Genomic DNA, 51,931 nt, shown 5'->3' on the forward strand with positions numbered 1-51,931 from the left:
CCTGCCGCCCCACCCTGCTCGACCTCTGCTCGACCTCTGCTCGACCTTTGCTCGACCCGCACGCCATGTGCACGACCGGCCCGCGCCACCTGGACGGGCCCAATGACCGAGAGGACCGGTGACAGTGAGCGCGACCGCGGGAGCGGCGTCCCTCAGCAAGCTCGGATTTGCCAAAGGGCAGATCATCCAGGAGTTCGGCTATGACGACGACGTCGACGACGACCTGCGGTTCGAGATCGAGGACGTCATCGGCACCGAGCTCGAGGACGAGGACTTCAACGACGGCGCCGACGGCGTCATCGTCTGGTACCGCGACGGCGACGAGGATCTCGTCGACCTCATGGTCGATGCCCTCACCAAGCTCTTCGACAAGGGGTTCGTCGTGCTCCTGACGCCCAAGGCGGGGCGGCCCGGGCACGCGGACGCCAGCGTCGTCGAGGAGGCGGCGTCGACGGCGGGCCTCGTCACGGGAGGGCAGGTCAACGTCGCGACGAACTGGACCGCCTCACGGCTCATGCCGCCGAAGGGCCCGCGCCGCTGAACGTCGGTGTCGGCGGCTGTGGCGTGCAGCCCCCGCTCGACCGGACGCCCACGCCTCCGACGGTGGCGAGGGGCTGTCGCGAGGGTGCTGCGTGGGCGTCCCCGACGAGGCGGGACGACGAGGTGGGACACTCGGTGGCATGACGAACGCGCCATCGCTCCACGCGTCCGCCCCCGTGGCCCCCGGCGACCTCGCCCCCGACTTCACGCTCGTCGACCAGTACGGGGTCGACATCAGCCTGTCCTCGGTGCGAGGCGTCAAGAACGCCGCCGTCGTGTTCTACCCGGCGGCGTTCTCGGGCATCTGCCGGGGCGAGCTGCGCGAGATCCGCGACGGCCTCGAGGACTTCCAGACCGACGACATCCAGGTGTTCGCCGTCTCCTGCGACTCGATGTACACGCTGCGCACGTGGGCCGACGCCGAGGGCCACTTCTTCCCGCTCCTGTCCGACTTCTGGCCGCACGGGGAGGTCGCGCGCCGCTACGGGGTCTTCAGCGAGGAGGACGGGTTCGCCCTGCGGGGGACGTTCCTGCTCGACCGCTCCGGCCGCGTCGTGTGGTCCGAGGTGCGCGGCATCGGCCAGGGCCGCGACTTCCGGGAGTACCGCAGGGCGGTCGCGGCGCTCCGCGCGACGGACACGTCCCGCGCGACGGACGCGTCCCGGGCGTCGGACACGTCCCGTGCGTCGGACACGTCGGGCGCCTCGGCCCGCTAGGCTGACGGCCGCCCGGCAGGACACCGTCCGCGTCGGGCGGGGGCCTGTAGCTCAGCTGGTAGAGCACCGCGTTTACACCGCGGGTGTCGTCGGTTCGATCCCGGCCGGGCCCACATGCTTGACGTGACGCTGCGCGACGTCGTCGCGATCCTCGAGTCGCTCTACCCGCCGGACACCGCCGCCGACTGGGACCGGGTCGGCCTCGTCACGGGCGACCTCGACCAGCCGGTGCGCACGATGATGTTCGCGCTCGACCCGACGCTCGCCGTCATCGACGAGGCCGTCGCGTGCGAGACCGACCTCCTCGTCACCCACCACCCCCTGCTGCTGCGCGGGGTCCACTCGGTGGCGACGACGACGGCCAAGGGTGCCTCGGTCACCGCGCTGCTCGCCGGTGGCGTGGCCCTCTACGTGGCCCACACGAACGCCGACGTCGCCGACCCGGGGGTGTCGACCGTGCTCGCCGACGCCCTCGGGCTGACGAGCCAGCGGCCCCTGACCCAGGTCGGCGGGCGCGATGCCGGACGCGTCGGCGAGCTGCCCGTCGCGCGGTCGCTGCGGGCGTTCGCCGAGTCCCTCGCCGACGTCCTGCCCCCGACCGCCGGGGGCGTGCGCGTCAGCGGCGACCCCGACGCCGTCGTGCACCGGGTCGCCGTCATGGGCGGCTCCGGGGACGACCAGTTCGACGCCGTCCGCGCCTCCGGCGCCGACGTGTACGTCACGGCCGACCTGCGTCATCACCCGGTGCTCGAGGCCCGCGAGGAGGCTCGCGACGGCGCCCCGTACCTCGTCGACGCCGGCCACTGGGCCACCGAGTCGCTGTGGCTGGCGAGCGCCCGCGAGCGGGTCCTCCGGGCGTTGGGGGAGGACCCGACCCCCGGTGCCGAACCGACTAGGGTCGTGGGCAGACTCTCGACTCTGCGCACCGAGCCGTGGACCTTCGTCGTCGGTGCCAACCGAGCCCACCCGGACGCGGGCCCCGCCCGCGACCGGACCGATCCCGGAGGTGCGTCCTGAAAGCCGACCCGTCCCGCCAGTGGCGCCTGCTCGACCTGCAGGCGATCGACACGCGCCTGGACCAGATCGCGCACGCCAAGGCCAACCTCCCGCAGCTGGCCGCCGTCGACGCGGCACGGCGGGAGGTCGGTGCCCTCCAGACCGAGGTCGTCAACGCGCGTACCGCGGCCGACGACGTCCAGCGCGAGCTGACCAAGTCCGAGCAGGACGTCCAGCTCGTGCGCGACCGGGCGGCCCGCAACCAGTCGCGGCTCGACGCCGGCCAGGGTTCGGCCAAGGACCTGCAGGCCCTCCAGCACGAGCTCACCTCCCTGGCGCGCCGCCAGGCCGAGCTCGAGGACGTCGAGATAGAGGTCATGGAGCGCGCCGAGTCCCTCGCGGCCCGCGTCACCGAGCTCGAGCGGCGGCACGCCGAGGTGGCCGAGGGGCTGGCACGGCTCGAGGCGGAGCGTGACGCGTCGCTGGCCGAGCTCGACGCGGAGGCGTCGAAGGTGGGAGGTGGGCGCGCCGACGTCGTGGCCGGTGTGGGCGACGACCTCGTCAGCCTCTACGAGAAGATCCGCGCCTCGAGCGGTGGCCTGGCGGCCGCCGCGATCTCGCACCGGCGGTGCGGTGGCTGCCGGCTCGAGCTCAACCGGGTCGACCTCGACCGCATCCGCAGCACCCCGCAGGATGAGGTCCTCCGCTGCGAGGAGTGCCGACGCATCATGGTGCGCACCGCCGAGTCGGGCCTGTGAGCCGATCGGTGAGCCGCCGGTGAGCGCGAGCTCCGGGCGCCGCCTCGTCGTCGAGGCCGACGGCGGGTCGCGGGGCAACCCCGGTGTCGCCGGCTACGGCGCCCTCGTCCGCGATGCCGAGACCGGCGCGGTCCTCGTCGAGCTGGCCGAGCCGCTGGGCAGGCAGAGCAACAACGTCGCCGAGTACTCCGGTCTCGTGGCCGGGCTGACGGCTGCCGCCGACCTGGCCAGCGGGCCGCGGGTCGTCGCGCGCATGGACTCCAAGCTCGTCGTCGAGCAGATGTCGGGTCGCTGGAAGATCAAGCACGAGGACATGCGCCGGCTCGCCCTCGAGGCCCGCGACGTCGTGAGGCGCATCGTCGACGCCGGTGGGTCGGTCGAGTTCGAGTGGGTGCCGCGTGAAAGGAACAAGGCCGCCGACGCGCTGAGCAACGAGGCGATGGACGGCAGGAGCGTCCGGCGCGTCCGCGCGACGGGCGGCGACGGCGCCGAGGACGCCCACGGACCGGAGGTCCTCGAGCACGCCGTCCACGCGGCCGAGGCGGTGGCCTCGTCCGCGGCTCCCGGGGCTGTGGTCGGCGCGGCGACGCGTCCGCTGCGGCTGCTGCTCGTCCAGGTGCCGCACGACGAGGGCGCGGAGCCGCGGGTCCTCCGGGCGGTGCAGCGGCTCGTCGGGGCCGACGCGCGTGTCGTCGGCTCGGCCGAGCCGACCGCGCGCCGCCTCGCCGAGGCGGTGGCGACCACCCTCGACGCGTCGGTCGCAGCGACCGCCGCCTGGGACGGCACCGCGCCGGGCGAGGGCGCCGACGCCCGGGTCCGTGAGGCCTACCGCGGGCTGGCGGCCGAGGGCGGCACCGTCGTCGCCGTCACCTCGCGCCGCGGTGTCCTCTCGGTGCTCGCGGAGGTCCTCGCCACACCGACGGAGCGGTTCTGGGCCCTGGCGACCGCGCCCGGCAGCCTCTCGGCGGTCGAGGTGTGGGAGGACGGCTCGGCGTCGGTGGCTTTCACCAATCGGACCGACCATCTCGCCTGACGGACCGCGTGCGATAGTCGGCGCATGAGCTATGCCGGTGACGTGACGCCCGAGCAGGCCTGGGCCGCACTGCGTGACGAGCCGGGGGCCGTGCTCGTCGACGTGCGGACCCGGGCCGAGTGGACCTACGTCGGGCTGCCCGACCTCGGCGAGCTCGACAAGGAGGTGCTCCGCGTGGAGTGGCAGCGCTTTCCCGACGGCCGGGTCAACGACGCCTTCACGAGCGAGCTCGAGGCGGCGGGGGTCGCCAAGGACCGCCCGGTGTACTTCCTGTGCCGCTCCGGTGTCCGCTCCGTCGCTGCGGCCGAGGCGGCGACCGCGGCCGGATGGAGCAGCTCCTACAACGTCCTCGAGGGCTTCGAGGGGCCGCACGACGACCAGCGCCACCGCGCTGTCTCGGGGTGGAAGGTCGCGGGCCTGCCGTGGGTGCAGGGATGAGCGAGATCACCGCGGGAGAGGTGCGCCAGGACTGGCGCCCGGACACCCTTGCGGTGCGAGGGGGCCTGTCCCGCAGCGGGTTCGAGGAGACCTCGGAGGGCCTGTTCCTGACCTCCGGCTTCGTGTACGACACCGCCGAGGACGCCGAGGCGGCGTTCAAGGGTGACGTCGACCGCTTCGTCTACTCCCGCTACGGCAACCCGACCGTGGCGATGTTCGAGGAGCGGCTGCGACAGATCGAGGGCGCCGAGGCGTGCTTCGCCACCGGGTCGGGGATGTCGGCGGTGTTCGTCGCGCTCGCGGCCCTGCTCGGCCGGGGCGACCGCGTCGTGTCCTCGCGGGCGCTGTTCGGCTCGTGCTTCGTCATCCTCGACGAGATCCTCCCACGGTGGGGTGTCGAGGCGGTCTTCGTCGACGGCCCCGACCTCGACCAGTGGCGGGAGGCGCTGTCCGAGCCGACGACGGCGGTCTTCTTCGAGACGCCGAGCAACCCCATGCAGGAGCTCGTCGACATCGCCGCCGTCAGCGAGCTGGCCCACGCGGCCGGTGCGCAGGTCGTCGTCGACAACGTCTTCGGCACGCCGGTCTTCAGCAAGCCGCTCGAGCACGGCGCGGACATCGTCGTGTACTCGGCGACCAAGCACATCGACGGCCAGGGCCGCGTGCTCGGCGGCGCGGTGCTCGGGCCGAAGGAGTTCATCGACGGCCCGGTGCAGAACCTCATGCGGCACACCGGACCGTCCATGTCGCCGTTCAACGCCTGGGTCCTCGTCAAGGGCCTGGAGACGATGTCGCTGCGGGTCGAGCGGATGGCCGACAGCGCCCTCGAGGTGGCCCGGTTCCTCGAGTCCCACCCGCGGGTGACGCGCGTCGTGCACCCCTTCCTCGAGTCGCACCCGCAGCACGAGCTCGCCAAGCGACAGATGCTCGCGGCGGGCACCGTCGTCACCTTCGAGATCGACGGCGGCAAGGACGAGGCCTTCGCGCTCATGAACGCGCTCGAGGTCATCGACATCTCGAACAACCTCGGCGACTCCAAGTCCCTCGTGACGCATCCGGCGACGACGACGCACCGGCGCCTCGCCCCGGAGGCGCGGGCCGCCGTGGGGATCACCGACGGTGTCCTGCGGGTCTCGGTCGGCCTCGAGGACGTCCGCGACCTCGTCGACGACCTGCGTCGCGCCCTGGGCTGAACCCCCGCGTGCCGGCTGCGGTTCCGCGTCCGGCCGACGGGAGCCTGCCGGGCCCCGGCTGGCGGGAGCTGGGCGGCGCCGCTCAGGCAGTGACGGCGAGCGTCAGTGTCGTGACCGCGACGACGACCACCGCGCACAGCAGGCCGGTGCGGGCCACCCGCCCTGCGTCGACGGCCAGCCCCGCCGAGCGGCACCGCTGGGCCCACAGCAGGGTGGCCACCGAGCCCCACAGGGTGACGATCGGGCCGGTGTTGACCCCGACGAGCAGCGCCGCGAGCCGGGCCGGGGAGTCGGCGACCGTGGGCTCGAGGGCGAGGTAGGCGGGAAGGTTGTTGATGCCGTTCCCGGCCAGCGCGCCCAGGCCGCTCACCCGGAGCAGGTCGGTGACGCCGGTGCCGGCCCCGACGAGCGTGCGCAGCCAGCCCTCGAGACCTGCGCGGAGAGCCGCGTCGACGACGACGAACAGGACGCAGATGCCCAGGACGGTCAGCCACGGCATCCGGATGCGGCGCAGCAGCTCCGGGGCGCGCCAGTACGTGGCGGCGAGGAGGAAGAGCGCAGCGGGCACCGAGGCGAGCGCGGGCTGGACGCCGGCGACGAACGCGACCGCGAGCACGCCGCACGTCCAGGCCGTCATGACCATGAGCAGGTGGTCGTGGGGCTGGGCCCGGGGCGGGGCCTCGTAGCGCAGCCGCAGCTCGCGCCGGTGCAGCAGCCACAGCACCGCCACGGTGGCCACGACGGCCGCGACCGACGGGGCGGCGAGCAGGCGCAGGTAGCCCCAGGTCGAGATGCCGAGGTGCGCGAACGGGTGCAACGACAGCAGGTTGGTCAGGTTGGAGACCGGCAGCAGCAGCGAGGCCGTGTTGGCCAGCCAGAGCGTCGTCATGGCGAAGGGCAGCGGCGGCGCCCCGACCTGCCGGGCGACGGTCACGGCCACCGGGGTCAGCAGCACCGCCGTCGTGTCGAGACTGAGCACGACGGTCGAGCAGACCGCGAGGACCACGACGAGCAGCCAGAGCACCTCGACCCGGCCCCGCGCCAGACGCGCGGCCCAGTGGGCGGCCTCGTCGAAGAGGCCGGCGAGGTCGCAGATCTCGGCGACGAGGGTGATGGCCACGAGGAAGACGAGGATGGGGGCCACCCGGTCGACGAGCTGCGCCAGGTCGAGCACGGCCTCAGTCCCTCGCCGTGGCGGCCAGCTGCCAGGCCTTTCCCGGGCGCTCGGGCCCGGTGAGGGTCACGGTGAAGCGCTCGGACAGGGCGTCGGCGAGGGCCTCGGGGGTGCGCGGCGCCTCCCGGCCGACCAGCTCGCGCGCGACGAGGCCGCGGGTGTGCTTGGCCATGTGGGACGCGCCGGGCACGGTGACGTGGACGGTGCGGCGGGCGACGTGGGCCGGCGGACGCCACATGGCGGCATAGGTCGTGGAGCGGCAGTCGACGACGAGACCGCGTTCACCCGCAGCCCGCTCGAGCACGGGCGCCAGGTGCGGGCGCCACACCCGGTCGAGCGCGCCGACGCCCGGCACGTCCGCGCAGACGTGGACGCGGTAGGCGGGGATGCGGTCGGTGAGGCGGACCGCGCCGAACAGCGCGGAGATGACCACGATGCTGCGGTTGGCGCGCCGTCGGGCCGCGGCGTCGAGGGTCGGCAGGTCGAGCGCCTTGTACAGGACCCCCGAGTACACGTCGGCGGCGACCCGGGCCGGCCCGGTGAGCAGCCGGGTGTTGCGCTCGACCTCCTCGACGAGGTTCGGGCTGACGCCGAGGACCTCGGGGGCGCCCGGCTCGGCGCTGACGGCGGCCACGGCGCGCACCGCGTCCTCGCGCAGCGGCGTCAGCTCGGGGAAGGACAGGGAGCCGAGGTCGAGCGGTCGCCCTCGCCGGGCGGGGGTCTTGCCCTCGGACGGGGGCAGGAGGATGAGCACGGGGGTCAGCCTAGGCACTGGCGCGAGAACGCGGCGCACCCTCCCACGGCGCGGGCCGGCGAGTCGGGAACCGACGAAAGTCCCTCGTGCGGCGACGCCGAACGAGCGAGCCGGCACCGCGCGTCGGGCCGCGTGCATAGGGTGGCGCCATGCCCTCGAGACACATCGTCTTCCGCCCGGCGCCGACGCCGGGTGACGTGGCGCAGGCCCTGACCACCCGCTTCGAGGAGATCCGCCGGGAGGCACAGCTGCCCGACAGGTTCCCGGCCGACGTCGTCGCCGAGGCCGCAGCCGCCGCCGGGAACGCGGCGCTGCCCGAGCGCGACGAGACCGCCGTCCCGTTCGTCACCATCGACCCGCCGGGGTCGATGGACCTCGACCAGGCCCTGCACCTCGAGCGCTCCGGCGATGGCTACCGCGTGCGCTACGCGATCGCCGACGTGCCGGCCTTCGTCCGCGCCGGGGGAGCGGTCGACGCGGAGGCTCGCCGACGCGGACAGACGGTGTACTGCCCCGACGAGCGCGTGCTGCTGCACCCCAAGGAGCTGAGCGAGGGCGCGGCGAGCCTGCTGCCGGACCAGGTCCGCCCCGCGTTCGTCTGGGACATCCGGCTCGACGCCGACGCAGAGAGCACCGCGGTCCAGGTCTTCCGGGCGATGGTGCGCAGCGTGCGTCGCCACCACTACGCCGAGGTGCAGGACGCCGTCGACGACGGCTCCGCCGACGAGGTCCTGATGCTGCTCAAGGAGGTGGGCGAGAAGCGGATCGCCTTGGAGCGCAACCGGGGCGGCGCGTCGCTGCCGATGCCGGAGCAGGAGGTCCGGGAGGACGGCTCCGGCGGGTTCACCGTGTCCTTCCGGCCGCTGCTGCCCTCCGAGGACTGGAACGCCCAGGTGTCGCTGCTGACCGGCATGGGTGCCGCCGAGCTCATGCTGCGCGGCAAGGTCGGCATCCTGCGAACCATGCCGCCGCCCGACGAGCGTGACCTCGAGCGCTTCCGGCGGCAGGCCGAGGCGGCCGGCGTCGCGTGGCCCGAGGGACTGTCGTACGGCGAGTTCCTGCGCACCCTCGACGGCACCGACCCGCGGCACCTCGCCCTCGTCCACGAGGCGACGACGCTGTTCCGCGGCGCCGGCTACACGCCGTTCGACGGCACCGTGCCGGCACAGGCGGGCCACGCCGCCGTCGCCGCCCCGTACGCCCACGTCACGGCGCCGCTGCGCCGGCTCGTCGACCGCTTCGGTCTCGTCGTGTGCGAGGCGCTCTCGGCCGGCACCGAGGTGCCCGCCTGGGCTCGCGACGCGCTCGCCACGCTGCCGGAGGTCATGGCGGCCTCGGACCGTCGGGCCAACCAGGTCGAGCGGGCCTGCACCGATGCCGTCGAGGCGGCCGAGCTGGCCGGGCACCTCGGTGAGGAGCTCGGCGCGGTGGTCCTCGCCGCGAACGGGCAGGCTGTCGTCGTCCAGCTCAGCGACCTCGCGGTCGTCGCCAAGGCCACCGGGGCGGCGCGTCCGGGGGACTCGGTGCGCGTCCGCGTCGACGCGGCCGACGTGTCGACGGGAACGGTCGGCCTCGCCGTCGTGTGACGCGTCGGCGCCGGCGTCGTCCCTCGAGGACGGGCCCTGTCCCGCTCCGCCGCGGTCAGCCGGTGAGTGCCGCCGCGTTCGCGGGCGCCGTTCCGTTCGGCGCGGGCTGGGTGCCCGTGCCGGTCGAGGGTGGCGTCGTGGCTGCCGGGGCTTCGGTCGTGGGCGGCGTGCCCGAGGGACCGCCGGTCGAGGCGTCCGGCGCGGTTGTCGGGCCCGGGGCGCCGGACGTGGAACCCGGCATCGGCGTCCCCGTCGGGCCGCCCGTCGGGGTCGGGGCGGTTGTCGCAGGAGTCGTCGGTGTGGTGCTGGGGTGGGTGGTGCCGGTGCTCGGGATGCCGGAACCGCTGGAGGCGGCCGAGCCGCCCCGGGAGGGACCCTCCACGAGGTGGGCCGCCCCACCTCGGCCGATCGTGGTCCCGGTGACCTGGGCCCCGGTCGTCAGCTGGACGCCGGTGAGGACGACGGCGGCGACGGCGAAGAGGGCCCCAGCCGTCGTGAGCAGGCGTCGGGTGCCGGTCCGGTCGGGCAGGCGCAGCCAGAGCGAGCTGCGTCGGGCCAGGGGGCCGCGGCCGTACGCGCGGCCGAGGGTGCCGCGGCCGTAGGCGCGGGCGAGGACGACTGCCTCGCGGGCACGCGCCATCGAGTTGGTGTAGAGGTTCGCAGCCACCGCGGTGACGACCGAACCGATCGCGGCGCCGGCGATCGTGCCCAGCAGGCCCAGGCGTGAACCGAGCGCGGCGGCGGTCGCTGCGGCCAGCGAGCCGCCGACGAGCTGGGTCAGCGACAGGTCCAGCAGGCGTGGACGAGGGGACGGGTCCTGGGTCCCGCTCGCCAGCGGTACCTCGACTGGTCGGTCCGCGAGCAGGGGCCGGGCCCGCTCCGGGATCGGTCGGGTGGGGGCTGATGGGGGAGAGGTCTGCGTCATCGTCCTGAGGGTGCAGGTTTCCGTATGGTCGTCACCCGTCCCCGTTGACGAGCCGGGGCGGCGCCGAACGTCGTCCCTCGCAGGGAGGACGAGCGACGAGCCGTCGTCGTTGACGTCCGGACGGGTTTGTGACCCGGGTCACAGGTCGGGTCGACGGCTCGTGCGGGTGGCCACGGGGCCCGCACTGCACACAAAAGGGGCGGCGCAACCGGTGACGGCAGCCCCCGCCCCGTCCTACGGTGGAGCAACAGTGGGACGTTGGGGAGAGGAGCCAGGTGGACGTCGCGGTCTCCGTCGAGGAGAGCAGCATCCGTGTCCGGCTGGCCGGTGAGGTCGACACGTACACGGTGCCCGACGCCCGGCTCGCGTTCGACTCGCTCGAGCTGGTGCCGGGGGCCACGGTCGTCGTCGACCTACGCGACGTGACGTTCCTCGACTCGTCGGGGCTCGGCGCCGTCATCGGCCTCCACCACCGGGCCAGGGCGGCTGGAGCCACGCTGCGGCTCGTCTGCTCCGGGGTGTCACTGCGCCTCGTGCGGCTGACCAACCTCGACCAGGTCATCGAGGTCGAAGAGGTCGACGAGGTCGACGAGGTCAGCGCCCCGCTCGAGCCCGAACCGTCTACCGAGGGCGGGGCGGTCGCGGCAGGTTGACGTGCAGGCGCACCGTGGTGCGCGCCGGCGTCGCCTCGATGTCGAGCCGGTCGGTCAGGGACTCGGCGATCCACAGGCCCCGGCCGCTCACCGCGAGGTGGTCGGCGTGTCGGACGCTCGGCGTCGAGCCCGTGCCGTCGCCGTCCTCGACCGTGAAGACCAGGCCCTCGCCGGTCGCGTCGATGCGAAGCCGGCCGTGGCCGCCGCCGTGGACGATGCTGTTGACGGCGACCTCGTGCACGGCGATCTCGGCGTCGCCGACGCGGTCGGGCACCCGCCCCACCGTGACCGTGCGGACCACCTCCCGAACCCGGCGCAGGTCGTCCGGGCCGAAGTCGAGGCAGGCCAGCTCGGCGTCGCCGTCCACGGTCGGCGTGGTCATCGTTCCATGGTGGCACTCCGTGGCCCATCTCGGGGACGACGACGCCCACCGACTGACAGGATGTGCCCATGACCGCGAGGGAGCCGGGCCCGAACAGGCACCCCGCCATTGCCGCGCGGCTCGCGGCCCTCGCGCGCACGGTGGCCCGTCTCGGGGCGGCCACGACGATGGACGACCTCACCGAGATCGTCACGGAGCGCGCCTCGGAGGTCATCGGGGCGACGCGCGCCGTGCTCGCGCTGCGCGACGGGCCGGACCTGCTGCGGACCGTGGGCACCCACGGGATGAGCGCGAGCCTGGTCCGGCAGTGGGCCGTCTTCGACCTCGACGCCCGGACGCCGATGACCGAGGCCGTGCGGCTGGGGCGCACGATCGTCACCGAGAGCCGCGCCGACATGGTCGCGCGCTACCCCGACCTCGACGACGACGGCACCGAGCGCTCCAGCGTCACGCTTCCCCTCCTGTCGCCCGCGACCGGCGAGGCGATCGGTGCGGTCGGGTTCCGGTTCGAGGGCCGGGTCGGGCCTCTGGAGCCGGAGGAGCTGTCGGTCCTCGGCGTCCTCGCGGAGATGTGCGCCCAGACGATCCGGCGGCTGCGTGCCGAGCAGCAGAGCGCGGCCCGCGCCGCCCAGCTCGAGTTCCTCGCCGACGCCTCGCAGGCGCTCGCCGGCAGCCTCGACTACCGCGAGACCCTGCGACAGGTCGCCTCGCTCGCCGTGCCCACCCACGCCGACTGGTGCTCGGTCCAGCTGCTGGACGACGGTGTCCTGCGCACGCTCGCCGTCGCGCACGTCGACCCCGAGAAGGTCGCGCTCGCCAAGGAGCTGGAGACGCGCTGGCCGCCGGACCTCAACCGCCCCGGGGGTGTCGCCGAGGTCGTCCGGTCCGGCACGAGCCTGCTCGTCGAGGCCGTCACCGACGAGATGCTCGTCGCGTCGGCGCGCGACGAGGAGCACCTGCGGATCGCGCGCGAGCTCGGGCTGCAGAGCGCGATGTCCGTGCCGTTGCTCGCCAAGGAGCGGGTGCTCGGCGTGCTGAGCTTCGTCGCGGCGGAGTCGGGTCGCAGGTACACGGCCGAGGACGTCTCGTTCGCGGAGGACCTCGCCCGCCGAGCCGCGCAGGCCATCGACAACGCCGACCTCTACTCCCAGACGCGTCGCGTGGCCGCCGTGCTGCAGGCGACACTACTGCCGCACCAGATGCCGGAGGTCGCCGGCTGGGGCTTCGGGGCGGTCTACCGGCAGGCCGGACGGACCGAGGTCGGTGGCGACTACTACGACGTCGCGGCACTCGAGGACCAGCGGCTCGTGGCCGTCGTCGGCGACGTCATGGGCCGCGGCGTCGATGCGGCGCTCGGTGGCTCGCGGATGCGCTCGGCCGTGCGGGTGCTGGCGACCCAGCACCCCGAGCCCGACGCGCTCGCCCGCGCCGTCGACCGGCTCATGGCCGTCGAGGCGCCGACGCCGATGGCCTCGGCCGTGTACGTGCTCTTCGACCCGGCCACCGACATGCTGTCGATGACCGTCGCCGGTCACCCGCCGCCGTTGCTCATCCGGCGCGGAGAGGGCCGCTACATCGAGGAGCACGGCTCGCCGGTGCACGGCCTCGGGACGGTGCCGCGCCCGGTCGTCAACCTGCCCTTCGGCATCGGTGACGTGCTCCTGCTCTACACGGACGGGCTCGTCGAGCGCCGCGGTGAGGCCATCGACGTCGGGCTGGGTCGGCTGCGCGACCTGGCCGAGCGGTGCTTTCGCGACGCCGGCCCGGACGCCGACCTCGACGCCGTCCTCGACGACCTCGTCGAAGCGGTCACCGACCCCGACCGCCACGACGACGTGGCCCTGGTCGGGTTTCGACGCGTCGCCTGAGGGGCGGGGCGGCGCCGGTGGGGGCCGGCCGCCTATGCTGGTCCGCGGATGAGTCGGCCAGGCGGTCGCGTCAGGGCCTCGGCCCTGCCGAGGAACGTCCGGGCTCCGAAGGGCAGGGTGGTGGCCAACAGCCACCCGGGGTGACCCGCGGGACAGTGCCACAGAGAACAGACCGCCGGAGGCCTCGGCCCCCGGCAAGGGTGAAACGGTGGTGTAAGAGACCACCAGCGCCCCAGGCGACTGGGGCGGCTCGGTAAACCCCACCCGGAGCAAGTCCAGACAGCGCACGATCGACGCCCTCGGGCGTCGGGAAGACCGGCCCGGTCGAGTGTGCGGGTAGGACGCTGGAACCGGTCAGCAATGGCCGGTCGAGATGGATGGCCGCCACCGCGGATGCCGGCAACGGCGTCGCGGGACAGAACCCGGCGTATCGGCCGACTCATCCACTTTCAGGCCTCTGACCTGCGGTTATGCCCGGAGGGCCCCTCGGCAGTCCGCAGATAGTCTGCAAGATTTCCGAAGACGAGGTCCACGGCGTCCCGCGTCCGGTCGCCAGAGTCGGGCCAGATATGGCTGTAGGTGTCGCGCGTTGTGACGGGCATTCGTCGCGGGTGTTTGGTCACGATCATTCTGACCGAGGGCTCCCGGTGCCCAGGTTCCACTCGCGGAGGTCGAGGCTCCAGCGTCTCAACGAGATCGAATTGTTCGTGCCAGCAGCTGAGTTGTGCTCGGGAGCGGGCCGAGCGACCCGCTCGCCCCCCCCGCTGGGACCAGAATGGATACATGACGTTCGTCGAGGTCGCGATCGCGGACCTGGCTCAAGAGCCGATTCGACAGAGTGATGCTCACCTCGATCTAGAACGCGTCGCGTTCTACGCGGATCACCTGGCCGACTCGGCGCCTGTCGTCGTCTACGACATAGAAGGCTGCCTGCTGCTGGCTGACGGTTATCACCGAGTAGCTGCGGCCCGACAACTCCGCAGAACGGTCATCTCGGCAGATGTACGAAAAGGCACCCGAGCTGATGCTTTGCGTTTCGCCGCGGACCTGGCGCGGCAGCAGCGCGGGCTTCCGAAGGAACAGATTCTCGCCGCCATCATGCGAAGGGCCGACGGCCGTACGGGATCTCAATGACATCGGGACGATCGCTCGGCTCGCCGCATGTGCGCGCGTTGCCGCGATACTGAACGCGTGAATCCCTCCGTGCTGAGTGCCTTGCTCGTGGTCCTGGCCGTCGGAGCCGCCAGCCTTTGGGTGCTGTCGGATGCCCGGTCACGGGTGAAGCTCGACCGACCCGTCGTCGCCAGGTTCGGTGATCTCACGGTTGATAGGCCGGAAGTGTGGGCGGCCCTATGCCTACTGGTGATGGTGCTGTTCTTGCCGCTTTACCTCGTGGCCCGCAGCGCCGAGTAACCCAGCACACTTTGCACGCCCTCTCATCGGCTACCTAGAGAGTGGGGCCAGGTTCTGGCCTGGCCGGGCCGGGGCTCAGGTGCCCGGGGTTTGTCGCTCGCACATCGGCTGCCCAGCGTCCGTTTGTGGCTCTCATTTGGCTTGCGCAGCCTCGGGCATCGCCAGGGCCGGGAGAGTCTCAAGAGAGGAATGCGCTGCCTGAAGTAGCGGTGCCCTCCCGGCAAGGGTGCCGGCTGCTGAGCTCTGGGAGACGATGCTTGCCAGCCGGCCGGCGGCATCCCACGTCTGCGTGGTGGTCGTCGGCCGCTGGGCGATGCTGGTCGGGTTCGCGTCCTTGTCGCGGCCGAGGGTGGTCGTGTTGCCGAGCCAGTCGCTGATCGTGGCCAGTTGCCCCGCGTCGTCGTAAGGGCGGGTGACCGTCTTGCCGTTCGGGTAGGTGAGCCTGGTCAACAGCCCGGACAGGTTCCAGCTGTAGCCGACGGTTCGTCCAGCCCTGGGCGTGGACGAAGTGATGCGGTCCAGGTCGTCATAGGTGAACGTGCTGGTTCCGGACCCATCAGTGCGACTCGTGACACGGCCCAGGACGTCATAGCTGTAGCTCTCCGCCGGCGTCGCTCCGTCGTCGTAGGAGACGCCGGTGAGCCTGTCGAGTGCGACCTAGGTGTTCGTAGTGACGCGCCCGGCAGGGTCGGTGACGGTGGTCAGGTTGTCGTTGCGGTCCCAGCTGTAACCGGTGACGCGTCCCAGCGGGTCGGTGCTGCTCGCAGGTCTACCGACCGGGTCGTACGTGTAGGTCGTCGCGTTGCCGCCCGCGTCGGTCCGGGACTTGAGCTTCCCGTCCTTGTCGTAGGCGAGAGCGACGGTAGAGGCGTCCGGCGCAGTCGTCGTCCTGACCAGGCCCGTCGTGGTGTAGGCGTAGGCCGTCGTGTGGCCCAGCTGGTCGATCGCGGCGGTGATCCGGCCGCTGTCGTCACGGGTGACAGAGGCGGTGTGCCCGAGCGAGTCCTCGACACCGGTGGCGCGCCCGGTCGCATCGTAGCTGTATGTCGTGGTGTTCCCGCGCGGGGACGTGGCCGTCAGCAGGCGGCCGGCGTCGTCGTAGGTGAACCGAGTCGTGTTGCCGGCGCCGTCGGTGATGCTCGCCAGGCGGTCGGTGCAACCGGTACGAGGTCGAGGGTACCTGCCGGTACCGGGTGCGTTGGTGCGGTCGGTGACCGTCGGTGAGGTCCTCGAGGTTCCGATCGGCGACTGTCGCGCGGTCGGGCCGGTGGCCCACCGCAAGCCGCCGACCGAGGCTTGACGGGAAACGCCGTTCACCGGCAGTCCTCGTGAATCCGAGCGCTGGACCGGAGCTCGCTCGGCGCTTCCCGGCGACACGTCTTGGTGCTGGTCGCAGTGCCCCCAAGCCCTTGTCAGCCGGCTGAGCCCGGCTGACAGCTGGCCGTTGTCGCTCGGCGAACCGTGGCGCGGCCGCGAGCACCGAAACCGGCTGGCGGGCCGGCGGCGCTTCATCAAGGTCCGCCGCGACCGACGTCGGTCGCGCCGTGGCGCCCGCGGGTAGGTGGTGAGTGCAGACGGACGTCTCACCACTTGTGGCCTTCGCTGCCGTGACCTCCCCTCCATATGAAGGAGCCCCGCGATGAGCGACACCCAGAGCCCGACCGGCTCAAGCTCGGCCGCCGTTACCAGTACCGAGGCACAGTCGCCGCTGGTGACGAAGCTGGGCAGAACCACCATCGCCGACACCGTGGTTGCCAAGATCGCCGGCATCGCGGCCAGTGAGGTGCCCGGCGTCCATGCCCTCGGTGGCGCCACGGCCCGGGCGGTCGGGGCCTTCCGTGAGCGGATGCCCGGTGGCCACGCCAGCCAATCGCAGGGCATCTCTGTGGAGGTGGGCGAGCGGCAGGCCGCCGTCGACGTCCAGCTCGTCGCCGACTACGGCGTGGCGGTGACCGACCTCGCACGGGCCATCCGTCGCAACGTGATCTCGGCGATCGAGCGGATGACCGGCCTCGAGGTGACGGAGGTCAACATCGACGTTCAGGACGTGTTCCTCGAGAGTGACACCGAGAGCTTGGACGAGGATCAGAGCAAGGGCGGCAAGCGCCGAGTCCAGTGATGGCGCACCCGGGCGGCACGGGAACGGGTCGGGAGGCGAAATGGCCACCTCCGATCCGGCGGGGTGATGTTCGGACGCGTGCCTGTTCGCGCATCTGTTCACGGCTTCGGCTCGACGCCTCACCCTTTCTTCCCGGGCCTGAAGCGTCGTGTGCCCAGTTGAGACCCAGCATCGGCGTGCGAGCGCAGCGCGAAGTGTCGGCTCCTGTCGGGCTGCGCGAGGGGTCCAAGCGTTCGACGAGGTGGGCGTCACGCGCGGTGTGCTGGCCCCCTCGGCGCGCCGGACGCTGCGCTCATCCCAAGTTGGCGACGAGCGGCAGTGCGGGGCGCCGCGGCGGCACCGCGGCGTTGGCGGCCTTGGCGCCGGCCGGCTTGGGACGGTTGGGCAGCGCGAGGCGGAAGACCTTGGCCCAGGCCTGGCCGACCTGCTTGGGCAGCGGGCCGGTCGTGTAGGGAAGGCCGTAGCGCTCGCAGATCTCGCGGACCTCGACGGCGACCTCGGCGTAGCGGTTGCTCGGCAGGTCGGGGAAGCAGTGGTGCTCGATCTGGTGGGACAGGTTGCCGGTCATGATGTGCATCAGCTTCGAGCCGGAGATGTTGGCCGATCCGAGCATCTGGCGGATGTACCAGTCGCCGCGCGTCTCGCCCTCGATCTCCTCCTCGGTGAAGGTGTCGACACCGTCGGGGAAGTGGCCGCAGAAGATGACCGAGTGCGCCCACACGTTGCGGATCGCGTTGGCCGTGAAGGTGCCGAGCAGCGCCTGCTTGCCGGAGCCGAACGGCACGGCGGCAAGCGGGGTGGCGGCGTAGTCCTTGGTGAACTGACGCACCACCTTGCGACCCATCGCCTTGAGGTCTCGCTTGAGGTCCTCCTTGGACTTCTCGCCGTCCTTGACGGCCTCGAGCTCGAGGTCGTAGATGGCGATGCCCCACTCGAAGAAGGGCGCCAGGACCATGTTGTAGAGCGGGTTGCCGAGGTTGCCGGGGTGCCACGGCTGGTCCTCGGCCATGCGCAGGGTGGAGTAGCCCACGTCCTTGTCCTTGCCCAGCACGTTGGTCCACGTGTGGTGCAGGTCGTTGTGGGTGTGCTTCCAGGCGGCGGCGGGGGTGACGAAGTCCCACTCCCACGTCGTGGAGTGGATGTCGGGGTCGCGCATCCAGTCCCACTGGCCGTGCAGGACGTTGTGGCCGATCTCCATGTTCTCGAGGATCTTGGCGACCGACAGCATGGCGGTGCCGGCAACGAAGGCGCTCTTCTTCTTCGAGAAGAGCAGCGTGGCCCGGCCTGCGACCTCGAGGGTGCGCTGGATGCGGATGACACGGCGGATGTAGGCCGCGTCCTTGGCCCCGCGCGTGGCGATGATGCGGTCGCGCACGGCGTCGAGCTCCTGGCCGAGACGCTCGACGTCGGCCTCGGACAGGTGCGCCGCGGCGCTCGGGCGCTTCAGGGGTCCTCCGGACGCCGCGAGGACGGGCTTACGGACCCGGATCGCCGGGGCGGTCTCGGCCGCGGCGGCCCCGGCGGCGCGGGTCGGCGCCGTCGTCTTCGGTCGGTTCATGGTGGCGGTCATCGGTGGTTCCCTTCCTAGATGTCCATGTGGACAGGTCCCGCGGCCGCGTTGACGCACGTCTGGATCAGGTCCTGAACTGGGTCATGACCTCCATTGTGGCCTCCAGGGCCCTTCCGAACTAGGGGGTGAGGCGTAGGCTCTCGCTGTCAGAACTGTTTCTCCACGACAAATTCTGGGATCAAGCCCTGTCGAACGCCACATCGAACCGACCATGGTTTGTTGCTCTCCGCGGAAGTGGCAACCTCGACCCCCGGTTGTGTGGCTCCGTCAGCCGACCCACGTAACGCCATACAAAGCTCGTCAGCCGATCGGCCACGGAACACGCCTGCTTCCCCGAACGGCGCGTCGAGCTGAAGGACATCCAGCTGCCCGACAGCATGAAGCGTGCGATGGCTCGCCAGGCGGAGGCGGAGCGGGAGAAGCGAGCCAAGATCATCAGCGCCGAGGGGGAGTCGCTCGCCGCGGCGGCGCTGGGCGACGCCTCCGACACGATGATGGCCCACCCTCTCGCCCTCCAGCTGCGCAACCTGCAGAGCCTCGTGGAGCTCGGCGTGGACAAGAACACCACAGTTGTGTTCCCGGCGCCCTTGATGAGCACCATCGCCGAGCTCGGCAGTTTCCTTGCCCACGAGGCGGCCGCAGCCGCGACGTCCGCGCCGTCGGAGCGGCCGCACCCACCTCCTCCCCGCCGTTCACCGGCAAGCCCCTCACGGAACCGGCTGCCCCGCAACCCACCCCGACGCGGAGCGGCGTCTGACGCCTTGCGGTTGGTGTGATGGCGGCTTCCGGCTCGGGCTGACAACGCTCCCTAGCCCCAGTCGCCCTGAAATCGGGTTGGGTAGTGCGTAGTCTGGCCAAGGCTGATCGCACCAGGGGTTGATCAACTGACCGGCCCGGATGGGCTGCTGGAGACGATCGCCAAGCAGATCCTTCAGGCCGCTCTCGAGGGAGAGATCAGGTGCGCGAGGACATTCCCTGCGGGATCACCTACGGGGTGACCGAGCACAGGCAGACTCGCCCAGCTTCGAGCACGCCCTGGGCCTTGGGAGGGAATCGCAGTCCGATCCGCCGCTGCCGACAGAATTCCGAGGATCGCTACGGCATCAGCCTGCAACGGCTGCCGTAGCGACAACTGTGCGGTCACTCGGGGCATCACCGAACGGCGCGCGAGCAACTCAGGCAGCGGCATCAGGCAGCGTCGACAGGCCCGCACCATTCACCGACTGGCGGCTCTGACGCCGGACACAATGGCGGCGGCGAGGAGTCCGAGGAGCAGCAGCAGCAGCACCACCGGGGCAAGGAGCAGGAGGAGCAGCACGACCAGCCCCGCGGCAAACCTGAGCGGGACACTGGCTCCCAACCACGCGCCCTTCATCGCCGCCCACACAGGGTTCTTTCCCAGCAGGTGTGCCTTCAGGCCTTCAAGGACGGCCCTCCCGGTCGCTCCTTGGGAGGCCACGTATTCCTCGATCTGGCAGATCCACTCATCGACCTTGTGCGACAGCTTGGCAGCCGCGGCCTGCAGTGCCGCTTCCGCGAGGCGTCCGAGGGCTGGGGCCAAGGCTGAGGACACGGAGGCGTGCTGGACCTTGTCACCTGCGACCTCTGATGTCATGCCACCATCCCTCAGTCCAGACGGTCCCCCAGCGGGATTCGCTGCCTTGGATCAGGCTAGCCAATCCGAAACAACTGTGAAGGCAGGCGAAGCTCCGATCTGGATAGGGCCTCACATCGGCACGGCCGATTAGCGCTTTGAGCGTGCGTCGCGTGTGAGGGTTCGCCGCAGGTGTCGCACGGATTGCGCCGCTCCAATCGCCCTCGTCCCCGGTAGTCCCTCGACCCCCGGTGCCGCCGTAGGTCAGCTCTGACGTGCAGGTGGGTATGTATGCCGCGGTGCGTCACCGTTTCGATCGAGCCGTGTCGACGTCGTTGCGCTGGGGCCGTGGGGATCAGACTTCTTCCGCCTGGTGCGCGAGCACGCGGACGTGTTCAGCGCCCTTCCGAGTGCGGTGCACGAAGGCGCGCTCCGGGCCTACATCGGGGGCGCCAGCCACGTCGGTCTCGCACCGGTCGTTATGCAGTCCCTGGTGGCCCCGTGGATCGACGGTCCGGGACAGGCCGCGTTCTACCGGCAGATCGCTCAGGCCGATCAGGCATACACCGACGAGATCGAGCATCTATACCCGGAGCTCGATGTACCGGTCCTTGTTGTCTGGGGAGAGGAGGACACCTGGATCCCTGTCGATCGTGCGCGTCGCCTCAGTGAACTCGTTCCCGGGGCCCAACTCAGGATCATCCAGGGTGCGGGGCATCTGATCCAGCTTGACCAGCCGGAAGCCCTCGCGACGACACTCACGTGTTGGCTCTTGGCACAGCTCTGACGCAGGCACTTTCGCACTTCGAACCGATGCATGGTCCGGCTCGCTCATCGGCACGAGCGATAGTCGGCGAGCGCCCGCAGGCGCCTTGGGGCGTCCCAGACGGATGGCGCTCGTGGTGGGTTGAGGGTCCGACGGGAGATCAAGGCCCGTTTGACAGGCGGCAACAGGTGTACAGCTGGACGGCTTGGCGTCCGATGTCGGCACCCTGACCCGAAAGAAGTTTCAGCTTTCCATCTCACTCGCATCACCGACCGTCTTGGCAAGGGCAGGCCGTAGTCTCAGTTCTAGTCTCATTCGGGTGGTGTCGGCGGCCTCGTTCGGCGACGTTCACGCGCCGCCCTCGCAAGCGTGCAGCGACATTCATGTTCGTTCCCGAACCTCTTGGCACAGACCTCGAAAGCGTGGGCGCGGACCAGCTCCACCCAGCGGTTAGACCCCAGTGCCCCTACAAACACGGTCGCCGTAACCGCGAAATGCTCAGTCCGCAAAAAGTCCGCAAGAAGTCCGAGAACCATCGCCGGGACCCATCACGGTCCACGCCGCCAACGTGCGTTTTCGCAGGTCAGAAGCTCGGGGCACCAACGGCAGCACGGCGGGAATCGCGCCTTGCAATGCCCGGCGTATCGGCCGACTCATCCACTTTCACGCCTCTGACCTGCGGTGACGTGTTGCGGACCCCTCACTGGTCCGCAAGCAGTCCGCAAACCTCGGAGGACTCCGTCGACGGAGGCGCGGTTCTTGCCGCGCCAGCCGGCTGGTCGACGGGCGGGAGAGGACTTGGAGTCCTGGTGGGTGACAGAGGAGCGGCCAGACGTCATGCCGCCACTCACCGCGATCGGCGTATCCATCGCATCCAGATGAACGCTCCTCGACACGACAAGTCACGCCCTTGGCGGCATGAGCGTGCAGATCTTCGGCTACCAGATCCAAGCCGCTTTCTCGACGCCGAGTTCGGGCCGAGCAGGTCGGACCAGCATCACCGACTCCGGGCCGGTCGCGGTGGGCCCGCCGATCGGAAAGGCCAAGCGGTTCTCACCCGAGTCGATGGCGACGTACTCCCCGTCCATGACGGTGAGGTCCTGCACCTCGTGCCCGATCAGCGACACTATGGAGGATGGTCCGACGTCCCGGCATCCGATCATTCCGAAGGGCTCGGTCATTCCGGTCAGGATCACGTCTCCCATGTGCACCTCGATGAAGTCGTGCAGGAAGGACACCCCCGTGATGTTCAAGCCGACGACTTCAGAACGGGCCGACTCCGCCGGATCGTTCGCGCCACTGCTTGTCATGACCGCAGTATCGGGCCTGCGTCCGTGCCGCGCTGATCATTACCGCTCCTCGGCACGATCGCGCCCGTCGCGGCTCCGTGAATGGGATTCAGGGCAGCCGCTTCGCTGCGGCGTCGGCTCTTCGAGCCCAGAAGACAAGCGATGCCCGTGCCACGACAAGGAGGATGGTAAGTCCACCGAGCCATAGAGCAACTATCCGCACGGCCTCATCCGCATCAGGATCTTCCAGCCAAATCGCCATGTCCGCATCGGCCATCGCGACGACTGCACCGTCGTCCGCATGGAGGACGTGCACCGCGAGAGGAGAGGCGTACCCGATGCTTGCGTTCGCAGGGAACCAACCGGTGCGGAAGTCGACCGGCGACCCGTCCTCCGTGGTCCTGTCCCGCGCCCAGTCAAGCAGCACAGCCTCGGCCTGACCGGACAGCCGGACGCGCACCTTCGTGCCCACGATGTCGCTGCCACCGCGTCCGCCGTAATGCTTCTCGAGGAACACCTCCGAGCCAGTCGCTATTTGTGCCACACCCTCACCCTGAAGGGCGGACGCATCAGCATAGGCAGACCGACCCTCTTGGCCCATCCAGGCGAAAGCTCCGGCGGCGCAAAGGACCACGATCGTCCAGACAGGCACCAAGCGCCGTCTCTTACTCCACCAGGCAGTCCATCCCTGTCGAGTCAGGTTCGTGGTGGCGGACATTCGCCCAGTATCGCCACACCTGACCGCAGAAGAGTTGCAGCTCAGCAGCCACGCGCTTCACGGCATGACAGTGCGTTCGGACCGGCGCGGACATGAGGTCTCTTCAGTGAGGGTCGTGCGTAGGTCTCCAGGTATTGACCGTCTCTCACCCAGTTAGTCACTCAGCGCCGGCCGCACTTCCGCGGCTGACTGGGGCTCATGAATCGGGTCGGACCGGCGAAGCCACTGCTCTGTGAGCACCAGCCCCGCCACCAAGCCGATGCCTGTGATGAGACCGGGCATCTGGGTAAAGACATCGCCGGTCACCGCTTGAAGTAATCCCGTCATCACGAAGAGCACCGCTGCCACGGTGAGTCGCTTCGTGAGATCGCGACGATCGACCAACTGCCAGATCGCTCCAAGCACCGCACCGGCCAGCGGCATGAGTCGGGCCCAGATTCCGTCGCCGAGGGGGACTTCCACGCTCTCAGACCCTGCCCAGTTGATGGAGGACAGGGCCAGGATCACAACGAAGAACCACGGCCAACGGCGACGAGTCATTCGTAAAGTATGGGTCACAGTGGACCTGGCTGAGCCGTAGATCCCGCGGGCTGACGGCGATGGGGTTCTTCAGAGGGATTGAGTGAAGTGCTGCAGCATGATCGGGCGTCCGCCCGAAGAGCGGCATGAGCGTGCTACCCCAGTGGGAACTTCCCGTCCGGACCTGATGGTGGAACTACGAATGCGGCGGTGCCTGGCGCGACGGTGCTCACCCGGAGATCGGAGAAGACCAACGTCAGGTTGTGTTCGTTAGTCTCGATGAGCACCTCGTGAAATGGGAGGCCGAGTCGCTCCGACCACTGCCGGGTTTCGTCAGACTCGGGCACCAGTTGCATGCCGGGGTACAAGGCCTGCCACTTGACGCCCCACACGTACCCCTCTGGTTCGCCAGACCGCAGCCATTCCTCGTAGTCAGTGAACTCATCACCGACCGAGCGCGGCCACACGTCCTGTCGGACCGCCGTCGTCGCCGTCGCGCGGACGCAGTGGGTGAATCGGTACCGAAGGTGCTCGGGTTCGACCCCCGTTCGGGGGTCAGAGGTCGCGTAGACGTAGACGTCGTAGTCCCGCGTGTAGTCCGCGAACGCGTGGAACAAGAGGGCCTGGTCGAACACGTCATCCAGCGCCCGTTTGATCCCCTCAGTGTCCACAGCGCGAGCATGACGCATGACCTCGCCCACCGCGCGCTCATCGGCACGACCGACGAGCGGCGTGACCGGGCCAGCGGAGCCGCCCTCAACGCGGCATGTCCGGTAAACGCCTCACGTTGATGAACGTGCGATCGTCGGGCCTAGGGCGATCGCACGGGCACGGGAATCTCGACGGGCGCGGGCCCTCGGCTCGCAGGATGTCAGGGCGAGCCTGCCTCCCAGCTGGTGAGGGTCTGGGACTGCCCGGCGCCCTGGACCGTGACCGTTCCCATGACGTCCGGGTTCTGTGACACGGCGACGAACGGGGTTCGTCCGCCGACCGGAGCCCCGTAGACCACGGTGAAGGAGTCGTTGGGGTCGGTCGAGGTCAGTTCGACCGATCCGGTGGAGACCCAGCCGACGGCGAGGTCCGGGGCCGACCCGGCGACGGCCCTGGCGTGCGGCTCGACTCCGACCTGGAGCGCGCCGGTGCTGTGCAGCGCCATGGGGCCGCTCCTGCGTCCGAAGCCGAAGCGGTCGCCGTCGCGCCACAGCAGCACGCTCAGGCGCGGGTTCACCGTCACCACGGCGGCATCGACGCCGCCGGCCCGGTCGGCGCGCAGCATGGCGCCGTCCCCGAGCCAGCTGATGCTCGTGCCCGCAACCTTCGTCCGGCTCCACAGCAGGCCGATGACCTGCGCCGGGTCGAGCTTTGGTGCCCGCTGCATGAAGAGGGTGCCGACTATCCTGCCGCTCACGGGGTCGCTCAGCTGGCCGGACTGTCCTTGGCCGGGGAAGAGGTCAGGGGCGGTGACCAGCTGCGTCATGACGATGCCGGAGGCGGGGCCCTGTTCGCCGGTCAGCGCATAACCGTAGACGACGTCCTTCTGTCCCGACTCCTCGGGCATGAGGAAGCTGGCCTGTCCGTTCGCGGTGGCCGTCCGTGCACGGGTGACCTTCTTGAGGATGGTGGGGCCGTCGGACACGGTCCAGGTCTCGAGAACCCGGCCTCCGGGGGTCGGCTCGACCGCGACCTCGACCCCGGGTCCCCGCTTGAGGCCGTCACCGTAGGTCGAGCCGGCCAGGTTCCCGCTTCCGACCGCAGCACTGGATCGGCTCGGGTCGCCGGCCGGCGGCAGCGCCCGGGTCTGGCCGGTGCCCAGCTGCACGGCCACGACCGCGACGGCGGCCGCCGCCACGCCGGTGCCCACGAGACGGCGTCGCCGCACCGCGCGGTGTCCCCGTTCGAGGACGAGCGCCGGATCGAGGCGCAGGTCGGGGGCGCTGGCAGCGGCCTGCAGGGCCGAGCGGACCTCGGCCTCGGGGGTTCTGGTCATCGCGCGCTCCTCTCGGTCGCTGAGCCGTCGACCCGGTGCTCGGCACCGTGTTCGGGTTCGGCCGGCGCGTCGGTCAAGCCGGCGCGCAGGGCCGCGAGGCCGCGCGAGGCGGCGCTCTTGACGGCACCCACGGAGATGCCGAGGGCCTCGGCGGTCGCCTTCTCGGACAGGTCGGTGTAGTACCGCAACACGACGACCCGGCGCTGCTGCTCCGGCAGGGTGGCAAGCAGCCGCACGACCAGGTCACGGTCATCGGACCCGCGCATCGGGTCGGCAGGGCGCGGCGACGGTTCGGGCATCGTGTCGGTGGGGCGCTCCAACCGCGTGGCCCGCCAGCGGTCGGTGCGGTGGTTGACGAGCACCCGGCGGGCGTAGGCCAGGCCCTCACCGTCGCGGACGCGACCCCAGGCCACATAGGTCTTGACGAGCGCCGCCTGTGTCAGCTCCTGTGCGTCGTGGGCATCGCCCGTCAGCAGCCAGGCGGTGCGCAGCAGCGACGGCCCGGCCTGCTCCATGAAGTGCGTGAAGGCCGCCTCGCGTTCGGCATCCCTGCGGCTCACCGTGCGCCCCCGTCGTGGTCCATGCTCGTTGATACGGACGAATCCGGTGAAAGGTTGCCACGCCGGCCGCGGCCCGCAGTGCATCGGGTGGCGCGCGCACCAAGTCAGGGGTGACGACGTCGGGCCGGCCGTGCCCGGCGGTTATCCACCTGGGCGGGTGCGTGGTGCAGAGCCGGGCGCCTGACCGCTCAACTCCGCTTGGGCGTGACGGTGCCCACTCGATGTGTGCATGTGCCGATCGAGTGGGCACCTCGACCGTGAACGTCAGCGGCTGCGCCTGATGATGATGACGCGCTCGTCGACCGGCTGCATCGGGCAGGGGCCCTCGGGTGACTCGCAGACGGCGATCCCGCCCCAGAACGTTGCCGCGCCGGTTTGGACACGTCCCCCTGGGACGGTCGCGCCGGCGCCCCAGCGGTGTTGAGCTCCATCGCAGATAAGCCCCTCGATGGTGTGCACGTCCGTCGGAGGGCGGTCGCGTAGCAGGAGCTGAAAGGACAGGCTGCCGATGCGGTCGCCGGCGCCGGTGCAGGCGTAGGTTCCGCTCAAGGCGACGAGGTCGGCATTGACGGTTGCGGTGCGGTCGATGCTGACCGTGCCGATGTCGTAGCCGGGGTCGCCACCGGCGTGGGCGGGCGACCCGGTGAGGACGGCCGTGGACACGGTAACGACGGCGCTTGCGAGAAGGCTGCGTGAGACGTTCATGGTGCGTTGATCCCCTTGCCTGGTGGACGCGCTGATCGAGTCCTGCCCATCAGTACGCGTGCGTCGACCGGATGGTTGTCACGCCAGGCAAACTGGCCACTCGCCTGTGGACTGCACCCTGAGCCACACCTGAGGCATGTAGTTCGTGTCATCCGGCCTGCGGGACGACGAAAGGCGTGGGCAGGATGCGACAACCTTTCTCGGGCCCGCGGTGGTCGGGATGGGTACCGGCGCCTGCCGGGCACGGGACCGGACAGGGGACACAGGTCATGGACCATGCGGAGCGTGAAGCCGACTTCACGGCGTACGTCAGGGCGCGTGAGCAGGTCCTCGCTCGCCTCGTGTACCTGCTCACCGGTGAGCGTGACGCGGCCGAGGACCTGCTGCAGAACACGCTCGCCAAGGGTGTACTGCCACTGGGCTCGGATCCAAGAGGCCGAGGCGCCCGACGCGTAAGTGCGCCGGATCATGGTCAACGAGAACAACTCCCGTGCCGGGGCGGTCGGTGCAGCTGGGAAGGGTTCGCTCTGGGATCCGCCCCGCAGGCGTGCGGGAGGCAAGAAGCGAGAGGGCACGAAGACACGTGAGTAAGAAGACGGCGAACTTCTTCTGTGACGGCGCTGCTCGAACGGGTGGCCGCTGCGGCCGAGGAGCTCGCGGCCTCGGCAGGCCCACAGCAACCTCTGGCGGCAGGAGTACAAGAGCATCGCCCGCGAGGCACGGGCCATGCTTCAGCAGGGTCCCAGTGAAGCCAAGGCAGCTTCCTGGGCTCGGAGCATCGGGCAGCCTCCCGCGTACACCAAGCCGAGCGACCGGCGCTTCGATCCCACCCCGGGTCGGTACGCCCTCGATCTGAGAGAGCGTTCTGGACGAGTTCTCATGCGTCTTGGGGAAGCTCGCGGGTGCTCGCGAGTGACTCAGCCGCGATTGCCTCCGAGGACACCTGCTGCCGACGTACCAATGGTGCTCGACGGATGGCGGGACCAGCAGCTGTCCCGCTCGAGGTGACACCGCCGGTCCGCCAACGGTGGAACCACGCGTCGCGGTTCATCCTCGGCCGTGCGGAGGGACGGATGGTCTTGTCTGCACGGCGGCGTCGCGATGCAGTTCGCCGAGTCAGCCGCCGAGCTTGCGCGCGCACGACCTGCCAGTGCTCCCAACACCGCTCAGGGTCGAAGTCGGCGTAGCCACGCTTCTCCGCCGTCGCCGCGGCCATCGGGACACTCCAGGTCTCGACCCGCGGCGGCCTACAACACAGGGACCGTGGCGCTCACCAAGGTGTGCGGCCCGCTGATCCGCTCCTTCCCCAACGCCTGAGTCCGGTATAGGAGTTGCGGCTTGCGGCAATTCCAGACGTGGTTCGAGACCGAGCGCTTCACGGCAACGTCTGAGGAGCCCCGGCCGTGGCTAGCATCTGGCGGTGACTACTTCAGCGGACGATCTTGTTAACGCTTACCTTCACGCACTCAACACCGCAGATGCAGACCTTGCCGTCAGCCTGTTCGCTGAGGATGCCGTCGTTCACTCCCCGCTCTACGGTCCTCAACTTGCCAAGGACTTCTACCCAGCCCTTTTCGCTGACACAAGCCAAGCGAAGCTCGACCTCAAGTCCGTCATGACCGGCACAGACACGTCCGGTGCGACGACGGTGAGCTTCTGGTTCCACTTCGACTGGCGACTGCCCTCCGGAGCAGCCGCACCCTTCGACGTCGTGGACGTCGCAACGCTCGGGCCCGACGATCGCATCCAGAGCCTGCACATCATCTACGACACTGTCGACGTCCGGCCCGCTTTCGAGGCTGAGGTCGGGCACCCCTCGTGGCGAGAGCCGCGTTCTGACACACCCTGAACGGAGTCCCGCTCGTAGGCACGTCCGCTCGGCGGCAGATGCGGACGCTCGTCGGTCTCTCTCAAACTCTTGCCATGGCCGACCTCGCCGGGCCACCGGTCCTTGTCGTCGACTACCGTTTTGGTGCTGTATCACCCCGCACGTCATCGTGGAGATGGAAGAGCCTTAATGCACAGAAGCCGCGTGTATGCCGTTCTGATCGACACACCCGAAAACGAGGCTGCCCAGGCCGCGGACTTCTGGTCGGCAGCTCTCGGCGTCACTGCCCGACCGTTTCCGCCGGCGCCGCAGTTCACGACCCTCCATCAGGCCCTGCCAGGGCTCGTCACGGCCGTCCAAGCGGTCGACGACGCACCACGTATCCACCTTGACATCGAGACCGACGACGTCGACGCGGAAACCGCACGCTTGATCGCCTTGGGTGCTGAGCAGGTCTCGCAGTGGCAGGAGTGCCACGTGCTGCGAGTGCCCGGCGGTCATCTGGTGTGTGTGCTACCGGTCGAAAGCGACCCCGCCGATTTCCGAGCACGGGCCAACATCTGGCCCTGACGATGTGGTGCGGGTCCCTTGAACGGCGAGCCCTGCGACCGGTCCAGACACTCCACGTGGCGGGCCGACGCCGTGGGTTTTAGCCACCCGACGGAGACGGGCCAGGCGGTAGCACGGTATCGCCCCCGCGCTGCTCCTCGGCTCGCGTCCAAGCAGAATCCGGATCGCAGCGGGAAGGTGCGACCGACGCCCAGCCGTGTCGGCCAGCGTCCGGTACTGCGAGCCCCCAGCCAGAGCCAGCGCCAACGAGGCCCGCGATCACGGCCGGCTGGGACGCGAGCTTCCTCTTGGCGTCGGGGCGCCTGGGCGCCGCGAACCGTTCCATCCGGGCGCTGTGCTGCGCTGAAGACCCATAGGGCACGTCTCGGACCGGCGTCCTCTTTAACTCTCCTCGGCATGACAGGAAGAATGCTTCCCCCCGCAGACGAATGCAGGGTATGGGCGGAAAGTGCGTCTGCTCTCCGTGACCTGCGACGGCGCCGACCGGATCGTGGTGATGCTTTCGGCGGCCTCCCCCCGGTGCGTCACCTGACGGCTGCCCTCGCGCATTGGTGACACGGGGGGCGTAAGCACACTCGAGTAGGTGGTCACCGTTACCACCGTCGTCCTTCCTTGCATTGGTCGGTGGGACCTCAAGGCGCCGTCGCCTCGGTCCGCAAAGAGTCCGCAACAGATCCGAATATGGCAGCACCTTCAACATGGCCAACTTCGCGTTTCTGCACGTCAGCGCCCCTGGGCACTACCCGCAGCGTGTGGCACGCTGCCGCTGGCAATACCCGGCGTATGGGCCGACTCATCCACTTCAGGCCTCTGACGTGCGGTTGTGTTTGAGGCCCCTCATTGGTCCGCAAATGGTCCGCAAGATTTCGGAGCAGTGGGGCGGTGCTCAGGCTAGGAAGTGGGTGAGCCAAAGCGGATCACGTTGCCGTCTGGGTCTACGAGGACGCCCTCGTGCTGCCCCCACTCGGTGTCTTGGGGATGGCGCACGTCGGCACCAGCCGATTCCCAGACGGCTGCCACGTGGTCGGCATCCTCGACGAAGAGGTACGCGGCGCTGGCCCGCCGCTCCCCATCGGGGACGACGCCGAGGTGGAGTTAGATGCCGCCCCGCGAGGCGAATCCGTAGCCTCCGCCTCGATAGGCCCGGACCGCGAAGCCGAGCCGCTCGTAGAAGTCCATGGCCGCGGCGAGGTCGCGCACAGCGAAGATCGGCGCTATCCGCTCCATCATGAAGCCTCGCATTCTGCCGAGGGCGGCGGAAGAGCTCGGTCTGCGGCAGATGAGGACATGTGACCTTCAGTTGGCTGCGTTGAGACCACGCTCCATGAAGAGCCAGTGTGACTTGTACTCCTCGGGGATCTCGCTCTCGGGGTAGGGATCGACGTCGGTGAAGCCGCTGGCGCGGTACAGGCGATGGGCAGCGGTCATGAAGTCCGGGCTGTCGAGGAGGACGCGCCGATACCCCGCGTTTCGCGCTTCGTTGATCAGTCGGTCGAGCATGGCGCGACCCAAGCCGCCGCGACGGTGCGACGGGTCGACGTACATGCGCTTGATCTCCGCGATCTCGGGCCCGATGCGTTGTATACAGGCGATGCCGATCGCGACCTCGGTTTCATTGAACGCCAGTAGCAGCCGACCGTCGGGTCGCTGGAACCGTGCGACGGTGAGCAGGTCGTGCTCAACAGCTTCCCGGACCGGCAGCCTGAAGCCGTACCTTCTCTCGAGCTCGTCGTTGCCCCACGTGAGGTAGGCCAGCCACAGACGCTCGACGGCGTCCCGATCCTCGGGAAGCTGAGCCTCTCGGATGTCAGCCATTCTCGGATCGTAGCCATCGGTAGAAGGTCGGACGGACCATCAGTGATGCCCGACCCCTGGACCTGGCCCCCTTGAAGACAGGCGTGGATCGACGCGATCTCAGACGAGAAGGGTCTGCCAGCCGTGGCGCGCACGATCCGGCACGCGCTCGTGCGAGTAGGTCGACCTCAGGGCTGCGGAGACGATGGCAGGGTCAGTGGGCTGGACGCCAGGAAACGTTGATCCGGTGGCGGCGTTCCGTCTGCGGCCGATGAGCGCGTTGCTCAGGAGGCCGTCATGGCTCGTCGACGTTCGGCGTTGGTGAGGATGTCGACGTTGTCGGTTCGTTGGTCGATGCTGCCGAGGCCGACCGTGAGGGCTTGCACCACCGGGTCGTCCATGGCGTCGATCAGCGCCGGGACCAGCAGCGGGTTGACGTGCAGATACGGCCGGTCCCAGAACGGCACCAGCGCGGGTGTGCGCGACGGCAGACCGGCCTGGACCTGAAGGGTCGCCAGGCGCTCGAGTACTGCACGAAGGGCTTCACCGCGGGCCGTCCAGTGATCAGCGGCCAGCGCCGCGTGGAGGTCGGCTTGGATGGCCTGCCCGATCGGGAGCCTGGCGAACAGGGCGCCGCGCCACTTCGAGTAGGGCGCCCAGGTGCGGGACAACGAGAAAGCCAGGTGCATGGTGACCTCGACAAGCCGCGCCGCGATCGTCCGCGAACCGAGCTCGTCACCGCGGTCAGCTGCCCGTCCCATGAGGGAAGCTCCTGGTCAAGACGTCGCCAGTCCGTGGCGACGACGTAGCGCCACAGATCGTCGGGGTACCAGCTCAGCGCCTGCCGCAGCCGGGTCAACGCTCCGGGGCGGTCTGCGAAGACGGCGCCGAACACCAGCTCCAACGCCGCTTGTCCCGACACGGAGAGCCAGTCGGACGGGTGGGTCTCACCGGTCGGGTCGAAGCCCAGCCGGTCCCGGGCGAGGCGCTTGACGGTGGTGACCTCGACACCGTGCCGCGTGCTCGACTCACCCGAGAAGACGAACCGGGTCGGCTGCCCCGCGAAGGCGTCGGGGAGGTGCTCATCGAGCGCACGCATGACGCCCACGATGGCCTTGTCGTCGACGAACAGCTGGAGCCGCAAACCCCAGTCATGATCCTGCGACATGGCATCGTCCAACCCAAGGACCTCCGAGCCGGTGCCGATCCGCGCTGCCGCGTACTGGACGTCTGGACACCAGCGGGCAAGCAGCGGCGCGACCACTTCCCGGAAGTAGGCGCGTGCAAGCGGGAGCCCCCGAACGCGGTCGGTTGAATCGGGTCCGGGCATGCACTCGACCGTAGCGACCCGGACGGAACCAACACGCGTTCCCGACCGACCGGTCTCGCACGCGACCGCGTCACCCCTTCTCACCCCCCGGCGTCTGAGTGGGCACCGCGGGTCTGGCGCGGCAGGTCGGCACGCGCATCCGCGGCTGCGTGACAGCTCAGACGGCGAAGACGTCTCCGAGGTGCACCGGCTGCAGGGCGCGGGCCCGGATGATCTCGACGAGCTGCCCGTAGACCTTCGTCACCGGTAGGTGGTTCGCGTGCCCGATCACGATGTGACCGGGCAGCAGCCACTGCTTGGCACTGGCCACGATGGCCTGCGGTTTCTGCACGGTCGAGTCACCCAGGTCGCCGAGCCACATGGTCACGGCGGGATAGCCCAGGTCGGCCAGCTGCGCGTCGAGCGCGTGGTCGTGGGACCCGTAGGGCGGTCGCATGAAAGGTCGACCGAGCGTCCCGTAGGTCCGGTGGAGGAAGGACTCGTTGCGCCTCACCTGGTCGGCGACCTCGGCGGGGGAGAGCCGTAGCAGGTCGTGGTGCGACCACGTGTGGTTCGCGATGAAGATCTGGTTGTCGTCGTGGAGCGGGCGCAGCAGGTCGGCGTGGCTCGTCCAGCCCGAGTTGACCCCGTTGCAGAAGAACGTCAGGCGCAGCCCGGTGTCGCGGGCCAGCTTCGCGTAGCCCTCGATGACGGCTTCGTTGGTGCCGTCGTCGACCGTGAGGGCGACCGTCTTGGTGTGGCCGGGGAGCCGGAAGAGCGTTCCGTGCGGCAGGGGAGCCTTGGCCAGTCCCGTCGGTGGTGTGAACCGCGCGCCCGACCCGGCCGCCCCGTCGGCGGCCTCCGGGGACTGCCCCGGCATTGCAGCGGCGCCACAGCCGGCGAGGCCGGTGGCCACGGCTGCGGCGACGGAGGCGAGGAAGGTCCGACGATCCATCTTCTCGACGGTAAGCCGTGTGCCTGAAGATGCCCGATGACGCGCCGGGGAGCCGGCCTACCTCACCCACAGCTGGTCTGAAGGCCTCGTTGCACCATGGTCGGACGTCGTCCGAGAAGCGGCATGGAGGGGTCGCGCCACGCTTGGACCCGGGGCCCTCGGCCAACATGCGCGACACCGGTGCCCAGGGCATGACGTGTTCAGCCTCGATGCGGACGAGGGTCAACTGGATGATGATGAAGGTCCAGCCCCGCTCAGGACCGGCTCCGGCTGAGGTGGTCGACGTCCGGTCGCGCCGACGGGGTGCTGGTCGCGCGCCGGCAGCGCGGCGCCCGTGTCGAGCTCCACACGGTCTTCTTGAGCGGTGACGCCTTTGGCGAGGTTGCGGTGTCAGCCGTCGCGATCTCGGCGGGCGGCCTTCTGTGCGTTCCGGTCGCCGACGACGATCGTGGCCACGAGCACCCCGCCGGCGATCGCCGCGAGCAGGAAGAAGATCATTGCTATCGCGGGGTAGCCGAATATCGTGCTCGGCGTCCGAACCTGCATCATCAGGGCTGCACCCACAACGATGGCCGCGAGGATGATGCCCATCGTCAGGCGGTTTGCCAACCGCTGCAGGACCGACAGGAAACGCACCTCGTCGATGGTCTTGACACGCAGGGCCAGCTCGCCGTCGGAGAGGGCATCCAGGATGCGGTTCGCCCGCCTCGGCAGCTGAGCGGCGAAGTCCTTGGCTTCGATCGCCGAGGAGAGCACCCCCGACAGCGAGAGCGACAGTCCGCCGCGCAGGATCTCCTCGATGTTGTCCTGGATCGCCTCTGTCGGGTCGAAGTCGGGGTCGAGATGCTTGGTGACCTGGTCGAGATTGAGCAGCGTCTTGCCGACCATGGCCATCTCCGCCGGCGGTCGGAGCCCGTGAACCCCGGAGAGGCGTGACAGCTCGACCAGGACCGTGCCGACCTCCACCTCGCCGTGGAGGGCCACTGCGCTCGACACCAGGTGCGACACGTCATCGCGGAACCGCCCCGCGTCGTAGCCCGCGAGAGGATGCCCCATCTCCGCCAGGACGAGGGCGGCCTCCTCCCCGTCGCCCTCGCTGAGGGCCAGCAGCAGCTTGACGATCTTGCCCTGCACCCTTCTCGGCACCGTGGCGACCATCCCGAAGTCGATGAGGGCGAGCCGTCCGTCCTCGGTCAGCAGCACGTTTCCGGGGTGGGGATCCGCGTGGAGCGTGCCGTCGACGAGGATCATCCGCAGGTAAGCGCTGAACAGTTCCTCGACGAGTGGGCGTCGGTCGGCCTCGAGGAGCCCGAACGGGCCGACGTCGGTGACCGACTTCCCGGTGACGCGGTCCATCGTGAGGACCTTGGAGGTCGACAGGTCCGGGATCGGCTGCGGGACGAGCAGGTGCTCATAGCCCTGGGTCAGCTCCCCGAAACGAACGAGGTTGGCCGACTCGCGCCGGTAGTCGAGCTCGTCCGCCAGCGAGCGTCGGAAGTGCGCGAGCAGCGAGGCGACCCCGAAGCGCCGACCGACGTCGGTGTGTCTGTCGACCTTCTCAGCCAGACCAGCGAGGACCTCCATGTCGTCGCGGACGAGCTCACGCACGCCGGGCCGCTGGACCTTGACGACGACCTCGCGGCCGTTGCGCGTGACGGCCCGATGAACCTGCGCCAACGACGCCGCGGCCAGGGGGGTGTCGACGAACTCGGAGAAAAGGCTCTTGACCGGCGCTCCCAGCTCGGCCTCGATGATCTCCCGGACCTCCGTGACGGGGAACGGCTCGACCTTGTCCTGCAGCCGGGTGAGCGCCTGCGTGTACGGCGCGGGGAGCAGGTCGACTCGCGTCGAAAGCAGCTGCCCGAGCTTGATGTAGGTCGGGCCCATCCGCTCGAGATCTTCGACGAGCTGGTTCGGCCCCTCTCCGTCGAGGACGGGGTCTGCGTCCTCCGTGAGAAACTCGTCGGCCTCGGCGCCCGCCAGCAGGTCGGAGCGCCCATGCCGGATCAGTAGCCGGATGAGGTCGACATACCTGCTGCGGTGAGCTTGATCCATGGACCTGACCCTATAGACGAGGCGCATTGCGGGGTTGGGGCATCGGCATGGGTTGATTCGCGAGCATCTGAGTGAGGCCGTTGGTTTCAAGCGCCGGGGGCGCGGGTGCCGTGCCAGTCCGCAGCCGGGAGCGCCAGTCACTACCTGCAGCCTGTCGCCCGCTGCCGCTGGCAATCCCCGGCGCATCGGCCGGACTCATCCACCTTCAGGCGTCTGCCCTGCGGTGATGTGTTCCAGCCCCTCGTCGGCCGCGGTCGGCTTCGGGAACGGGCATGGTCCGCAGGTGCACCCGCGGTCACCAGGGCACAGGTCCGGCGTCGTCGTGGAACTGGCCGGTCGGTGCGCCGTCGGGCAGGGTCGCGAGCCGAATCGCGATGGCCGCTCCCTGGTGCGGGGTCCGGTCACCGGTGAAGCCGGTGAAGTCGGTGGCGGTCAGCCCGGGACAGCCGCAGTTGACCAGGATGTTCGTGTCGGTCAGTTCCTTGGCGTACTGGATGGTGACGGCGTTGAGGAACGTCTTGGAGGCCAGGTAGGCAGCAGGGACTGGGCCCATGTCGATGCCGGGCGTGGTTTGCAGGGCAAGCGAGCCGACGCTGCTGGACATGTTGACGATGCGCGGTGAGGCTGAGGCGCGCAGCATCGGCAGCATCGCGTTGGTCACCCGAATGACGCCGATCACGTTGGTTTCCACGATCGCTCGTACGGTCGCTGGATCGACGGTGGTCAGTGTCTGCGGCGCGTCACCGGCGAGGCCGTTGACCGCGGCATTGTTCACCAGGACGTCGAGCCCTCCGGCCCGATCGGCGAGGAGCTCGGCCGCCGCGGCCACACTGTTGTCGTCGGTGACGTCGAGAGGCACGCCGAACGCATCTGTTCCGGCATCACGCAGCTTGTCCACGGCAGTCTCGCGGCGTTGTCGATCCCTCGCACCCACGCCGACTCGCCAGCCGAGGGCACCCAGGCCCGCGGCGATCTCGTAGCCGATTCCCTTGTTCGCGCCGGTCACCAACGCGATCGTCTGTTCCTTCACATCGGGGATCCTGCTGGCACGCCGGGCAGGGTGTCCAAGACTGATTCGGTGGGCCGCGATACCGCACAGGTATCGATCCTGGTCAGCGCCGATAGGCTCACCTGGTGGAGACACGGGAACTGCGATACTTCGTCGCCGTCGCCGAGGAGCTGCACTTCGGGCGGGCGGCACAACGGCTGGCCATGGCGCAGCCACCCCTGTCGCGGGCGATCCAGCAGCTCGAACGACGGCTCGGGGTCGTCCTGCTGAACCGCACACCGCGCGCCATCACCTTGACCGAGGCCGGCTCAGTGCTCCTACGGGAGGCCCGGACCGCGCTCGACGCGGTCGAAGCCGCCGAACACCGCACCCGCCGCGCAGCGGCCGACCAGCCACGGGTGGTGCTGGCCACCAAGGCCGGAGTGTCCCGGGAGCTGCTGGCGAAGCTTCTGGACGCCTACGCCGCCGAACCGGGTGCGGTGGCCGTCGAGGTGATGCTCTGTGGCCCCGGCGAGCCGGAAGGCCGGCTTCGCACCGGCCGCGCAGACATTGCTCTGCTCCACCGGCCCTACGACACGACCACCGGGTTCGACAGCGAGGATCTGCACACCGAACGGCAGGTGGTGGTCCTGCCCGCGGGTCACCCCCTCGCCAGCCGGACGCACCTGTCGTTGGCGGAGCTCACCACCCAGACCCAGCTGCCCCTGCCGCGCTGGCCTGGACCCGATGGCACCTATCCGGACGGCCCCGGCCCGACGATCCGAGACCACACCCAGCTCTTCCAGCTGGTCGCGCTCGGACTGGCCTGCGCAGTCGTACCCGAGTCGGTCCGGGACCAGCTACGCGACGACCACGCCGTCGTGCCGGTGCCAGACGCACCGGCCGTCACGACCGTCATCGCCTGGCCACCACACAGCAGATCCAAAGCCGTCGTGGACCTCGTGCGCACCGCGAAACGCCTCTGACTGGTGTCCCACGCCCGCAAGACGCGGTGACGCCTCCGGCCCGGCTGAGTCCGACCGAAGCGGCCAAGGTCGGGACCAAGGCCTCTTACGGCCTCGATCGGGATGAGCAAGGCTCGAGATGAGATGGAAGGAGGTGAAAGACGATGTCGCAGCTCCTTCAGAAGCAAAGCGCGGGGACTGAGCAAGGTCTTCCACGGTTGTTCCGCAACCGCACGGTCGACTACACGCTCATTGTCATCGGGGCCTTGGTCGCAGCGTTCGGCGCGTACACCTACTTCGTACCGTCGAGCTGGTTGTGGGCGGGCCTGGCCGCAGGCTGGTATCTCGGAAGCTGGATCGCGGGCGGCGTTGTGCTCGCCGCCGGCTTCGGCATGTTGGGCGCCAGCGTCCGCGACCGGTCCGGCTACTGGACGGCCGGTGCCGTGATGAGCTTCGTGCTCAGCGTGCTGAGCCTGGCCGGAGCAGCTGCCGCTGCGGTAGTGCTCATCCTCTGAGCACCCCGAAGAGAGGTGACGGTTGGTCGAAGCCCCCAGGAGACTGGGGGCTTCCCGCGCGGACTCGGGAAGGTGCACCGTCGCTGTGCCCGCGGGCAGGTTGCGTCAAAGCGGCTCGGCGTGGGGGGTCCCGGCCTCTGCGCCTTGTCGTTACTTCAGCACTCGATGACGTTGACGGCCAGCCCTCCTCGGGAGGTCTCCTTGTACTTGACCTTCATGTCCCGGCCGGTCTCGCGCATCGTCTTGATGGCCTGGTCGAGGCTGACCTTGTGCTCTCCCGTGCCGTGCCGCGAGAGCCGGGCGGCGTTGATCGCCTTGACCGAGGCGATGGCGTTGCGTTCGATGCACGGGATCTGCACGAGACCGCCGACGGGGTCGCACGTCAGGCCGAGGTTGTGCTCGATACCGATCTCTGCGGCGTTCTCGACCTGCTCGGGGCTGCCGCCGAGCACGGCGCACAGGCCGGCTGCGGCCATCGAGCACGCCGAGCCGACCTCGCCCTGGCAACCGACCTCGGCGCCGGAGATGGAGGCGCCGAGCTTGAAGAGGATCCCGATGGCAGCCGCCGTCAGCAGGAACTCGACGACCTTGTCCTCATCGTCGTCGACGAACCGTGTGAAGAAGTGCAACACCGCGGGGATGATGCCGGCGGCGCCGTTGGTGGGCGCGGTGACGATGCGTCCGCCCGACGCGTTCTCCTCGTTGACCGCCAGGGCGTAGAGGTTGACCCACTCCATCGCCCAGAGCGGGTCGAGGACGGGCTGACCACCCTCGCGGGCCGCGGACTCCTGCTCGCGCAGGCGTGCTCGCAGCTCTGGTGCGCGACGCCGCACCTTGAGACCACCAGGCAGCGTGGTCTCCGTGCGGGTGCAGCCACTCTCCACGCACTCCTGCATGACGTCCCACAGGTGCAGCAGCTGCGTGCGCACCTGCTCGCGTGTGCGCCAGGACAGCTCGTTGGCCATCATCACCTCTGCGATGCTGAGGCCACTTTCCGCGCATCGGTCCAGCAGGTCACGACCGGTGGCGAACGGGTAGCGGACCTCGGTCGCGTCCTCCACCACCCGGTCGCTCCCGGATGCGTCCTCGTCGACGACGAACCCGCCACCCACGGAGTAGTAGGTGCGCCTCAGCAGCGAGCGGCCCGAGCCGTCGTACGCCTCGAAGGTCATGCCGTTGGGGTGGGTGGGCAGCGTCTCCCGTCGGTGCAGCACCAGGTCGTTGTCCGCGTCGAAGGCGATCTCGTGGCTGCCACAGAGCGACAGGGTCCCGTCGGCGCGAACCTGTGAGACCCGTTCCATCGCGCGGTCGGTGTCCACGGTCTCCGGGTCCTCCGCCTCGAGACCGAGCAGGACCGCCCGGTCGGAGCCGTGTCCGTGGCCTGTCGCCCCGAGCGACCCGAACAGCTGGGCGTGCACCCGACGCGTCTGCTCGAGCAGACCGATCTCCTTCAGCGACAGAGCGAACCGCCGCGCCGCGCGCATCGGTCCCACCGTGTGGGACGAGGAGGGACCGATGCCCACGGAGAACAGGTCGAGGGCGCTGAGCGCCATCAGTCGAACTCGCGCATGCCGTCGAGCAGCCAGCGGGTGACGAACTCCGTGAAGGAGGCCCGCGGCATGACCAGCCACGTGTCCTCGGTGGTGCGCCACAGGATGACCTGGACCGACTCGAGCAGCGTGGACACCGCACGACCGACGGGGAACTCCCGGGGGTGCAGGTCGAGCTGGATCACCTTGTCGAGCACCGCGCGTGCGCGGGGTCCGGACAGCTCCAGCGTCGCGCGGTTGGCCGACACGTCGACCACCTGACCGCGCTGTCCCTCGATGGCCGCGCTCAGCGCAGCCACCAGCTGGGGTCCGCTCTCGCCGATGACCGCTTCGTCCCCGAGCACGGCCAGCCACTCGTCGGGCCCCAGCCAGATGACGTCGACGGGGCGGCCCGGGCCACGGTCGCCGGAGCCGACGGCCCCGACGCGGTCGGGCAGGGGTGCACCCAGGACGCCTTCGAGAGCCTCCACCGCGGACGGCGACCCGGCTCGGAGCGACAGGTGAGTGGCGAACGGCAGCTCCCGCAGGGTGACGGTCCTGCGCGAGCCGGATGCCATGAGCTCCGTGAGGTCGGCGCCGGGGCTGCGCCGGTGTGTCAGCGGGTTGGCGCTCTCCGTCGACACCCGGGCGCCGAAGGTGGACGCACGGCTCGACGTCGTCGGAGCGGTCGGGCTCTCTGGCGTTGCGCGCACCGTGGTTGCGGGCTCCGTGATCGTCGGCTCAGCCATCTCGTCGTGCACCTTCCTTGTCGTAGAGCACCGGTTCGTGGACCTCCACCTCGGCGAACGTTCCCTCGAACGAGGCGAGCAGGGTCTGCCCGATGCGGTCGGGGCCGTCCTTGACCAGGGCCAGCGCGAAGCTGCGTCCCAGGGCTTGGCTGTGGTAGCTCGACGTCACGAACCCGAGCATCGGGATGGGGGCGTCGGGCAGCCCCTTGCCGGTGTAGCTGCCCAGAGCCCCGGGCTCGATCAGCTGGGCTCCCTCGGGCAGCCGGAGGGAACGGTCGACGGGCAGCACGCTGACCAGCTGCTTGCGACCCGGGGAGGTGTGCGAGCTGCGCGAGAACGATCGCCGGCCGATGAACTCCTTGGTCTTGCTGACCACCCAGTCCATCCCCAGGTCGTGGGGCGTGATCGTGCCGTCGGTGTCCTGCCCGACGATGGGGTAGGCCTTCTCGGCACGGAGCACGTGCATGGTCTCGGTGCCGTAGGGCGTGATGTCGAACTCCTCGCCGGCGGCGGCCACGTCGTGCCAGATCTTGAGCCCGTACCAGCGCGGGACGTTGATCTCGTAGGCCAGCTCCCCGGAGAAGGTGATGCGGCAGATGCGCGCGTCGATGCCGGAGATGAGGGTGGTCTCGCGGAACTCCATGAACCCGAAGCCCTCCTTCGACACGTCGAGGTCCGGGGCGAGCTTCGCGATGACGTCGCGCGACCGCGGGCCGACGACCGCCACCGTCGCCCACTGCTCGGTGACCGAGGTGAAGGTGACGTCGAGCTCGGGCCACTCCGTCTGGCTCCACTCCTCGAGCCAGTCGAGCACCTTGGCCGCCCCGCCCGTGGTCGTGGTCATGAAGAAGCGGTCCTCTGCAAGACGAAGGGTGACCCCGTCGTCGAAGACCATGCCTGCTGCGGTGCACATGACGCCGTAGCGGGCCTTGCCCACCGCCAGCTTGAGGAAGGGGTTGGTGTAGACGCGGTTGAGGAACTCGGCGGCGTCGGCACCGCGGATCTCGATCTTGCCGAGGGTGGTGGCGTCCATGAAGGCGACACCCTCGCGGGCGGCGCGGCACTCCCTGGCGACGGCGGCGTCCATGTCCTCGCCGCTGCGCGGGTAGTACCAGGGGCGCTTCCACTGTCCGACGTCCTCGAACAGGGCGCCGTGCTCGACGTGCCACGCGTGGGCGGGGCTGGTACGCGCGGCGTCGAAGAGCTCGCCTCGGCCACGGCCGGCGAGGGCCACGAAGGCCACCGGCGTGAACGGGGCGCGGAACGTCGTCGTGCCGATCGCGCCCGGGGTCGGGCGCCTCGCAGCGGCCGAGCCCGACCCGTCTGCCTTCGCCGCGGGGTCCTGTCCGGGCTGTCCCGGCGGTATCGAGGCCGTGTCACGGCCGGAGAGCACCTGGGTCAGCAGCCCGATCGTGTTGACGCCGCCGATGCGGCCCTGGTCGACGCCGGTGCTGATGGAGGTGTACCGCTTGACGTGCTCGACAGAGTGCATTCCGGCGTGGGTGGCGCGCAGCACGTCCGCCGCGGTGTTGTCGCGGCTGAGGTCGACGAAGTGCCGGTCGAAGGACCCGTCGACAGACGGCACGGCCCACAGCTGACGGACCTGCCCGGCAGCACGGTGCTGGCGCTCGCGACGCGCCTCCGGGCTCTCGGTCGACGACTCGGTGGGCTCGCCGCGCAGGGAGAACCCGGCCGCCACGACGGCCGCCCGCCCAGCCCGTTCGCCCTCCATGAGGCAGTCGATGGTGGAGTAGGTGCCGTTCCCGGCGCCGACCACGAGCTGGTCGCGGACCTGACCCGACGGCACGAAACCGGCCAGCTCGTCGTCCCACCGAAGCGAGCCCTGCCGCTGGCTGTGCAGGTTGACGTTGGGCGTCCAGCCGCCGGACACCGCCACGAGGTCGCACTCGAGGGTCTGCCCCGGCCCGACCGGCTGGCCGTCGGCGTCGATGGGCGCGACCGTGACTGCAGTGACGGCGTCGACACCCTCGACGGAGGTGACTGCGGACGAGGCGTGCACGACCATGCCGGCGCGCAGAGCACCCTGCTGGGCACTGCTCGGCGCGGTCATCTGCTCCCGGGCGTCGACGACCGTCACCTCCGCACCGGCATGCATCAGCGCGTGCGCGGCCTCGTAGGCGGAGTCGTTCGTGGTGAACACGACGACGTTCCGTCCGGGCAGCGCACCCCAGCGGTCGGCGTACGCACGTGCCGCGGAGGCGAGCATGATGCCGGGGACGTCGTTGTCCGCGAAGACGATCGGGCGTTCGAAGGCCCCGACCGCCAGCACCACCTGGCGGGCGGAGACGTGCCACACGCGCTGGCGTGACACCCCGTCCCTCACCGTCCCGGCGGTGGACGGCTCGCCCTCCGGACGCTGTTCCACGGCGATGAGGTAGTTGTTGTCGTAGCTGCCGAACACGCAGGTGCGGGTCAGGACGGTGGTCTCGGGCGCGGCCTCGAGCTCGGCGCGGACGCCGGCGACCCACTCAGCGCCAGGTTGGCCTTCGACCATCGCGGTGCGGTCCGACAGCAGCGATCCGCCGAGCGCGAAGTCCTGCTCGAACAGGATGACGCGCGCGCCGCTGGCGGACGCCGCGCGGGCGGCTGCGAGACCGGCCGGGCCGGCCCCGATGACGGCGACGTCGGTGTGGACGTGCACCTTGTCGTACTCCGCCGGGTCGGGACGGTCGTCGAGCACACCGATGCCGTCGAGGAGCGTCACGTCGAGACCGTCGGTCAGCTCGAGGGTGGTCGCGGGCAGCATCGACTCGTTGTGGGCGCCGTTGACCCGGACGAAGGCGTTGGGCTCCTCGACGCCCGCGGTGAGGATGCCGCGGGGCCGGCGCAGGTAGATGGAGTCCCCGACACGCAGTCGACCGTTCGCGACGAGCGCGGACGCGAGGGTGTCACCGACGAACCCGGTGAGGGTGCTTCCGTCGACCGTGAAGGTCAGTGGTCGGGAACGGTCGACCGCGCCACCCTTGGGACGTCGGTTGGGCTGGTCGGATGAGGTGAGGCCCATGCTCATGCCTCCTGCCTGCTCGTGGTGGGTTGTGCCGCGACCTGGTCCGGACGGGCCTGGTCGAGGCGGTAGACGTGCTGGATCTCGTACGTTCGGGTGTTGCGGATGACGTTGAACCACTTGCGGCAACCGGCCGAGTGCACCCAACGCTCGGCATAGGAGCCCTTCGGGTTGTCGCGGTAGAAGAGGTACTGGGCCCACTCCTCGTCGGACAGGGCGTTCGGGTCCTCGGGGTACGCGACATGGGCCTGCCCGCCGTAGGCGAACTCGGGCTCGTTGCGGGGGCCGCAGTACGGGCACTCGATGAGCATCATGATGGACGTCCCTTTCGCGTCAGTGGGCCACGGCGGCGGCGCCGTGCTCGTCGATGAGGTCGCCGCTGACGAAGCGCTCGAGCCCGAAGGCCCGGTTCAGCTGGTGTGGCTCGTCGTGGGCGATGGTGTGCGCGTATGCCCAGCCGGCGCCCGGCACCGCCTTGAAGCCGCCCGTGCCCCAGCCGCAGTTGACATACATGTGGTCCACGGGGGAGCGGCCCATGACAGGCGAGGCGTCGAGCGTCACGTCGACGATGCCGCCCCACGTGCGCAGCAGGTGCGCCCGGGCGAAGATCGGGAAGAGCTCGACGGCCGCCGACATCTGGTGCTCGATGACGTGGAAGGAGCCACGCTGCCCGTAGCCGTTGTACGTGTCGATGCCGGCGCCCATGACGAGCTCGCCCTTGTGGGCCTGGGAGACGTAGACGTGCACGTGGTTCGACATGACGACGGTGGGGTGGACCATCTCGTGCAGCTCGGAGACCAGGGCCTGCAGGGGGTGGGACTGGATGGGCACGCGGAAGCCGGCCATGTCGGCGAGGACCGACGTGTGCCCGGCGGCGCACAGGGCGACCTTGCCGGCGTTGATCCGTCCGCGGGAGGTCTCGACCCCGACGACGCGGTCACCGTCCATGACGAAGCCGGTGACCTCGCAGTTCTGGATGAGGTCGACGCCGAGCTCGTCCGCCCGGCGGGCGTAGCCCCAGGCCACCCAGTCGTGCTTGGCGATGCCGGCGCGCGGCTGGAACGTGCCGCCCATGACGGGGTAGCGGATGTCGTCGTTGATGTTGATGATCGGGCACAGCTCCTTGACCTGCTGCGCGTCCACCCACTCGGCGTCGACGCCGTTGAGCCGGTTGGCCTCGACCCGGCGGATCGAGTCTCGCTGGTCCTGCAGCGTGTGGGCGAGGTTCAGGACGCCGCGCTGGGAGAAGAAGATGTCGTAGCCGAGCTCCTCCTCGAGGCCCTCCCACAGCTTGAGGGAGTGTTCGTAGATGGCGGCGGACTCGTCCCACAGGTAGTTCGACCGGATGATCGTGGTGTTGCGGGCCATGTTGCCGCCGGCGAGCCAACCCCGTTCGAGCACAGCCACGTTCGTGATGCCGTGGTTCTTGGCGAGGTAGTAGGCCGTGGCGAGGCCGTGACCGCCGCCGCCGACGATGACGACGTCGTAGCTCTTCTTGGGCTCGGGGTTGGACCAGAGGAAGTCGGGGTGCTGCGGGAGCTCGCGCTGGTTCACGCCACGCCTCCTCGGATGCCGGGGTACAGGGGGAACCGGACGGTCAGCGCGTCGACCCGCGCACGCAGGGCGGGGATGTCGGCGGTGCCCGGCGCCGCGGCCAGGACGGTCGCGATGATGTCGGCGACCTCCGCGAAGGCGTCCGCGTCGAAGCCGCGCGTCGCCAGTGCGGGTGTGCCGATGCGCAGACCGGAGGAGACCATCGGCGGTCGGGGGTCGAAGGGGACGGCGTTGCGGTTGACGGTGATGCCGATCGAGTGCAGCAGGTCCTCGCCCTGCTGGCCGTCGAGCTCGGAGTGGCGCAGGTCGACGAGCACGAGGTGCACGTCGGTGCCTCCGGTCAGCACGCTGATGCCGCGCGCCGCGACGTCGGGGGCCTGAAGCCGCTCGGCGAGGATCGCTGCTCCCCGCAGCGTCCGTGCCTGTCGCTGCGCGAACTCCTCGGAGGCGGCGAGCTTGAAGGCGACGGCCTTGCCGGCGATGACGTGCTCGAGCGGGCCGCCCTGCTGCCCCGGGAAGACGGCCGAGTTGATCTTCTTGGCGATCTCGGCGTCGTTGGTCAGGATGATGCCGCCGCGCGGGCCGCCGAGGGTCTTGTGCGTGGTCGAGCTGACGACGTGCGCGTGGGGGACCGGCGACGGGTGCAGCCCCGCGGCGACGAGCCCGGCGAAGTGCGCCATGTCGACGAAGAGGACGGCGCCCACGGCGTCGGCGATGCGACGGAACTCGGCGAAGTCGAGCTGACGCGGGTACGCCGACCAGCCGGCGATGATCATCGCGGGACGGTGCTCGTGGGCGAGCCGCTCCACCTCCGCCATGTCGATGACATGGGTGTCCTCGCGGACGCCGTAGGCGACGATGTTGTACAGGCGTCCGGAGAAGTTGAGGCGCATGCCGTGCGTCAGGTGGCCGCCGTGCGCGAGCTCGAGCCCGAGGATGGTGTCACCCGGGCGCAGGAGGGCATGCATCACCGCCGCGTTGGCCTGCGCGCCGGAGTGGGGCTGGACGTTCGCGAAGCCGGCGCCGAAGAGGGACTTGACCCGTGAGAGAGCCAGGGACTCGATGACGTCGACGTGCTCGCAGCCGCCGTAGTAGCGCCGTCCGGGGTAGCCCTCGGCGTACTTGTTCGTCAGCACCGAGCCCTGCGCCTGCATGACGGCGAGGGGAGCGAAGTTCTCCGACGCGATCATCTCGAGGGTGCTCTGCTGGCGCTCCAGCTCGTGACCGATGGCGCCCGCCACCTCGGCGTCCAGGTCCGCGAGGGCCCCGTCGAGGACACCGTCGGAGACGCCCTCACGGGGGCGGTCGGAGAGCACCGTGCTTCGGCCCGGTCCGTCGATCGTCATCTCACCACTCCTGATATCTGTCTGGTCGGCGACTGATATATCAATCTCGGTGTTACGATATGTCTAACGAGGCCGCAGGTCAATGGGCTGAGTGCCCCCGTCTCAACGGGACGGGGGCGGCGATGGTCGAGGGCGGGCGGAAGAGGGAGTGCAGCGATGAGTCTCGATACGGTGGTCGGCGGGGCCAGCCAGGACGGCTACCTCTCCATGGCCGAGCGGGCCTACCACGAGATCCGCGACCGGCTGATCATGCTCGACATCGCCCCCGGTGCGCCGATCAACGAGCAGGCGCTCGCGCTCGAGCTCGGGATCGGCCGCACTCCGATCCGTGAGAGCCTCAAGAAGCTCGAGCTCGACCACCTCGTCGTGGCCTATCCCCGCCGGGGGACGTTCGCGACCCAGGTGGACATCACGGACCTCGCGGCGGTGTCCGAGATGCGCGCGGTGCTCGAACCGCTGGCCGCTCGGCGGGCGGCGGCGAGTGCGCGCCCCCAGAGCCGGCAGGAGCTGCTGACCAAGGCCGACCAGATCGCCGCGATGGACGGGCGGCGTCAGAGCAACCGGGCCCTCATGCAGTACGACATCGACGTGCACCGCCTCATCTACAGCGCCTGCGGCAACGAGCATCTCGAGGAGACGCTCATCCGGCTCGACAACCTCGCGACGCGCATCTGGTGCGTGGTCCTCGACCGGCTCCCGTCGATCGACGAGCACATTCGCGAGCACATCGACCTGCTCCGAGCCATCGCCGGTGGTGATGGCGACCAGGCTGCGCAGCTGGCGCTGCAGCACTCCGTGCACTTCGAGAGCTCGGTCCGCCGGGTTCTCTAGCGGACCTGCGGGCGCAGGTACCAGCTGGCCGCCGGGAGGACCGGGCCACCCGGGCGCGCGGCCGTGTCGGAGGCGCCGACGGCCCCGCGGGTGTGCCGAGGTCACCCTTCTTCGGAGCCGTGCGACTGACCCGCGAACCAGGCAGCGACCTGGGCGCGGTTGGTGAACCCGAGCTTGGTGAGGATGTGCTCGACGTGAGCCTCCGCCGTGCGCGGGGAGATGACCAACCGGTCGGCGATCTCCCGGTTGCTGAGTCCCTCGTGGATCAGCCCGGCGATCTGTCGCTCGCGCCGCGTCAGCACGTCGGGTGCCGCCGGCTGGGTGCGCGGGACCGCGCGCCTCGAGGGGGTCTCCTCCAGGGCGAAGGCGATCGCGTTCGCCTGCTGCATCGACCGGCCGCGTGACCATGCACGGTCGAAGGCTTCCTGCCCGAGCGAGGCACGCACACCGGCGAGGGAGGACTCGTGCCGCACCTCGAGCTCGGGAAGCGTCTGGATCGACGCCTCGATCCGGTCCCACTCGTTCTGCGCCGCGCCCATGAGCACAGCCGCCCGCTCGGGGTCGGCGGATGCGTCGACCCACGCGAGCACCTCGAGCGTGGCGCCGATGCCGAGGCGCTCGCCCATGACCTGCTCCAGGCGCAGACTCTCCTTCAGCAGCTGCTGCGCCGGCTGTCGTTCACCGCGTGCCCAGCTCGCCAGGCCGGCTGCCCACAGGGCCCATGACCGGAGCCACGTCTCACCGGCCGGCTGGGTGATCTCGAGGCAGGCGCGATGGCATGCCATGGCCCGGTCCCCGTCGTCGAGCGATGCGCTCACGATGGCCAGCAGCATCCAGCAGTGCGCGAGCTCGGCCGCGTTGCCCGAGGCGGAGAAGCCGCCGACCGCGTCGTCGAGCAAGCGCTGCGCAGCGTCCATGTCGCCGGCGTACATCGTCACCAGCCCGGCGGCCTCCGTGAGGAGGACCTCGGTCTCGCCGCCCAGCCCGCTCGCCAGTGCCCTGCCCTCCTCGAGAAGAGGCACGGCCGACTGGACATCTCCCTGCAGGGCAGCCCACCAGCACGCGCTTCGCAGCGCGAGGGACCGCGCCGTCGGATCCCCGCCGTCGGCGGCGAGAAGTCTCTCGCACCAGCGCCGCCCCTGCCGGAAGACGCCGTGGACATGGACGTACTCGAGCAGGTGCGCACACGCCCAGCGACCGGCGTCGAGCGCGTCAGGCTCGGCCGCGCAGAGCTCCAGGGCCGCCGCCAGGTTGCCCAGCTCGCGTCCCACTCTGTCGATCCACGCGAGCTGGCGGTCGCTGAGCCATCCGTCGTGCGCGTTGCCGACCATGGCCACGAAGAACTGCCAGTACCGGCGCTGCTGTTCGTCGAGGGCCCCCATGCGCGTCAGCTCGGTCAGGCCGCGCTGCCGGATCGGGGGGAGCATCCGGAACCGGGTGGCGGTCTCGCCCCGGGTCGTCGTGAGCACGGACTTGTCGACGAGGGAGGCCAGCGTCTCGGCGATCGGCTCCTCGTCGTCCGGGGCGGAGCAGACCGCAGCCGCGGCGTCGAGCTCGAAGCCGTCGACGAAGACGGCCGCCTTGGCCCAGAGCCTGCGCTCGGCGGGGGTGCAGAGGTCGAAGGTCCACTCGATGCAGGCGGCCATGGTGCTGTGTCGACGGGGCGCCGTGCGTCGGCCCCGGCTGAGCAGCTCCCACTGGTCGGTCAGGGCCTGCTCGATCTCGGTCGCGGACAGGGTCGGAAGTCGCGCTGCTGCCAGCTCGAGCGCCAGCGGGATGCCCTGCAGCCTGCGACAGATCGCGGCGACGGCGGCACGGTTCCCCTCGGTCAGCTCGTAGCCGGGAAGGCTCGCGCGCGCACGGTCGAGGAAGAGCTGGACCGCCTCGTACTGCTGCAGCCTGCTCGCGCCCGGCTCCTCCGGCGCCGGACACGTCAACGGTGACACCACGTGCACCACCTCACCGTCGACCCGCAACGGCTCTCGGCTGGTGGCGAGGATCCGTACCTCCGGGCAGCTGCGCAGGATCGTGTCGGCCAGCACGGCCACCACGTCGACGAGGTGTTCGCAGTCGTCCAGGACGAGCAGGAGACCGCGCTTCCTCAGGTACTCGACGACCGCGATCGTGCCGGACTGGGCGGAGCGCCCGTAGAGTCCCAGCGCCCCGGCGATCTGGTCCGGCACACCGTCCGCCTCGCTCAATGCTCCGAGCGACACGAAGCAGACGCCGTCGGGGAAGATCCGCCGCAGGTCCGCGGCGACGCGCAGCGCAAGACGCGTCTTGCCGATACCGCCGAACCCGGTCAGCGTGACCAGGCGCGACTCCGACAGCCGTTCGCGGATCGCGCGACGCTCGAAGCGCCGGCCGACGAAGGTCGTCACCTCGGCCGGAAGGTGCCCCGGGACCTGCGTGCTGGCGAGAGCCTCTGTCATGTGGTCTGGTCCTCCGTGGGTCCCGACGCGTCCACGGTACCGCCTGTCCGAGGGCGTCGGGCCGGGACGCAGCGCGCGAGCCGGGACGCAGCGCGCGAGCCGGGACGCAGCGCGCGAGCCGCCGGTCGCCTGCCAGCTAGCCGGCGAGCCCGAGCCGGTCCAGACCCCTGAGCGGTCGGCGGGCCCGCTCGACGGCGGCAGGCAGGGCCGCCAGGAAGGCATCGACGTCATCGTCCGTCGACGTGTGCCCGAGGGTGAGGCGCAGCGCGCCCCGCGCCCGCTCCTCCGGCACGCCCATCGCGAGCAGCACGTGGGACGGCTGCGGCAGGCCGGCCTGGCAGGCGGACCCGCTGGAACACCCGACGCCGGCAGCGTCGAGCAGGTGGAGGAGGGAGTCGCCGTCACAGCCCGGCACGAGCAGGTGCGCGTTGCCGGGCAGTCGCCGGATGTCGTCGCCGGGCTCCCAGGCGCCGGTCACCGTGATGCCGAGACCGAGGTCGAGCGCCGAGCTGACGAGACGGTCACGCAGGACGACGAGGCGGGCTGCCTCGGCGTCCCGCACGGCCACGGACTCCTCGGCGGCGGCCGCGAAGCCCCGGATCGCCGGCACGTTGAGCGTGCCCCCGCGAAGGTGCCGCTCCTGCGTGCCGCCGAAACTCAAGGGCACGAGCCGGGCGTCGCGCCGGGCCACCAGCGCCCCGACACCGAGTGGGCCACCGGTCTTGTGAGCCGTGATGGTCATGAGGTCGGCGCCGCTCGCCGTGAAGTCGACGGGGACGTGCCCGAAGGCCTGGACGGCGTCGGTGTGGAAAGGGATACCGAACTCGTGGGCGACGGCAGCGATCTCGCGGACCGGCTGGACCGTGCCCACCTCGTTGCCGGCCCACATGACCGTCACCAGCGCGACCGACTCCGGGTCCGCGGCGACGGCTTCGCGCACGGCGGCGGGGGTCACGAGACCCTCGGCGTCCGGCTGGACCCAGGTCACGCGCGCGCCGCGCCGGGCCACGAGGTGCTCCACGCAGTCACGCACCGCATGGTGCTCGATGGCGCTGGCAACGATGCGGGCCCGGCGCGGGTCCGCATCGCGTCTGGCCGCGAAGGTCCCCGATACGGCGAGGTTGTCCGACTCCGTGCCGCCGGAGGTGAAGATCACCTCCGACGGCCGGGCACCGACGGTCCGGGCCAGTCGCTCGCGCGCTTCTTCGACGGCCCGGCCGGCGGCCCTGCCCGCGGTGTGCAGCGACGAGGCGTTGCCCACGGTCGACAGCTGCTCGGTCATGGCTGCGATGGCCGACGCTCGCATGGGCGTCGTCGCGGCGTGGTCGAGGTAGGCAGTCACCTGGCCGGTGCCCTCCTCGGAGGTCGGTCAGTGACCCCGGGACAGCCAGGCCGGCAGGTCCGGGGCCTCGGCGCCGATGGTGGTGTCCGCGCCATGGCCCGGGTGCACGACGGTCTCGGGGGGCAGGCTGAGCAGCTTCTCGGTGATCGACTCGATGATCGTCGGGAAGTCGCTGAAGGAGCGTCCGGTGGCTCCCGGTCCACCCTGGAACAGGGTGTCCCCGGTGAACACCTGCCCCAGCTCGGGCACGTGGAAGCTGCACGCCCCGGGTGCGTGGCCGGGGGTGTGCAGCACGTGGACCTGCGTGTCTCCCAGCGCGATCCGGTCGCCGTCGTCGAGCTTGTGGTCGGGCCCGTTGACGTGCACCCGGTCCCACAGCATCCGGTCCTCGGGGTGGAGGTAGGTCGGTGCGCCGGTGGCCTCTCTCAGCTGCTCGGCGACGCCGATGTGGTCGTCGTGCGCGTGCGTGAGCAGGATGCCGACGACGGTGCGGCCGCCGACCGCGTCGAGGATCGGGCCGGCGTCGTGCGCCGCGTCGATGATGACGCACTCGAGCTCGTCACCGACGACCCAGACGTTGTTGTCGACCTCCCAGGTGCCTCCGTCGAGGCTGAACGTGCCCGAGGTGACGACGCGGTCGACGCGCAGGGACCCGCTCACAGCTGGACCACCGAGCGCAGCACCTGGCCGTGGTGCATCTTGTCGAAGGCCTTCTCCACGTCGTCGAGGTCGATCGTCTCGGTGATGAAGTCGGCGAGCGGGAAGCGGCCCTGCTGGGCCAGGTCGACGAGCATCGGGAAGTCACGCGAGGGCAGGCAGTCGCCGTACCAGCTCGACTTGAGCGCGCCGCCCCGGCCGAACACCTCGATCAGCGGCAGGGTGATCTGCTTGTCCGGTGTGGGGACGCCGACGAGGACGACGGTGCCCGCGAGGTCGCGCGCGTAGAAGGCCTGCTCGTAGGTCTCGGGGCGGCCGACCGCGTCGACGACGATGTCGGCGCCGAAGCCGCCGGTCAGCTCGCGGATCGCCTCGACGGGGTCGACGTCCTTCGAGTTGACGGTGTGGGTGGCCCCGAAGCCCTTGGCCCACTCGAGCTTCTGGTCGTCGACGTCGACGGCGATGATCCGCGACGCGCCGGCAAGGGCGGCCCCCGCGATCGCGGCGTTGCCGACGCCTCCACAGCCGATCACCGCGATCGAGTCACCGCGGGTGACGCCGCCGGTGTTGACGGCGGCGCCGAAGCCGGCCATCACGCCACAGCCGAGCAGACCGGCGGCAGCCGCAGGCGCCTGGGGGTCGACCTTGGTGCACTGCCCCGCCGCGACGAGCGTCTTCTCGATGAAGGCGCCGATGCCGAGCGCGGGGGAGAGCTCGGTCCCGTCGGTGAGGGTCATCTTCTGGGTGGCGTTGTGCGTGTTGAAGCAGTACTGCGGCTTGCCCTTGGCGCAGGAGCGGCACTGGCCGCACACGGCGCGCCAGTTGAGGATGACGAAGTCGCCCGGAGCGACCTCGGTGACACCGTCGCCGACGGCCTCGACGACGCCGGCGGCCTCGTGGCCGAGCAGGAAGGGGAAGTCGTCGTTGATGCCGCCCTCTCGGTAGTGCAGGTCGGTGTGGCAGACGCCGCAGGCCTGGATCGTGACGACGGCCTCGCCGGGCCCGGGGTCCGGCACGATGACGTCCACGACCTCGACGGGCTCACCCTTGGCGCGGGCGATGACTCCCTTGACGGTGCTTGGCATGAGAAATGGCTCCTTCTGGAGGGCGATCGGTGGATGGCTCGGGAGAGGGACGGTCAGCGGAACACGACGGTGCGGTTCTGGCCCAGCAGCACGCGGTGCTCGGTGTGCCCTGTCTCTTATACACATCTGACGCTGCCGACGACGGA

The 51,931-nt window shown here is 70.2% G+C and carries 48 protein-coding genes, 1 tRNA gene, 1 other RNA gene and 5 pseudogenes; 22 read left to right on the forward strand and 33 right to left on the reverse strand.

Annotated elements, in window-relative coordinates; translation table 11 throughout:
• Nucleotides 1-124 precede the first annotated feature (124 nt).
• From ACR9ZK_RS02720 to ACR9ZK_RS02755, 8 genes are all read left to right on the forward strand, one after another.
• Nucleotides 125-541, forward strand: a complete 417-nt coding sequence (locus ACR9ZK_RS02720) for a DUF3052 domain-containing protein (RefSeq protein WP_481339941.1) — start codon at nt 125-127, stop codon at nt 539-541.
• A 139-nt stretch (nt 542-680) separates the two neighbouring features.
• The gene (locus ACR9ZK_RS02725; protein ID WP_481339943.1) at nt 681-1,256 is read left to right on the forward strand and encodes a peroxiredoxin; all 576 of its coding nucleotides are present in this window, start codon (nt 681-683) and stop codon (nt 1,254-1,256) included.
• A 40-nt stretch (nt 1,257-1,296) separates the two neighbouring features.
• Nucleotides 1,297-1,369, forward strand: a tRNA-Val gene (locus tag ACR9ZK_RS02730).
• A gap of 1 nt (nt 1,370) precedes the next feature.
• Entirely contained in the window at nt 1,371-2,273 is a 903-nt protein-coding gene (locus tag ACR9ZK_RS02735) for a Nif3-like dinuclear metal center hexameric protein (RefSeq protein ID WP_481339945.1), read from the forward strand.
• Entirely contained in the window at nt 2,189-3,010 is an 822-nt protein-coding gene (locus ACR9ZK_RS02740; RefSeq protein ID WP_481339947.1) for a zinc ribbon domain-containing protein, read from the forward strand. The genes ACR9ZK_RS02735 and ACR9ZK_RS02740 overlap by 85 nt, the downstream gene beginning before the upstream one ends.
• Nucleotides 3,011-3,029: 19 nt before the next feature.
• Nucleotides 3,030-4,043 carry a reverse transcriptase-like protein gene (locus ACR9ZK_RS02745; RefSeq protein WP_481339949.1) on the forward strand — a complete coding sequence of 338 codons (1,014 nt, stop codon included), beginning with the start codon at nt 3,030-3,032 and terminating at the stop codon, nt 4,041-4,043.
• 24 nt (nt 4,044-4,067) lie between these two features.
• Complete coding sequence (locus ACR9ZK_RS02750) at nt 4,068-4,481, forward strand: rhodanese-like domain-containing protein (protein WP_481339951.1); 414 nt, start codon at nt 4,068-4,070, stop codon at nt 4,479-4,481.
• The gene (locus ACR9ZK_RS02755; protein WP_481339953.1) at nt 4,478-5,674 is read left to right on the forward strand and encodes an O-succinylhomoserine sulfhydrylase; all 1,197 of its coding nucleotides are present in this window, start codon (nt 4,478-4,480) and stop codon (nt 5,672-5,674) included. The genes ACR9ZK_RS02750 and ACR9ZK_RS02755 overlap by 4 nt, the downstream gene beginning before the upstream one ends.
• Before the next feature lie 82 nt (nt 5,675-5,756).
• On the opposite strand, the gene ACR9ZK_RS02760 is transcribed toward ACR9ZK_RS02755, so the two are convergent.
• Both ACR9ZK_RS02760 and ACR9ZK_RS02765 read right to left on the reverse strand, forming a co-directional pair.
• Nucleotides 5,757-6,848, reverse strand: coding sequence for an ArsB/NhaD family transporter (locus tag ACR9ZK_RS02760; protein WP_481339955.1), 1,092 nt, complete (start codon nt 6,846-6,848; stop codon nt 5,757-5,759).
• 4 nt (nt 6,849-6,852) lie between these two features.
• The gene (locus ACR9ZK_RS02765; RefSeq protein WP_481339958.1) at nt 6,853-7,602 is read right to left on the reverse strand and encodes a YaaA family protein; all 750 of its coding nucleotides are present in this window, start codon (nt 7,600-7,602) and stop codon (nt 6,853-6,855) included.
• 149 nt (nt 7,603-7,751) lie between these two features.
• On the opposite strand from ACR9ZK_RS02765, the gene ACR9ZK_RS02770 reads away from it, so the two are divergent.
• Nucleotides 7,752-9,188, forward strand: coding sequence for an RNB domain-containing ribonuclease (locus ACR9ZK_RS02770; RefSeq protein WP_481339960.1), 1,437 nt, complete (start codon nt 7,752-7,754; stop codon nt 9,186-9,188).
• A gap of 55 nt (nt 9,189-9,243) precedes the next feature.
• Here the strand turns inward: ACR9ZK_RS02770 and ACR9ZK_RS02775 are convergent, their stop codons facing one another.
• The gene (locus tag ACR9ZK_RS02775) at nt 9,244-10,113 is read right to left on the reverse strand and encodes a hypothetical protein (RefSeq protein ID WP_481339963.1); all 870 of its coding nucleotides are present in this window, start codon (nt 10,111-10,113) and stop codon (nt 9,244-9,246) included.
• Nucleotides 10,114-10,388: 275 nt separating this feature from the next.
• On the opposite strand from ACR9ZK_RS02775, the gene ACR9ZK_RS02780 reads away from it, so the two are divergent.
• Nucleotides 10,389-10,766: an STAS domain-containing protein gene (locus tag ACR9ZK_RS02780; RefSeq protein ID WP_481339965.1), complete on the forward strand. Its 378-nt coding sequence runs from the start codon at nt 10,389-10,391 to the stop codon at nt 10,764-10,766.
• Here ACR9ZK_RS02780 and ACR9ZK_RS02785 read toward each other — a convergent pair.
• On the reverse strand, nt 10,735-11,148 hold the full coding sequence (locus ACR9ZK_RS02785; protein WP_481339968.1) for an ATP-binding protein: 414 nt from the start codon (nt 11,146-11,148) through the stop codon (nt 10,735-10,737). The genes ACR9ZK_RS02780 and ACR9ZK_RS02785 overlap by 32 nt on opposite strands.
• A 68-nt stretch (nt 11,149-11,216) precedes the next feature.
• Here ACR9ZK_RS02785 and ACR9ZK_RS02790 point away from each other — a divergent pair, with 68 nt between their 5' ends.
• The 3 genes from ACR9ZK_RS02790 to ACR9ZK_RS02800 all read left to right on the forward strand — a co-directional run bounded on the left by ACR9ZK_RS02790 (nt 11,217) and on the right by ACR9ZK_RS02800 (nt 14,150).
• Nucleotides 11,217-13,016, forward strand: a complete 1,800-nt coding sequence (locus ACR9ZK_RS02790; protein ID WP_481339971.1) for a GAF domain-containing SpoIIE family protein phosphatase — start codon at nt 11,217-11,219, stop codon at nt 13,014-13,016.
• A gap of 49 nt (nt 13,017-13,065) precedes the next feature.
• An RNA gene (rnpB, locus tag ACR9ZK_RS02795) (RNase P RNA component class A) lies at nt 13,066-13,462 on the forward strand.
• A gap of 337 nt (nt 13,463-13,799) precedes the next feature.
• On the forward strand, nt 13,800-14,150 hold the full coding sequence (locus tag ACR9ZK_RS02800) for a hypothetical protein (protein ID WP_481339974.1): 351 nt from the start codon (nt 13,800-13,802) through the stop codon (nt 14,148-14,150).
• 411 nt (nt 14,151-14,561) lie between these two features.
• Here ACR9ZK_RS02800 and ACR9ZK_RS02805 read toward each other — a convergent pair.
• Nucleotides 14,562-15,017 (reverse strand): annotated as a pseudogene (locus ACR9ZK_RS02805) (hypothetical protein); the annotation flags it as partial.
• Nucleotides 15,018-15,086: 69 nt separating this feature from the next.
• A complete protein-coding gene (locus ACR9ZK_RS02810; protein ID WP_481339977.1) occupies nt 15,087-15,746 on the reverse strand; it encodes a hypothetical protein in 660 nt (219 codons plus the stop codon).
• Nucleotides 15,747-16,068: 322 nt separating this feature from the next.
• On the opposite strand from ACR9ZK_RS02810, the gene ACR9ZK_RS02815 reads away from it, so the two are divergent.
• Nucleotides 16,069-16,548: an Asp23/Gls24 family envelope stress response protein gene (locus ACR9ZK_RS02815; protein ID WP_481339979.1), complete on the forward strand. Its 480-nt coding sequence runs from the start codon at nt 16,069-16,071 to the stop codon at nt 16,546-16,548.
• A gap of 292 nt (nt 16,549-16,840) precedes the next feature.
• Here the strand turns inward: ACR9ZK_RS02815 and ACR9ZK_RS02820 are convergent, their stop codons facing one another.
• Nucleotides 16,841-18,118 (reverse strand): fatty acid desaturase family protein, encoded by a 1,278-nt coding sequence (locus ACR9ZK_RS02820; protein WP_481339983.1) that lies wholly within the window; start codon nt 18,116-18,118, stop codon nt 16,841-16,843.
• A gap of 344 nt (nt 18,119-18,462) precedes the next feature.
• Here ACR9ZK_RS02820 and ACR9ZK_RS02825 point away from each other — a divergent pair.
• Nucleotides 18,463-18,894, forward strand: a pseudogene (locus ACR9ZK_RS02825) (SPFH domain-containing protein); the annotation flags it as partial.
• 440 nt (nt 18,895-19,334) lie between these two features.
• On the opposite strand, the gene ACR9ZK_RS02830 reads toward ACR9ZK_RS02825, so the two are convergent.
• Nucleotides 19,335-19,733 carry a hypothetical protein gene (locus ACR9ZK_RS02830; RefSeq protein WP_481339985.1) on the reverse strand — a complete coding sequence of 133 codons (399 nt, stop codon included), beginning with the start codon at nt 19,731-19,733 and terminating at the stop codon, nt 19,335-19,337.
• Between the two features lie 271 nt (nt 19,734-20,004).
• On the opposite strand from ACR9ZK_RS02830, the pseudogene ACR9ZK_RS02835 reads away from it, so the two are divergent.
• Nucleotides 20,005-20,499: pseudogene (locus ACR9ZK_RS02835) on the forward strand (alpha/beta fold hydrolase); the annotation flags it as partial.
• Between the two features lie 917 nt (nt 20,500-21,416).
• On the opposite strand, the gene ACR9ZK_RS02840 reads toward ACR9ZK_RS02835, so the two are convergent.
• The 7 genes from ACR9ZK_RS02840 to ACR9ZK_RS02870 all read right to left on the reverse strand — a co-directional run bounded on the left by ACR9ZK_RS02840 (nt 21,417) and on the right by ACR9ZK_RS02870 (nt 26,256).
• Nucleotides 21,417-21,788, reverse strand: a complete 372-nt coding sequence (locus ACR9ZK_RS02840; RefSeq protein ID WP_481339987.1) for a hypothetical protein — start codon at nt 21,786-21,788, stop codon at nt 21,417-21,419.
• Between the two features lie 88 nt (nt 21,789-21,876).
• On the reverse strand, nt 21,877-22,284 hold the full coding sequence (locus ACR9ZK_RS02845; RefSeq protein WP_481339989.1) for a hypothetical protein: 408 nt from the start codon (nt 22,282-22,284) through the stop codon (nt 21,877-21,879).
• A 354-nt stretch (nt 22,285-22,638) separates the two neighbouring features.
• The gene (locus ACR9ZK_RS02850) at nt 22,639-23,025 is read right to left on the reverse strand and encodes a hypothetical protein (RefSeq protein ID WP_481339993.1); all 387 of its coding nucleotides are present in this window, start codon (nt 23,023-23,025) and stop codon (nt 22,639-22,641) included.
• Nucleotides 23,026-23,159: 134 nt separating this feature from the next.
• A complete protein-coding gene (locus ACR9ZK_RS02855; RefSeq protein WP_481339996.1) occupies nt 23,160-23,675 on the reverse strand; it encodes a YxiG-like protein in 516 nt (171 codons plus the stop codon).
• A 200-nt stretch (nt 23,676-23,875) separates the two neighbouring features.
• Nucleotides 23,876-24,991, reverse strand: a complete 1,116-nt coding sequence (locus tag ACR9ZK_RS02860; RefSeq protein ID WP_481339999.1) for a hypothetical protein — start codon at nt 24,989-24,991, stop codon at nt 23,876-23,878.
• Nucleotides 24,988-25,551, reverse strand: coding sequence for a SigE family RNA polymerase sigma factor (locus tag ACR9ZK_RS02865; protein WP_481340002.1), 564 nt, complete (start codon nt 25,549-25,551; stop codon nt 24,988-24,990). Before ACR9ZK_RS02865 ends, ACR9ZK_RS02860 begins: the two co-directional genes overlap by 4 nt.
• A 264-nt stretch (nt 25,552-25,815) precedes the next feature.
• Nucleotides 25,816-26,256 (reverse strand): DUF6299 family protein, encoded by a 441-nt coding sequence (locus tag ACR9ZK_RS02870; protein WP_481340006.1) that lies wholly within the window; start codon nt 26,254-26,256, stop codon nt 25,816-25,818.
• A 1,420-nt stretch (nt 26,257-27,676) separates the two neighbouring features.
• On the opposite strand from ACR9ZK_RS02870, the gene ACR9ZK_RS02875 reads away from it, so the two are divergent.
• Together ACR9ZK_RS02875 and ACR9ZK_RS02880 are read left to right on the forward strand one after the other, a co-directional pair.
• Nucleotides 27,677-28,105, forward strand: a complete 429-nt coding sequence (locus ACR9ZK_RS02875) for a nuclear transport factor 2 family protein (RefSeq protein WP_481340009.1) — start codon at nt 27,677-27,679, stop codon at nt 28,103-28,105.
• A gap of 183 nt (nt 28,106-28,288) precedes the next feature.
• Nucleotides 28,289-28,654, forward strand: coding sequence for a VOC family protein (locus ACR9ZK_RS02880; protein WP_481340012.1), 366 nt, complete (start codon nt 28,289-28,291; stop codon nt 28,652-28,654).
• Between the two features lie 891 nt (nt 28,655-29,545).
• Here the strand turns inward: ACR9ZK_RS02880 and ACR9ZK_RS02885 are convergent.
• From ACR9ZK_RS02885 to ACR9ZK_RS02905, 5 genes and pseudogenes are all read right to left on the reverse strand, one after another.
• Nucleotides 29,546-29,695: pseudogene (locus ACR9ZK_RS02885) on the reverse strand (VOC family protein); the annotation flags it as partial.
• Between the two features lie 54 nt (nt 29,696-29,749).
• Nucleotides 29,750-29,896 carry a hypothetical protein gene (locus tag ACR9ZK_RS02890; RefSeq protein WP_481340014.1) on the reverse strand — a complete coding sequence of 49 codons (147 nt, stop codon included), beginning with the start codon at nt 29,894-29,896 and terminating at the stop codon, nt 29,750-29,752.
• A 54-nt stretch (nt 29,897-29,950) separates the two neighbouring features.
• Nucleotides 29,951-30,469: a GNAT family N-acetyltransferase gene (locus ACR9ZK_RS02895; RefSeq protein ID WP_481340018.1), complete on the reverse strand. Its 519-nt coding sequence runs from the start codon at nt 30,467-30,469 to the stop codon at nt 29,951-29,953.
• A 263-nt stretch (nt 30,470-30,732) separates the two neighbouring features.
• Nucleotides 30,733-31,209, reverse strand: coding sequence for a DUF4037 domain-containing protein (locus ACR9ZK_RS02900; RefSeq protein WP_481340021.1), 477 nt, complete (start codon nt 31,207-31,209; stop codon nt 30,733-30,735).
• Nucleotides 31,210-31,274: 65 nt separating this feature from the next.
• A pseudogene (locus ACR9ZK_RS02905) lies at nt 31,275-31,616 on the reverse strand (DUF4037 domain-containing protein); the annotation flags it as partial.
• On the opposite strand from ACR9ZK_RS02905, the gene ACR9ZK_RS02910 reads away from it, so the two are divergent.
• The gene (locus ACR9ZK_RS02910) at nt 31,527-31,763 is read left to right on the forward strand and encodes a hypothetical protein (RefSeq protein WP_481340025.1); all 237 of its coding nucleotides are present in this window, start codon (nt 31,527-31,529) and stop codon (nt 31,761-31,763) included. The pseudogene ACR9ZK_RS02905 and the gene ACR9ZK_RS02910 overlap by 90 nt on opposite strands.
• A 172-nt stretch (nt 31,764-31,935) precedes the next feature.
• On the opposite strand, the gene ACR9ZK_RS02915 is transcribed toward ACR9ZK_RS02910, so the two are convergent.
• From ACR9ZK_RS02915 to ACR9ZK_RS02925, 3 genes are all read right to left on the reverse strand, one after another.
• Nucleotides 31,936-32,712: a polysaccharide deacetylase family protein gene (locus ACR9ZK_RS02915; RefSeq protein ID WP_481340030.1), complete on the reverse strand. Its 777-nt coding sequence runs from the start codon at nt 32,710-32,712 to the stop codon at nt 31,936-31,938.
• A gap of 390 nt (nt 32,713-33,102) precedes the next feature.
• Complete coding sequence (locus ACR9ZK_RS02920) at nt 33,103-34,767, reverse strand: ABC1 kinase family protein (protein WP_481340034.1); 1,665 nt, start codon at nt 34,765-34,767, stop codon at nt 33,103-33,105.
• A gap of 295 nt (nt 34,768-35,062) precedes the next feature.
• Nucleotides 35,063-35,797, reverse strand: coding sequence for an SDR family oxidoreductase (locus ACR9ZK_RS02925; RefSeq protein WP_481340037.1), 735 nt, complete (start codon nt 35,795-35,797; stop codon nt 35,063-35,065).
• Between the two features lie 104 nt (nt 35,798-35,901).
• On the opposite strand from ACR9ZK_RS02925, the gene ACR9ZK_RS02930 reads away from it, so the two are divergent.
• Nucleotides 35,902-36,741 (forward strand): LysR family transcriptional regulator, encoded by an 840-nt coding sequence (locus ACR9ZK_RS02930; RefSeq protein WP_481340041.1) that lies wholly within the window; start codon nt 35,902-35,904, stop codon nt 36,739-36,741.
• Between the two features lie 143 nt (nt 36,742-36,884).
• Nucleotides 36,885-37,235: a hypothetical protein gene (locus ACR9ZK_RS02935; RefSeq protein WP_481340046.1), complete on the forward strand. Its 351-nt coding sequence runs from the start codon at nt 36,885-36,887 to the stop codon at nt 37,233-37,235.
• A 155-nt stretch (nt 37,236-37,390) separates the two neighbouring features.
• Here ACR9ZK_RS02935 and ACR9ZK_RS02940 read toward each other — a convergent pair whose 3' ends face one another.
• Genes ACR9ZK_RS02940 through glyA form a run of 6 tightly spaced genes read right to left on the reverse strand, consistent with a single transcriptional unit; the run spans nt 37,391 to nt 45,438 of the window.
• A complete protein-coding gene (locus ACR9ZK_RS02940; protein ID WP_481340048.1) occupies nt 37,391-38,788 on the reverse strand; it encodes an L-serine ammonia-lyase in 1,398 nt (465 codons plus the stop codon).
• Nucleotides 38,788-39,513 carry a sarcosine oxidase subunit gamma gene (locus ACR9ZK_RS02945; protein ID WP_481340051.1) on the reverse strand — a complete coding sequence of 242 codons (726 nt, stop codon included), beginning with the start codon at nt 39,511-39,513 and terminating at the stop codon, nt 38,788-38,790. The genes ACR9ZK_RS02940 and ACR9ZK_RS02945 overlap by 1 nt, the downstream gene beginning before the upstream one ends.
• Nucleotides 39,506-42,538, reverse strand: a complete 3,033-nt coding sequence (locus ACR9ZK_RS02950) for an FAD-dependent oxidoreductase (protein WP_481340055.1) — start codon at nt 42,536-42,538, stop codon at nt 39,506-39,508. The genes ACR9ZK_RS02945 and ACR9ZK_RS02950 overlap by 8 nt, the downstream gene beginning before the upstream one ends.
• Nucleotides 42,539-42,540: 2 nt before the next feature.
• Nucleotides 42,541-42,852 carry a sarcosine oxidase subunit delta gene (locus ACR9ZK_RS02955; RefSeq protein WP_481340057.1) on the reverse strand — a complete coding sequence of 104 codons (312 nt, stop codon included), beginning with the start codon at nt 42,850-42,852 and terminating at the stop codon, nt 42,541-42,543.
• Between the two features lie 19 nt (nt 42,853-42,871).
• The gene (locus ACR9ZK_RS02960; RefSeq protein ID WP_481340061.1) at nt 42,872-44,092 is read right to left on the reverse strand and encodes a sarcosine oxidase subunit beta family protein; all 1,221 of its coding nucleotides are present in this window, start codon (nt 44,090-44,092) and stop codon (nt 42,872-42,874) included.
• Nucleotides 44,089-45,438, reverse strand: a complete 1,350-nt coding sequence (glyA, locus tag ACR9ZK_RS02965) for a serine hydroxymethyltransferase (RefSeq protein ID WP_481340064.1) — start codon at nt 45,436-45,438, stop codon at nt 44,089-44,091. Before glyA ends, ACR9ZK_RS02960 begins: the two co-directional genes overlap by 4 nt.
• Nucleotides 45,439-45,594: 156 nt before the next feature.
• Between glyA and ACR9ZK_RS02970 the strand changes: the two genes are divergently transcribed.
• Nucleotides 45,595-46,269 (forward strand): GntR family transcriptional regulator, encoded by a 675-nt coding sequence (locus tag ACR9ZK_RS02970; RefSeq protein ID WP_481340068.1) that lies wholly within the window; start codon nt 45,595-45,597, stop codon nt 46,267-46,269.
• Between the two features lie 101 nt (nt 46,270-46,370).
• Here ACR9ZK_RS02970 and ACR9ZK_RS02975 read toward each other — a convergent pair whose 3' ends face one another.
• The 4 genes from ACR9ZK_RS02975 to ACR9ZK_RS02990 form a co-directional block, all read right to left on the reverse strand.
• The gene (locus ACR9ZK_RS02975) at nt 46,371-48,701 is read right to left on the reverse strand and encodes an ATP-binding protein (protein WP_481340071.1); all 2,331 of its coding nucleotides are present in this window, start codon (nt 48,699-48,701) and stop codon (nt 46,371-46,373) included.
• Nucleotides 48,702-48,837: 136 nt separating this feature from the next.
• On the reverse strand, nt 48,838-50,043 hold the full coding sequence (locus tag ACR9ZK_RS02980; RefSeq protein WP_481340073.1) for a cysteine desulfurase family protein: 1,206 nt from the start codon (nt 50,041-50,043) through the stop codon (nt 48,838-48,840).
• Nucleotides 50,044-50,070: 27 nt separating this feature from the next.
• Nucleotides 50,071-50,703 (reverse strand): MBL fold metallo-hydrolase, encoded by a 633-nt coding sequence (locus tag ACR9ZK_RS02985; RefSeq protein ID WP_481340077.1) that lies wholly within the window; start codon nt 50,701-50,703, stop codon nt 50,071-50,073.
• Complete coding sequence (locus ACR9ZK_RS02990) at nt 50,700-51,785, reverse strand: S-(hydroxymethyl)mycothiol dehydrogenase (protein ID WP_481340080.1); 1,086 nt, start codon at nt 51,783-51,785, stop codon at nt 50,700-50,702. Before ACR9ZK_RS02990 ends, ACR9ZK_RS02985 begins: the two co-directional genes overlap by 4 nt.
• Nucleotides 51,786-51,931 lie beyond the last annotated feature (146 nt).

The organism is Monashia sp. HAY1-5C (assembly GCF_056755255.1).

What these genes read in the sequence shown, in the direction of transcription:
- ACR9ZK_RS02725 (WP_481339943.1), top strand. Translation starts at nt 681, where the DNA reads ATGACGAACGCGCCATCGCTCCACGCGTCCGCCCCCGTGGCCCCCGGC.
- ACR9ZK_RS02735 (WP_481339945.1), top strand. Translation starts at nt 1,371, where the DNA reads ATGCTTGACGTGACGCTGCGCGACGTCGTCGCGATCCTCGAGTCGCTC.
- ACR9ZK_RS02750 (WP_481339951.1), top strand. Translation starts at nt 4,068, where the DNA reads ATGAGCTATGCCGGTGACGTGACGCCCGAGCAGGCCTGGGCCGCACTG.
- ACR9ZK_RS02755 (WP_481339953.1), top strand. Translation starts at nt 4,478, where the DNA reads ATGAGCGAGATCACCGCGGGAGAGGTGCGCCAGGACTGGCGCCCGGAC.
- ACR9ZK_RS02770 (WP_481339960.1), top strand. Translation starts at nt 7,752, where the DNA reads ATGCCCTCGAGACACATCGTCTTCCGCCCGGCGCCGACGCCGGGTGAC.
- ACR9ZK_RS02775 (WP_481339963.1), bottom strand. Translation starts at nt 10,113, where the DNA reads ATGACGCAGACCTCTCCCCCATCAGCCCCCACCCGACCGATCCCGGAG.
- ACR9ZK_RS02785 (WP_481339968.1), bottom strand. Translation starts at nt 11,148, where the DNA reads ATGACCACGCCGACCGTGGACGGCGACGCCGAGCTGGCCTGCCTCGAC.
- ACR9ZK_RS02790 (WP_481339971.1), top strand. Translation starts at nt 11,217, where the DNA reads ATGACCGCGAGGGAGCCGGGCCCGAACAGGCACCCCGCCATTGCCGCG.
- ACR9ZK_RS02800 (WP_481339974.1), top strand. Translation starts at nt 13,800, where the DNA reads ATGACGTTCGTCGAGGTCGCGATCGCGGACCTGGCTCAAGAGCCGATT.
- ACR9ZK_RS02815 (WP_481339979.1), top strand. Translation starts at nt 16,069, where the DNA reads ATGAGCGACACCCAGAGCCCGACCGGCTCAAGCTCGGCCGCCGTTACC.
- ACR9ZK_RS02820 (WP_481339983.1), bottom strand. Translation starts at nt 18,118, where the DNA reads ATGACCGCCACCATGAACCGACCGAAGACGACGGCGCCGACCCGCGCC.
- ACR9ZK_RS02830 (WP_481339985.1), bottom strand. Translation starts at nt 19,733, where the DNA reads ATGACATCAGAGGTCGCAGGTGACAAGGTCCAGCACGCCTCCGTGTCC.
- ACR9ZK_RS02840 (WP_481339987.1), bottom strand. Translation starts at nt 21,788, where the DNA reads ATGACAAGCAGTGGCGCGAACGATCCGGCGGAGTCGGCCCGTTCTGAA.
- ACR9ZK_RS02850 (WP_481339993.1), bottom strand. Translation starts at nt 23,025, where the DNA reads ATGACTCGTCGCCGTTGGCCGTGGTTCTTCGTTGTGATCCTGGCCCTG.
- ACR9ZK_RS02860 (WP_481339999.1), bottom strand. Translation starts at nt 24,991, where the DNA reads ATGACCAGAACCCCCGAGGCCGAGGTCCGCTCGGCCCTGCAGGCCGCT.
- ACR9ZK_RS02870 (WP_481340006.1), bottom strand. Translation starts at nt 26,256, where the DNA reads ATGAACGTCTCACGCAGCCTTCTCGCAAGCGCCGTCGTTACCGTGTCC.
- ACR9ZK_RS02890 (WP_481340014.1), bottom strand. Translation starts at nt 29,896, where the DNA reads ATGCGAGGCTTCATGATGGAGCGGATAGCGCCGATCTTCGCTGTGCGC.
- ACR9ZK_RS02895 (WP_481340018.1), bottom strand. Translation starts at nt 30,469, where the DNA reads ATGGCTGACATCCGAGAGGCTCAGCTTCCCGAGGATCGGGACGCCGTC.
- ACR9ZK_RS02900 (WP_481340021.1), bottom strand. Translation starts at nt 31,209, where the DNA reads ATGGGACGGGCAGCTGACCGCGGTGACGAGCTCGGTTCGCGGACGATC.
- ACR9ZK_RS02915 (WP_481340030.1), bottom strand. Translation starts at nt 32,712, where the DNA reads ATGGATCGTCGGACCTTCCTCGCCTCCGTCGCCGCAGCCGTGGCCACC.
- ACR9ZK_RS02920 (WP_481340034.1), bottom strand. Translation starts at nt 34,767, where the DNA reads ATGGATCAAGCTCACCGCAGCAGGTATGTCGACCTCATCCGGCTACTG.
- ACR9ZK_RS02935 (WP_481340046.1), top strand. Translation starts at nt 36,885, where the DNA reads ATGTCGCAGCTCCTTCAGAAGCAAAGCGCGGGGACTGAGCAAGGTCTT.
- ACR9ZK_RS02940 (WP_481340048.1), bottom strand. Translation starts at nt 38,788, where the DNA reads ATGGCGCTCAGCGCCCTCGACCTGTTCTCCGTGGGCATCGGTCCCTCC.
- ACR9ZK_RS02945 (WP_481340051.1), bottom strand. Translation starts at nt 39,513, where the DNA reads ATGGCTGAGCCGACGATCACGGAGCCCGCAACCACGGTGCGCGCAACG.
- ACR9ZK_RS02950 (WP_481340055.1), bottom strand. Translation starts at nt 42,538, where the DNA reads ATGGGCCTCACCTCATCCGACCAGCCCAACCGACGTCCCAAGGGTGGC.
- ACR9ZK_RS02955 (WP_481340057.1), bottom strand. Translation starts at nt 42,852, where the DNA reads ATGATGCTCATCGAGTGCCCGTACTGCGGCCCCCGCAACGAGCCCGAG.
- glyA (WP_481340064.1), bottom strand. Translation starts at nt 45,438, where the DNA reads ATGACGATCGACGGACCGGGCCGAAGCACGGTGCTCTCCGACCGCCCC.
- ACR9ZK_RS02970 (WP_481340068.1), top strand. Translation starts at nt 45,595, where the DNA reads ATGAGTCTCGATACGGTGGTCGGCGGGGCCAGCCAGGACGGCTACCTC.
- ACR9ZK_RS02975 (WP_481340071.1), bottom strand. Translation starts at nt 48,701, where the DNA reads ATGACAGAGGCTCTCGCCAGCACGCAGGTCCCGGGGCACCTTCCGGCC.
- ACR9ZK_RS02990 (WP_481340080.1), bottom strand. Translation starts at nt 51,785, where the DNA reads ATGCCAAGCACCGTCAAGGGAGTCATCGCCCGCGCCAAGGGTGAGCCC.